General features: G+C 58.2%; 73 protein-coding genes and 1 tRNA gene (2 of these 74 cut by a window edge). 48 read left to right on the forward strand and 26 right to left on the reverse strand.

Annotated features, from left to right (window positions below):
- The 9 genes from thrS to BLW24_RS18615 form a co-directional block, all read left to right on the forward strand.
- Positions 1-700, forward strand: partial view of a threonine--tRNA ligase gene (thrS, locus tag BLW24_RS18575; protein WP_090385630.1) — the final stretch only. Its footprint begins 1,223 nt before the window's first position; only the last 700 of its 1,923 coding nucleotides appear in the window; its start codon lies off the left edge, out of view; the stop codon is at positions 698-700.
- Positions 700-1,251: a translation initiation factor IF-3 gene (gene infC / locus BLW24_RS18580; protein ID WP_169852835.1), complete on the forward strand. Its 552-nt coding sequence runs from the start codon at positions 700-702 to the stop codon at positions 1,249-1,251. Before thrS ends, infC begins: the two co-directional genes overlap by 1 nt.
- A gap of 60 nt (positions 1,252-1,311) precedes the next feature.
- Positions 1,312-1,506 (forward strand): 50S ribosomal protein L35, encoded by a 195-nt coding sequence (gene rpmI, locus BLW24_RS18585; protein ID WP_079202156.1) that lies wholly within the window; start codon positions 1,312-1,314, stop codon positions 1,504-1,506.
- 25 nt (positions 1,507-1,531) lie between these two features.
- Positions 1,532-1,888 carry a 50S ribosomal protein L20 gene (rplT, locus tag BLW24_RS18590; protein ID WP_040069108.1) on the forward strand — a complete coding sequence of 119 codons (357 nt, stop codon included), beginning with the start codon at positions 1,532-1,534 and terminating at the stop codon, positions 1,886-1,888.
- Positions 1,889-1,983: 95 nt separating this feature from the next.
- Positions 1,984-3,000: a phenylalanine--tRNA ligase subunit alpha gene (gene pheS / locus BLW24_RS18595; RefSeq protein WP_090385635.1), complete on the forward strand. Its 1,017-nt coding sequence runs from the start codon at positions 1,984-1,986 to the stop codon at positions 2,998-3,000.
- Positions 3,001-3,045: 45 nt separating this feature from the next.
- A complete protein-coding gene (gene pheT, locus BLW24_RS18600) occupies positions 3,046-5,424 on the forward strand; it encodes a phenylalanine--tRNA ligase subunit beta (protein ID WP_090385640.1) in 2,379 nt (792 codons plus the stop codon).
- A gap of 3 nt (positions 5,425-5,427) precedes the next feature.
- The gene (ihfA, locus tag BLW24_RS18605; RefSeq protein ID WP_003243414.1) at positions 5,428-5,730 is read left to right on the forward strand and encodes an integration host factor subunit alpha; all 303 of its coding nucleotides are present in this window, start codon (positions 5,428-5,430) and stop codon (positions 5,728-5,730) included.
- On the forward strand, positions 5,711-6,067 hold the full coding sequence (locus BLW24_RS18610; RefSeq protein WP_090385646.1) for a MerR family transcriptional regulator: 357 nt from the start codon (positions 5,711-5,713) through the stop codon (positions 6,065-6,067). The genes ihfA and BLW24_RS18610 overlap by 20 nt, the downstream gene beginning before the upstream one ends.
- A gap of 89 nt (positions 6,068-6,156) precedes the next feature.
- Positions 6,157-6,233, forward strand: a tRNA-Pro gene (locus BLW24_RS18615).
- A gap of 77 nt (positions 6,234-6,310) precedes the next feature.
- On the opposite strand, the gene BLW24_RS18620 is transcribed toward BLW24_RS18615, so the two are convergent.
- The 3 genes from BLW24_RS18620 to BLW24_RS18630 form a co-directional block, all read right to left on the reverse strand.
- A complete protein-coding gene (locus BLW24_RS18620) occupies positions 6,311-7,498 on the reverse strand; it encodes a tyrosine-type recombinase/integrase (RefSeq protein ID WP_090385651.1) in 1,188 nt (395 codons plus the stop codon).
- A 324-nt stretch (positions 7,499-7,822) separates the two neighbouring features.
- Entirely contained in the window at positions 7,823-8,182 is a 360-nt protein-coding gene (locus BLW24_RS18625; RefSeq protein ID WP_090385655.1) for a hypothetical protein, read from the reverse strand.
- 49 nt (positions 8,183-8,231) lie between these two features.
- The gene (locus tag BLW24_RS18630; RefSeq protein WP_090385658.1) at positions 8,232-8,447 is read right to left on the reverse strand and encodes a hypothetical protein; all 216 of its coding nucleotides are present in this window, start codon (positions 8,445-8,447) and stop codon (positions 8,232-8,234) included.
- Between the two features lie 66 nt (positions 8,448-8,513).
- Here BLW24_RS18630 and BLW24_RS25685 point away from each other — a divergent pair, with 66 nt between their 5' ends.
- Entirely contained in the window at positions 8,514-9,176 is a 663-nt protein-coding gene (locus tag BLW24_RS25685; RefSeq protein ID WP_139272697.1) for a hypothetical protein, read from the forward strand.
- A gap of 44 nt (positions 9,177-9,220) precedes the next feature.
- Here BLW24_RS25685 and BLW24_RS18640 read toward each other — a convergent pair whose 3' ends face one another.
- Positions 9,221-9,694, reverse strand: a complete 474-nt coding sequence (locus BLW24_RS18640; protein WP_167360403.1) for an ASCH domain-containing protein — start codon at positions 9,692-9,694, stop codon at positions 9,221-9,223.
- Between the two features lie 64 nt (positions 9,695-9,758).
- Here BLW24_RS18640 and BLW24_RS25690 point away from each other — a divergent pair, with 64 nt between their 5' ends.
- On the forward strand, positions 9,759-10,454 hold the full coding sequence (locus tag BLW24_RS25690) for a hypothetical protein (RefSeq protein ID WP_139272698.1): 696 nt from the start codon (positions 9,759-9,761) through the stop codon (positions 10,452-10,454).
- Positions 10,455-10,525: 71 nt separating this feature from the next.
- Here the strand turns inward: BLW24_RS25690 and BLW24_RS18645 are convergent, their stop codons facing one another.
- Positions 10,526-10,774 carry a hypothetical protein gene (locus BLW24_RS18645; RefSeq protein WP_139272699.1) on the reverse strand — a complete coding sequence of 83 codons (249 nt, stop codon included), beginning with the start codon at positions 10,772-10,774 and terminating at the stop codon, positions 10,526-10,528.
- A gap of 168 nt (positions 10,775-10,942) precedes the next feature.
- On the opposite strand from BLW24_RS18645, the gene BLW24_RS26880 reads away from it, so the two are divergent.
- Entirely contained in the window at positions 10,943-11,068 is a 126-nt protein-coding gene (locus BLW24_RS26880; RefSeq protein WP_276326446.1) for a hypothetical protein, read from the forward strand.
- A gap of 497 nt (positions 11,069-11,565) precedes the next feature.
- Here the strand turns inward: BLW24_RS26880 and BLW24_RS18655 are convergent, their stop codons facing one another.
- Positions 11,566-12,498: a DNA cytosine methyltransferase gene (locus BLW24_RS18655; protein WP_420875004.1), complete on the reverse strand. Its 933-nt coding sequence runs from the start codon at positions 12,496-12,498 to the stop codon at positions 11,566-11,568.
- Positions 12,499-12,618: 120 nt separating this feature from the next.
- Between BLW24_RS18655 and BLW24_RS18660 the strand changes: the two genes are divergently transcribed.
- A complete protein-coding gene (locus BLW24_RS18660) occupies positions 12,619-12,819 on the forward strand; it encodes a hypothetical protein (RefSeq protein ID WP_090385673.1) in 201 nt (66 codons plus the stop codon).
- Between the two features lie 56 nt (positions 12,820-12,875).
- On the opposite strand, the gene BLW24_RS25695 is transcribed toward BLW24_RS18660, so the two are convergent.
- The 19 genes from BLW24_RS25695 to BLW24_RS18740 all read right to left on the reverse strand — a co-directional run bounded on the left by BLW24_RS25695 (position 12,876) and on the right by BLW24_RS18740 (position 26,401).
- Entirely contained in the window at positions 12,876-13,058 is a 183-nt protein-coding gene (locus BLW24_RS25695) for a hypothetical protein (RefSeq protein WP_139272700.1), read from the reverse strand.
- A gap of 356 nt (positions 13,059-13,414) precedes the next feature.
- On the reverse strand, positions 13,415-13,657 hold the full coding sequence (locus BLW24_RS18665; RefSeq protein WP_090385676.1) for a hypothetical protein: 243 nt from the start codon (positions 13,655-13,657) through the stop codon (positions 13,415-13,417).
- Positions 13,658-13,751: 94 nt separating this feature from the next.
- The gene (gene yejK / locus BLW24_RS18670; RefSeq protein WP_090385679.1) at positions 13,752-14,759 is read right to left on the reverse strand and encodes a nucleoid-associated protein YejK; all 1,008 of its coding nucleotides are present in this window, start codon (positions 14,757-14,759) and stop codon (positions 13,752-13,754) included.
- Between the two features lie 57 nt (positions 14,760-14,816).
- Complete coding sequence (locus BLW24_RS18675; RefSeq protein WP_090385682.1) at positions 14,817-15,113, reverse strand: hypothetical protein; 297 nt, start codon at positions 15,111-15,113, stop codon at positions 14,817-14,819.
- A gap of 121 nt (positions 15,114-15,234) precedes the next feature.
- The gene (locus tag BLW24_RS18680) at positions 15,235-15,603 is read right to left on the reverse strand and encodes a hypothetical protein (protein WP_090385685.1); all 369 of its coding nucleotides are present in this window, start codon (positions 15,601-15,603) and stop codon (positions 15,235-15,237) included.
- A gap of 48 nt (positions 15,604-15,651) precedes the next feature.
- Positions 15,652-16,167: a single-stranded DNA-binding protein gene (locus BLW24_RS18685; RefSeq protein WP_090385688.1), complete on the reverse strand. Its 516-nt coding sequence runs from the start codon at positions 16,165-16,167 to the stop codon at positions 15,652-15,654.
- A gap of 1 nt (position 16,168) precedes the next feature.
- Positions 16,169-16,744: a 3'-5' exonuclease gene (locus tag BLW24_RS18690; protein WP_090385691.1), complete on the reverse strand. Its 576-nt coding sequence runs from the start codon at positions 16,742-16,744 to the stop codon at positions 16,169-16,171.
- Positions 16,745-16,800: 56 nt separating this feature from the next.
- On the reverse strand, positions 16,801-18,444 hold the full coding sequence (locus tag BLW24_RS18695; RefSeq protein ID WP_090385694.1) for a YqaJ viral recombinase family protein: 1,644 nt from the start codon (positions 18,442-18,444) through the stop codon (positions 16,801-16,803).
- Positions 18,441-19,346 (reverse strand): RecT family recombinase, encoded by a 906-nt coding sequence (locus BLW24_RS18700; protein WP_090385697.1) that lies wholly within the window; start codon positions 19,344-19,346, stop codon positions 18,441-18,443. The genes BLW24_RS18695 and BLW24_RS18700 overlap by 4 nt, the downstream gene beginning before the upstream one ends.
- A gap of 175 nt (positions 19,347-19,521) precedes the next feature.
- Positions 19,522-19,656 carry a hypothetical protein gene (locus BLW24_RS26885; RefSeq protein ID WP_276326448.1) on the reverse strand — a complete coding sequence of 45 codons (135 nt, stop codon included), beginning with the start codon at positions 19,654-19,656 and terminating at the stop codon, positions 19,522-19,524.
- Positions 19,653-19,973: a hypothetical protein gene (locus BLW24_RS18705; protein ID WP_090385700.1), complete on the reverse strand. Its 321-nt coding sequence runs from the start codon at positions 19,971-19,973 to the stop codon at positions 19,653-19,655. Before BLW24_RS18705 ends, BLW24_RS26885 begins: the two co-directional genes overlap by 4 nt.
- 510 nt (positions 19,974-20,483) lie before the next feature.
- Positions 20,484-20,675: a hypothetical protein gene (locus BLW24_RS18710; protein WP_090385703.1), complete on the reverse strand. Its 192-nt coding sequence runs from the start codon at positions 20,673-20,675 to the stop codon at positions 20,484-20,486.
- Positions 20,676-21,304: 629 nt separating this feature from the next.
- Positions 21,305-22,033: a hypothetical protein gene (locus BLW24_RS25700; protein WP_139272701.1), complete on the reverse strand. Its 729-nt coding sequence runs from the start codon at positions 22,031-22,033 to the stop codon at positions 21,305-21,307.
- 110 nt (positions 22,034-22,143) lie between these two features.
- Positions 22,144-22,587: a hypothetical protein gene (locus BLW24_RS18715; protein ID WP_139272702.1), complete on the reverse strand. Its 444-nt coding sequence runs from the start codon at positions 22,585-22,587 to the stop codon at positions 22,144-22,146.
- A gap of 109 nt (positions 22,588-22,696) precedes the next feature.
- Complete coding sequence (locus BLW24_RS18720) at positions 22,697-23,470, reverse strand: DUF3037 domain-containing protein (protein ID WP_244161201.1); 774 nt, start codon at positions 23,468-23,470, stop codon at positions 22,697-22,699.
- A gap of 59 nt (positions 23,471-23,529) precedes the next feature.
- Complete coding sequence (locus tag BLW24_RS18725) at positions 23,530-24,273, reverse strand: HipA family kinase (RefSeq protein ID WP_090385711.1); 744 nt, start codon at positions 24,271-24,273, stop codon at positions 23,530-23,532.
- Between the two features lie 36 nt (positions 24,274-24,309).
- Complete coding sequence (locus tag BLW24_RS18730) at positions 24,310-24,972, reverse strand: thermonuclease family protein (protein WP_090385714.1); 663 nt, start codon at positions 24,970-24,972, stop codon at positions 24,310-24,312.
- A gap of 30 nt (positions 24,973-25,002) precedes the next feature.
- Positions 25,003-25,542, reverse strand: coding sequence for a hypothetical protein (locus BLW24_RS18735; RefSeq protein WP_090385717.1), 540 nt, complete (start codon positions 25,540-25,542; stop codon positions 25,003-25,005).
- A 25-nt stretch (positions 25,543-25,567) separates the two neighbouring features.
- Positions 25,568-26,401 carry a helix-turn-helix domain-containing protein gene (locus BLW24_RS18740; RefSeq protein ID WP_244161202.1) on the reverse strand — a complete coding sequence of 278 codons (834 nt, stop codon included), beginning with the start codon at positions 26,399-26,401 and terminating at the stop codon, positions 25,568-25,570.
- A gap of 105 nt (positions 26,402-26,506) precedes the next feature.
- Here BLW24_RS18740 and BLW24_RS18750 point away from each other — a divergent pair, with 105 nt between their 5' ends.
- From BLW24_RS18750 to BLW24_RS26045, 10 genes are all read left to right on the forward strand, one after another.
- Entirely contained in the window at positions 26,507-26,701 is a 195-nt protein-coding gene (locus BLW24_RS18750; RefSeq protein ID WP_090385720.1) for a helix-turn-helix domain-containing protein, read from the forward strand.
- A gap of 11 nt (positions 26,702-26,712) precedes the next feature.
- On the forward strand, positions 26,713-27,006 hold the full coding sequence (locus BLW24_RS18755) for a CII family transcriptional regulator (protein ID WP_090385723.1): 294 nt from the start codon (positions 26,713-26,715) through the stop codon (positions 27,004-27,006).
- Positions 27,007-27,078: 72 nt separating this feature from the next.
- Positions 27,079-27,336: a helix-turn-helix domain-containing protein gene (locus BLW24_RS18760; protein WP_090385726.1), complete on the forward strand. Its 258-nt coding sequence runs from the start codon at positions 27,079-27,081 to the stop codon at positions 27,334-27,336.
- Positions 27,333-28,100, forward strand: coding sequence for a helix-turn-helix domain-containing protein (locus BLW24_RS18765; RefSeq protein WP_244161203.1), 768 nt, complete (start codon positions 27,333-27,335; stop codon positions 28,098-28,100). The genes BLW24_RS18760 and BLW24_RS18765 overlap by 4 nt, the downstream gene beginning before the upstream one ends.
- Positions 28,018-28,890 carry an ATP-binding protein gene (locus BLW24_RS18770; RefSeq protein ID WP_244161204.1) on the forward strand — a complete coding sequence of 291 codons (873 nt, stop codon included), beginning with the start codon at positions 28,018-28,020 and terminating at the stop codon, positions 28,888-28,890. Before BLW24_RS18765 ends, BLW24_RS18770 begins: the two co-directional genes overlap by 83 nt.
- Positions 28,887-29,012, forward strand: coding sequence for a hypothetical protein (locus BLW24_RS26890; RefSeq protein WP_276326449.1), 126 nt, complete (start codon positions 28,887-28,889; stop codon positions 29,010-29,012). The genes BLW24_RS18770 and BLW24_RS26890 overlap by 4 nt, the downstream gene beginning before the upstream one ends.
- Positions 29,012-29,482: a hypothetical protein gene (locus tag BLW24_RS18775; protein ID WP_090385736.1), complete on the forward strand. Its 471-nt coding sequence runs from the start codon at positions 29,012-29,014 to the stop codon at positions 29,480-29,482. The genes BLW24_RS26890 and BLW24_RS18775 overlap by 1 nt, the downstream gene beginning before the upstream one ends.
- Positions 29,479-29,781, forward strand: coding sequence for a nuclease domain-containing protein (locus tag BLW24_RS18780; protein ID WP_090385739.1), 303 nt, complete (start codon positions 29,479-29,481; stop codon positions 29,779-29,781). Before BLW24_RS18775 ends, BLW24_RS18780 begins: the two co-directional genes overlap by 4 nt.
- Positions 29,782-30,079: 298 nt before the next feature.
- The gene (locus BLW24_RS18785; RefSeq protein WP_090385743.1) at positions 30,080-30,514 is read left to right on the forward strand and encodes a VRR-NUC domain-containing protein; all 435 of its coding nucleotides are present in this window, start codon (positions 30,080-30,082) and stop codon (positions 30,512-30,514) included.
- A 62-nt stretch (positions 30,515-30,576) separates the two neighbouring features.
- Complete coding sequence (locus BLW24_RS26045) at positions 30,577-30,750, forward strand: hypothetical protein (RefSeq protein WP_167360404.1); 174 nt, start codon at positions 30,577-30,579, stop codon at positions 30,748-30,750.
- Here BLW24_RS26045 and BLW24_RS18795 read toward each other — a convergent pair whose 3' ends face one another.
- On the reverse strand, positions 30,751-31,041 hold the full coding sequence (locus BLW24_RS18795) for a hypothetical protein (protein ID WP_090385749.1): 291 nt from the start codon (positions 31,039-31,041) through the stop codon (positions 30,751-30,753).
- A gap of 218 nt (positions 31,042-31,259) precedes the next feature.
- Here BLW24_RS18795 and BLW24_RS18800 point away from each other — a divergent pair, with 218 nt between their 5' ends.
- The 25 genes from BLW24_RS18800 to BLW24_RS18920 form a co-directional block, all read left to right on the forward strand.
- Complete coding sequence (locus BLW24_RS18800; protein WP_090385752.1) at positions 31,260-31,517, forward strand: HP1 family phage holin; 258 nt, start codon at positions 31,260-31,262, stop codon at positions 31,515-31,517.
- Entirely contained in the window at positions 31,510-32,031 is a 522-nt protein-coding gene (locus BLW24_RS18805) for a lysozyme (RefSeq protein WP_167360405.1), read from the forward strand. Before BLW24_RS18800 ends, BLW24_RS18805 begins: the two co-directional genes overlap by 8 nt.
- Positions 32,032-32,042: 11 nt before the next feature.
- Positions 32,043-32,408: a hypothetical protein gene (locus BLW24_RS18810; RefSeq protein ID WP_167360406.1), complete on the forward strand. Its 366-nt coding sequence runs from the start codon at positions 32,043-32,045 to the stop codon at positions 32,406-32,408.
- Positions 32,409-32,866: 458 nt separating this feature from the next.
- Entirely contained in the window at positions 32,867-33,304 is a 438-nt protein-coding gene (locus BLW24_RS18815; RefSeq protein WP_090385762.1) for a hypothetical protein, read from the forward strand.
- On the forward strand, positions 33,297-33,908 hold the full coding sequence (locus BLW24_RS18820; protein WP_090385765.1) for a hypothetical protein: 612 nt from the start codon (positions 33,297-33,299) through the stop codon (positions 33,906-33,908). The genes BLW24_RS18815 and BLW24_RS18820 overlap by 8 nt, the downstream gene beginning before the upstream one ends.
- Positions 33,909-34,150: 242 nt before the next feature.
- Positions 34,151-34,654 carry a hypothetical protein gene (locus tag BLW24_RS25705; RefSeq protein WP_167360407.1) on the forward strand — a complete coding sequence of 168 codons (504 nt, stop codon included), beginning with the start codon at positions 34,151-34,153 and terminating at the stop codon, positions 34,652-34,654.
- A complete protein-coding gene (locus tag BLW24_RS18830) occupies positions 34,654-34,998 on the forward strand; it encodes a hypothetical protein (RefSeq protein ID WP_090385770.1) in 345 nt (114 codons plus the stop codon). Before BLW24_RS25705 ends, BLW24_RS18830 begins: the two co-directional genes overlap by 1 nt.
- Before the next feature lie 15 nt (positions 34,999-35,013).
- Positions 35,014-35,805: a hypothetical protein gene (locus tag BLW24_RS18835; protein ID WP_090385773.1), complete on the forward strand. Its 792-nt coding sequence runs from the start codon at positions 35,014-35,016 to the stop codon at positions 35,803-35,805.
- Positions 35,806-35,808: 3 nt separating this feature from the next.
- Positions 35,809-36,603 carry a hypothetical protein gene (locus BLW24_RS18840; RefSeq protein ID WP_090385776.1) on the forward strand — a complete coding sequence of 265 codons (795 nt, stop codon included), beginning with the start codon at positions 35,809-35,811 and terminating at the stop codon, positions 36,601-36,603.
- 23 nt (positions 36,604-36,626) lie between these two features.
- The gene (locus BLW24_RS18845) at positions 36,627-37,205 is read left to right on the forward strand and encodes a hypothetical protein (protein ID WP_139272704.1); all 579 of its coding nucleotides are present in this window, start codon (positions 36,627-36,629) and stop codon (positions 37,203-37,205) included.
- 7 nt (positions 37,206-37,212) lie between these two features.
- Positions 37,213-38,175 carry a WD40 repeat domain-containing protein gene (locus BLW24_RS18850; RefSeq protein WP_090385780.1) on the forward strand — a complete coding sequence of 321 codons (963 nt, stop codon included), beginning with the start codon at positions 37,213-37,215 and terminating at the stop codon, positions 38,173-38,175.
- Between the two features lie 134 nt (positions 38,176-38,309).
- Positions 38,310-39,854, forward strand: a complete 1,545-nt coding sequence (locus BLW24_RS18855) for a hypothetical protein (RefSeq protein ID WP_090385783.1) — start codon at positions 38,310-38,312, stop codon at positions 39,852-39,854.
- Between the two features lies 1 nt (position 39,855).
- Complete coding sequence (locus tag BLW24_RS18860) at positions 39,856-41,991, forward strand: portal protein (RefSeq protein WP_244161287.1); 2,136 nt, start codon at positions 39,856-39,858, stop codon at positions 41,989-41,991.
- Positions 41,991-42,176, forward strand: coding sequence for a hypothetical protein (locus BLW24_RS18865; protein WP_090385786.1), 186 nt, complete (start codon positions 41,991-41,993; stop codon positions 42,174-42,176). Before BLW24_RS18860 ends, BLW24_RS18865 begins: the two co-directional genes overlap by 1 nt.
- 17 nt (positions 42,177-42,193) lie before the next feature.
- Positions 42,194-43,264: a hypothetical protein gene (locus BLW24_RS18870; RefSeq protein ID WP_090385788.1), complete on the forward strand. Its 1,071-nt coding sequence runs from the start codon at positions 42,194-42,196 to the stop codon at positions 43,262-43,264.
- Between the two features lie 265 nt (positions 43,265-43,529).
- Complete coding sequence (locus BLW24_RS18875) at positions 43,530-44,633, forward strand: N4-gp56 family major capsid protein (RefSeq protein WP_090385791.1); 1,104 nt, start codon at positions 43,530-43,532, stop codon at positions 44,631-44,633.
- A 49-nt stretch (positions 44,634-44,682) separates the two neighbouring features.
- Positions 44,683-45,075, forward strand: coding sequence for a hypothetical protein (locus BLW24_RS18880; RefSeq protein WP_090385795.1), 393 nt, complete (start codon positions 44,683-44,685; stop codon positions 45,073-45,075).
- 97 nt (positions 45,076-45,172) lie between these two features.
- Positions 45,173-45,541 (forward strand): hypothetical protein, encoded by a 369-nt coding sequence (locus tag BLW24_RS18885; RefSeq protein ID WP_139272706.1) that lies wholly within the window; start codon positions 45,173-45,175, stop codon positions 45,539-45,541.
- Between the two features lie 2 nt (positions 45,542-45,543).
- Entirely contained in the window at positions 45,544-46,206 is a 663-nt protein-coding gene (locus BLW24_RS18890; RefSeq protein WP_090385801.1) for a phage adaptor protein, read from the forward strand.
- Complete coding sequence (locus BLW24_RS18895; RefSeq protein WP_090385804.1) at positions 46,203-47,381, forward strand: hypothetical protein; 1,179 nt, start codon at positions 46,203-46,205, stop codon at positions 47,379-47,381. The genes BLW24_RS18890 and BLW24_RS18895 overlap by 4 nt, the downstream gene beginning before the upstream one ends.
- 1 nt (position 47,382) lies before the next feature.
- The gene (locus BLW24_RS18900) at positions 47,383-47,901 is read left to right on the forward strand and encodes a hypothetical protein (protein ID WP_090385808.1); all 519 of its coding nucleotides are present in this window, start codon (positions 47,383-47,385) and stop codon (positions 47,899-47,901) included.
- A gap of 9 nt (positions 47,902-47,910) precedes the next feature.
- Positions 47,911-48,351, forward strand: a complete 441-nt coding sequence (locus tag BLW24_RS18905) for a hypothetical protein (protein ID WP_090385811.1) — start codon at positions 47,911-47,913, stop codon at positions 48,349-48,351.
- Positions 48,352-48,354: 3 nt separating this feature from the next.
- On the forward strand, positions 48,355-50,256 hold the full coding sequence (locus BLW24_RS18910) for a hypothetical protein (protein WP_139272707.1): 1,902 nt from the start codon (positions 48,355-48,357) through the stop codon (positions 50,254-50,256).
- A 1-nt stretch (position 50,257) separates the two neighbouring features.
- A complete protein-coding gene (locus BLW24_RS18915; protein WP_090385816.1) occupies positions 50,258-51,196 on the forward strand; it encodes a hypothetical protein in 939 nt (312 codons plus the stop codon).
- Positions 51,196-52,858 carry the 5' portion of a hypothetical protein gene (locus BLW24_RS18920; RefSeq protein WP_139272708.1) on the forward strand. It continues 164 nt past the right edge of the window, so 1,663 of the gene's 1,827 nt are visible here — the first part of the coding sequence; it begins with the start codon at positions 51,196-51,198; its stop codon lies off the right edge, out of view. Before BLW24_RS18915 ends, BLW24_RS18920 begins: the two co-directional genes overlap by 1 nt.

Below are 52,858 nucleotides of genomic sequence, written 5' to 3' on the forward strand. Positions count from 1 at the left end.
TGATTTTGGCTTTACCGATATTCAGCTCAAGCTCTCCACGCGTCCGGATAAGCGTGTGGGTTCGGATGATTTGTGGGATCGTGCCGAGGCAGCGTTGGCGGCGGCGCTCGATAGCGCTGGGCTGGCTTATGATCTGCAGCCGGGTGAGGGCGCCTTCTACGGGCCGAAGATCGAGTTCTCACTGAAGGACTGCCTGGGTCGTGTCTGGCAGTGTGGTACCTTGCAGCTCGACTTTAACTTGCCGGTGCGGTTGGGGGCGGAGTACGTCAGTGAGGACAATAGCCGTAAGCATCCGGTGATGCTGCACCGTGCGATCCTCGGTTCGTTCGAGCGTTTCATCGGGATTCTGATTGAGCACTACGAAGGTGCGTTCCCTGCTTGGCTGGCTCCGACTCAGGCCGTGGTGATGAATATCACTGATAAACAGGCTGATTTTGCCCTCGAAGTGGAGAAGTCGCTCAATCAAAGCGGTTTTCGTGCCAAGTCTGACTTGAGGAACGAGAAGATAGGCTTTAAAATCCGCGAGCATACTTTGCTCAAGTTTCCCTATCTCTTGGTTATTGGAGATCGGGAGGTTGAGACGAAAACTGTCGCCGTGCGTACCCGTGAAGGTGCTGATCTGGGCTCAATGCCCGTCACTCAATTCGCTGAATTTCTTGCGCAGGCGGTTTCCCGGCGTGGTCGCCAAGATTTGGAGTAATCATTATTAAGCGTGAAATGAGACAAGATAAACGAGCTGCACCGAAGGCCCCGATCAACGAGAATATCTCGGCACGCGAGGTTCGGCTAATTGGCGCTGAGGGTGAGCAGCTTGGGATTGTGTCAATTGAAGACGCGCTTCTTAAGGCCGAAGAGGCCAAGCTGGATCTGGTAGAGATTTCTGCCGATGCAGTGCCACCTGTTTGCAAGCTGATGGACTATGGCAAATCGATCTTCGAAAAGAAGAAGCAGATTGCTGCGGCAAAGAAAAACCAGAAGCAGATTCAGGTTAAAGAAATCAAGTTTCGTCCAGGGACGGAGGAAGGGGATTACCAGGTAAAACTACGCAACCTGGTACGTTTCCTTAGTGATGGGGACAGGGCCAAGGTATCGCTTCGATTCCGCGGCCGTGAGATGGCGCATCAGGAGCTGGGCATGGAGTTGTTGAAGCGGGTTGAAGGTGACCTTGCTGAATACGGCACCGTTGAACAGCATCCAAAGATGGAAGGACGCCAGCTGATAATGGTCATCGCCCCCAAAAAGAAGAAGTAACCACCAGGGCACGGCAGGCCTTGCGGTTATGTTTATCAACTGAATGCGGAGTATCCGAACATGCCAAAGATGAAAACTAAGAGTGGTGCAGCCAAGCGTTTTCTCAAAACCGCTAACGGCTTCAAGCACAAGCACGCTTTCAAGAGCCACATCCTGACCAAGATGTCCACTAAGCGTAAGCGTCAACTGCGCGGTAGCACCATGGTGCATCCGTCTGACGTAGCAAAAGTGGCGCGCATGCTGCGCGTTCGTTAATCGGTCAAGATAGAGGAAATTACTCATGGCTCGTGTTAAGCGCGGCGTTATCGCTCGCAAGCGTCACAAAAAAATTCTGAAACTCGCTAAAGGCTATTACGGCGCACGTTCACGCGTGTTCCGCGTTGCCAAGCAAGCGGTGATCAAGGCAGGCCAATACGCCTACCGCGACCGTCGCCAGAAAAAACGTCAGTTCCGCGCTCTGTGGATCGCTCGTATCAACGCTGGTGCTCGTGTTAACGGTCTGTCCTACAGCCGTTTCATTGCCGGCCTGAAAAAAGCGTCCATTGAGATCGACCGTAAGGTTCTGGCTGATCTGGCAGTGAACGAAAAAGCGGCGTTTGCTGCGATTGTCGAGAAAGCGAAAGCCGTACTGGCTTAAGTCCCCGACAATCACCGGGCTCGCCCGGTGCTAAACGTCACCAATAGGGGAAGAGCCTTCAAGCTCTTCCCCTATTTCGTATCTGGAGTCTGTAAATGGAAAATCTGGATGTGCTGGTCTCGCAAGCGCTTGAGGCCGTTAGCCACACCGACGATGTGAATGCCCTGGAGCAATTGCGGGTTCACTATCTGGGCAAGAAAGGCGAATTGACTCAGGTGGTGAAGACCCTGGGCAATCTGTCGGCAGAAGAGCGTCCGCAAGCCGGTGCGTTGATCAATGCCGCCAAGGATCAGGTTCGGGATGCTCTGAACAGCCGTAAGGCAACTCTGGAACAGGCTGCGCTGAGCGCCAAGCTCGCCGCCGAAAAAATCGACGTGACCCTCCCGGGCCGTGGCCAGGCTTCTGGTGGTCTGCATCCGGTAACCCGGACGCTGGAGCGCGTTGAGCAGTTTTTCACCCGCATTGGCTACGGCATTGCCGAAGGTCCGGAAGTGGAAAACGATTATCACAACTTTGAAGCACTCAATATCCCTGGCCACCATCCGGCCCGGGCGATGCATGACACCTTCTATTTCAACGCGAACATGTTGTTGCGTACCCACACCTCGCCGGTTCAGGTGCGCACCATGGAATCGCAGCAGCCGCCGATACGCATTGTCTGCCCCGGTCGTGTTTATCGCTGCGATTCCGATATCACTCACTCGCCGATGTTCCACCAGGTCGAAGGCCTGCTGGTCGATGAGGGCGTGAGTTTTGCTGACCTCAAGGGCACCATCGAGGAGTTCCTCCGCGTGTTCTTCGAGAAGCCCCTGGGCGTGCGCTTCCGTCCCTCATTCTTCCCCTTCACCGAGCCGTCGGCCGAAGTCGACATGCAATGCGTGATGTGCGGCGGTAAAGGCTGCCGAGTGTGCAAGCAGACCGGCTGGCTGGAGGTTATGGGTTGCGGCATGGTGCACCCGAACGTGCTGCGCATGTCCGGCATCGACCCTGAGAAATACCAGGGTTTTGCCTTTGGTATGGGGGTCGAACGTTTGGCCATGCTGCGTTATGGCGTCAACGATTTACGGCTGTTCTTCGATAACGACCTGCGGTTCCTGGCGCAATTTCGCTAGCGCCCCCGCATTCCGTAATCGAATTGGTTCAGGAGAACAGACAGTATGAAATTCAGTGAACAATGGCTGCGTAGCTGGGTAAACCCGCAGGTTTCCCGCGACGATCTGGTTGCCCGCCTGTCCATGGCCGGTCTTGAAGTCGACAGCGTATCGCTGGCCGCCGGTGTATTCAGCGGTGTGGTGGTGGGTGAGGTGCTGAGCACCGAGCAGCACCCCGATGCGGACAAGTTGCGTGTGTGCCAGGTCAGCAGCGGCGCGGAAACCTTTCAGGTGGTGTGCGGCGCGCCGAATGTGCGCCCTGGCCTGAAGATTCCGTTCGCCATGATCGGTGCCGAACTGCCCGGCGACTTTAAGATCAAGAAAGCCAAGCTGCGCGGTGTTGAATCCAACGGCATGCTCTGCTCGGCCTCTGAGCTGCAGATCAGCGAAGAAAATGACGGCCTGATAGAGCTGCCGGCTGATGCGCCGGTGGGCCAGGATATTCGTGTCTATCTGGATCTGGATGACGCCAGCATCGAGGTGGATCTGACCCCGAACCGTGGTGACTGTCTGTCGTTGGCTGGTCTGGCGCGTGAAGTCGGTGCTTTGTACGCCGCGCCTGTCACTCGCCCGGTAGTTGCGGCAGTTGCGCCGAGCCATGATGAAGTGCGCCCAGTTGAAATTCTGGCTGCGCAAGCCTGCCCGCGTTACCTCGGTCGGGTTGTACGCAATGTCGATTTGTCCAAGCCCACGCCGTTGTGGATGGTTGAGCGTCTGCGTCGCGCCGATGTGCGTAGTATCGATGCAGCTGTCGACATCACCAACTACGTGATGCTTGAACTGGGTCAGCCACTGCATGCGTTTGACCTCGCCGAGATCAATGGCGGCATCCGCGTGCGTATGGCCGAGGAAGGCGAGAAGCTTGTCCTGCTTGATGGTCAGGAAGTCAGCCTGCGTAGCGATACGCTGGTGATCGCCGATCACAGCCGTGCCTTGGCCATTGCCGGCGTGATGGGCGGCGAACACAGCGGGGTCAACGAAAAGACCCGCGATCTGTTCCTAGAAAGTGCGTTCTTCGACACCATCGCCATCGCTGGTAAGGCTCGTTCTTACGGTTTGCACACGGATGCGTCGCACCGCTTCGAGCGTGGCGTGGACTGGCAGTTGGCTCGCGAGGCTATGGAGCGGGCGACTGCGCTGTTGCTAGAAGTCGTTGGTGGCGAAGCTGGGCCGATTATCGAAGTCGTCAATCAGGAGCACTTGCCGAGCGTTGCACCGGTCACGCTGCGTGCTGAGCGCATCGAGCAGATGCTCGGCCTGAAGATGGATGATGCCGAAATTATCCGTTTGCTGGCGGCTTTGGGCTTGGGCATTAGTGCCGATGGCGAAGGGCAGTGGCAAGTGGGTGTGCCAAGCCACCGCTTCGATATCAGCCTGGAAGTCGATCTGATCGAAGAGCTTGCCCGCTTGTATGGTTACAACCGCTTGCCTGTGCGTTACCCACAAGCGCGTTTGGCTCCGCAGGCCAAGGCTGAAGCGGCTGTTGAACTGCCTGCGCTGCGTCGTTTGCTGGTTGCCCGTGGTTATCAGGAGGCGATCACCTACAGCTTTATCGATCCCAAGTTGTTCGAGCTGTTCAATCCAGGTGTTGCGCCGCTGATGTTGGCGAACCCGATTTCTGCAGACATGGCGGCGATGCGTTCTTCTTTGTGGCCGGGTTTGATCAAGGCGCTCGAGCACAACTTGAATCGTCAGCAGTCGCGTGTGCGCCTGTTCGAAAGTGGCTTACGTTTTGTTGGGCAGCTTGAAGGTTTGAAGCAAGAGCCGATGCTGGCGGGCGTGATTTGTGGTGGTCGTCTGCCTGAGGCTTGGGCGCATGGCCGCGATGATGTTGACTTCTATGATGTGAAAGCTGATGTCGAGGCGTTGCTGGCCAGTGCGGGTGCGGGCGACAGCTTTGCCTTTGTGCCGGGCGAACATGCCGCGCTGCATCCGGGGCAAACGGCGCGCATTGAGCGTGAAGGGCGTGTCGTCGGTTTCCTCGGCGCTATTCATCCTGAGCTGTCGAAGGCGTTGGGGCTGGATCAGGCTGTCTTTGTGTTTGAGCTGGTGCTGGGTGAGATCACTCAGGGCGTTATGCCTAAGTTCCAGGAGCTGTCGAAGTTCCCAGAAGTACGCCGCGACCTGGCTTTGCTGGTCGATCGGGACGTGCCTGCGCAGGATTTGCTCGGTGCGATTCGTGAAGCAGCAGGCGAGTGGCTGGCCGACCTCAAGCTATTTGACGTGTATCACGGTAAAGGTATTGATCCTCATAGAAAAAGCCTTGCCGTTGGCTTGACCTGGCAGCATCCATCGCGCACTCTTAATGACGATGAGGTGAGCACCACAACGCAAAATATTCTCACCTCCCTGGAACAAAGGTTCAACGCCACGTTAAGGAAGTAGCGTATGGGGGCTCTGACGAAAGCTGAGATGGCGGAACGTCTGTATGAAGAGCTGGGCCTGAATAAACGGGAAGCCAAGGAGTTGGTGGAGCTGTTCTTTGAGGAGATCCGCCAAGCGCTGGAGCTCAACGAACAGGTCAAGCTCTCGGGGTTCGGTAACTTTGATCTGCGCGATAAGCGTCAGCGCCCCGGTCGCAATCCAAAAACAGGAGAGGAAATTCCGATCACGGCTCGCCGTGTCGTGACTTTCCGTCCAGGCCAGAAACTTAAAGCCAGGGTCGAGGCGTATGCTGGAACCAAGTCATAACGACGAACTGCCCGTTATACCCGGCAAGCGCTATTTCACCATTGGTGAAGTCAGCGAGTTCTGTGCTGTCAAGCCGCACGTACTGCGTTACTGGGAACAGGAATTTCCACAACTCAACCCAGTTAAGCGGCGTGGTAATCGCCGCTATTATCAGCGCCAGGATGTGCTGATGATTCGGCAGATCCGGGCGCTCTTGTACGATCAGGGTTTTACCATAGGAGGGGCGCGCCAGCGCCTTTCTGGTGACGAAGCGAAAGATGACAGCACCCAGTACAAGCAACTGATCAAGCAAATGATTACTGAGCTTGAGGATGTCTTGTTAGTCCTTAGGAAATAGTTGCGCTACTGAAAAAGTTTCCGCATTTCAGAAGCTTAGTGTATAGTTCACGACGTTTTCGGGTCTCTGAAAATGGATTCACGCCTAGTCGGGGCGTAGCGCAGTCCGGTAGCGCACTAGCATGGGGTGCTAGGGGTCGAGTGTTCGAATCACTCCGTCCCGACCATATTTTTCAATGACTTAGCCACCTTCGGGTGGCTTTGTTGTTTCTGGCGTAGTGACTTTTCAAGTGACTACTCATATTTACCCGTGCTTCCTCCTGAGAATTGTCAGCGCCGGAGCGCGTGAGTCGGTGACCGAAACCTTGTTCGCAGCCGCAATCAGCTGATCAAGTTCTGCCGCCGAGTAGTGGCTGGTGATGCTGCCGTTCTTGTGGCCCAATAGCGCCTTGCGATCTTCCTCAGTGACACCAGCAGCCCGAAGCCGTCTACCAAACGTGTGCTTCAGGTCGTGGATGCGGATGGATCGGAAACCAGGGTGCGCAGCTGACTTGTGGTCCTTCTCCCATTTGTCAGCTGCTCTCACTCTCGCCTTCTTCCAAGCGCTGTCATTCATCCGGTGAACCGGCCCTGATGGCTGCCCGTAAGGGAACACCCATTCAGGATCTAGTCCGCGCTGCCGGTTGATCACCGACTGCGCAACGCTATTCAGCACAACCAGGCGCTCATCGCCGTTCTTCACGCCAGAGCGCTCATTCCTGCCGCCGAAATCCGCGGGAATCAGGAACACGCTGGCACCTATCTCCGGCACCTTGATCTCCCAATCCCAGCGCAGCTTGCACACTTCTTGCTCCCGGCAACCCGTGTTGACCTTGTACAGCGCCATCCGGTGCAGGTGGTCTGGAAGCTCAGCAAACAGAGCCGACTGCTCATCCCATGAAAGCGGGTATGGCTTACGGCTCGCCTTTTTCTCTTCCAGCTTGGTCAGCAGCGGAACGCTATCCAGCCACGGCCGGCGCTCATCATCCCGCCATTTGCGCGTGCAGAGCGTCAAGATACGCACAACACGCTCAATCGAGATATTTATCGTCCGGTTGCTGACAGCCTTCTTGAGCTTCCCATCTTGCCCCTTGCTTTCCGTCAGCCTGTCCCGAATGAACGGGGCAAGCGCCTGGTCGTCGATATGGGTCAAAGGCATGGCGCCGATGTACGGGTCGAGTCCTGCCAGGTGGTGCGCGGACAGCTTGATTGAGGCCTGGTCCTTGAACTCAATCAGGAACCGTGTCGCCGCCTCCCGCCATGTACGCACCTGCCTGACACCGTAAACCTTCTCCTGGCGCAACTGCTCAAGTCGGTGGATCAGGTACTGCTCTGCTTCTTCCCGGTCACAAGTTCCAGTGCTTTCCTGAAATCGTTCTCCTTTGTAGATTTTGTCGATCCTCCAGATCCCGTTCGGCTGCTTCTGGAGGCCCGTGATGGTTTTTCTTGCCATGGCTTCTTGACTCCTTTGCCCTGGCACTCGCTGCGAGGGTCACTTTGGATTGCATGTGCGTGCTTTTCAACCGCCATCCGCCGAACGTAGCTATCCGCCCATTCATCAAGCTCCTGGCGATCGAAACCGACACCCTGGACCCCAATGGGGAACTCGCTTACATGCGGCCTGACTGTTTTGTTGAACTCATCACGGCACATGCCAAGGTAGGCGGGAGCATCCATGGCTCTGATGAATCTCGGGGCGATAGCCGCCCGTTGCTGCGCGATTGCTGCAGGCATAGAAGTGCTCCGCGCCCGCTTAGCGCGGGCGTGTTTGTTGGGGTTAGGCGGCTTTCAGCTTGGCTCTGGCCAGCATTCGGCGATTGGCTATCTGCGCCCCCAGCCGGTAGGCGTGAAAGCGCCTGCCGTCCTGGGTGACTATCTCCGGCGCCATGATCGAAAGGTCTTCTTCAAGCTGGCCGAAGTAATACAAATGGTCGTCGCCACCGCACCACTCAATTTGCGATGTTGCCCAATCGCGGGCCTCCAGACATGACATGCAGGTTTTGAAGGAGTGCATGCGGCCTTCCCAGCTGCCCGCTATTAACTGGTACTTCTGCCCAGGCTCTATGCTCCCCTCGCACTCGCAGCATTGGTGATGCTTGCGGGCGGTTGGTGTGCTTTCCGCTTGAAAGTCAGACATGACTTCTCCTATCCCGCCGTGGGCGGCAGGGTGATTGAGAGGGGGAGGGTTACTGCGCCAGGAGGCGCAGTTGCTTGATCAGTTCGGGCAGGGTTTCGGGCTGGATCAGAATGTCGCGGCCTTCCTGGGTGATGATCAGCAGGCCAGAGGCATCGCGCTGAACTAGCAGGGCTGGCTCAGGATTGCCGGTATCTTCAATAAATGGCTGCCATATCACGGCCTGGGCGGCGCAGGTCATGGTGTGGGATACGGTGGGCTTGCTCACTGCTGGGAGTCCTCGCATCTAAACTATTCTCCACACATAATTGGGCTTTCGGAGAGGATTTTATTTATGGATGGTAAACTGACTCAGTGGCTTGTTTGTGTACTCTTGTTTTTATGTGGTGGAATATTTTTCAAGTTATTGCCAAGTTTAAGTCTTAATTTGCAGTTAGATTGGAATTCGTTGTCTGCAATAGGAACTCTATCTGCTGTTTTGGTTTCTCTTTGGTTGGCCCGATCTTCTGATCGGAAGACCCGCAGAGAAGAAAAACAGCGTGGAGAACTCGCGGCGTCGCGCATATGGCCAATAGCTGGGGCCATGAATGCTCAGCTTTCCGAGTTTGTGGGGTGGGTTTATTTTGACGATTTGGACTCATCTGAGCCGATATCAGATATTCGGGATAAATTCAAAAAATTGCAGGTTTTTGCTGATCGCATTTCACGAGAGGATGTTCAGGATACTGTTTCTCTTGATATATCCGTGGCGAGCTATCTTGCTAGGGCGATAGGTGAAATTGAGGGTGTGATTGTTTCAGTGGAAAGGGAAATCAAGGAGTGGGGGCAAATATCGCGGTTGCAAAAAGAGTTTTTTCGCTCCACATGGGGGGATGCGGTTGTTAACTCCCGAGATCTTTTGTTGCTGGCTCTACCGACTTTGGAGTACGCGGCACAGAAAGCTGCCCCGTTGCCAGACTGGGCGAAAATTTATGCAACGGAACAACTAGAAGAATAAAACCCCGTCCGCATCTGGAAAAGAATGACTAGGCGCGGCGTTGTTCATTGCGTCACTCGCTTGAACTCGACCACCCACACCCAGGTGTTGGCGACCCATGATTCGGCCCCGTAGATGGACTCCCACAAGGCGCTAAACCAGCCAACAGGATCGGTTCTGCCTACGGCATCGCCGTTGAGATTGGGGAATGGACATCCCTCAGCCATTGCATCGCCCCGACTGATGTCCTGCAGGCGCTCGATACGCACGTCGGTAATCTCCAGCAGGATTTCATCGCTCACCAACAGCCGGTCACCTCGCTGGTCGTAGGGGCAGTCGACCGGAATGAAGCCCGCTCGCCATGCCTGGTTGAGGTGCTGTGAGAGGGTGAGCCCTTCGACCCAGGCGCCCAGCTCACGAAGTCGTTCCTCTGTTGTGTCTGGTTGATCCTTGATCACGCGCCGGGTTACCGACTTCTGGCCGCCGAGGATGGCGCGCACCATTTCATCGTTGAATAGGATTGGTCTTTCAGTGGGCATGGAGATACCTCGCCGCCTAGCTATGCACGGGGCATAATCTGGCGATCATTGCATTGGGGGTTGTATGGGAAAGGATTGGTTTATTTGGTTCGGGTGTGTGCTGTTATTTGGCGCTGGAGCTATTTGGGGTGGTGTTAAAGCACCAGCAGATTTTTTTGTTATAAAGAATGTTCATGATCTTTCAGAAACTATTGGTGGATTTGCAACTGTTGCAGCACTGCTTGCGGCTGTTTCGGGAATAAATAGCTGGAAGCGTCAGATAAGAGCTGCTGAGGATCATGATCTTGCTAGGAGGTTGGCTGTAAGCCTTAGTAAGTATAAAGCCTCTGTCATTAGTTCTTGGTCATATGTTCGTGTTGTGGTTTCTGAGGTTAAGGCCTCTGATGCTGGTGTTGTTATTGAGAATAGTGAAGGATATCGTAATTTAGTTAGGGTTGCGCGTGATTCGATTCTATTGGCTCGTGCTGAGATAGAGTCTATTGCTTTGGAGTGCGTTGCAGTATGGGGTGAAAGTTACGAAATTAAATTCCAAAAAATTTTGATGTTCGAAGATGCATGTACTAAATGCATTGATAGATATTTATTTTGGAATTCTGGTGGCTTGAGTGAGGTGGATAGTAAGTTGTTTTCGAGAGGAATAATTGCTGGTGGGGTTAGAGTTAATGGGTTTTATGCTGGTGATTATGATGGTGTGGTTGGATATGTGAAAGAAATTACTTGTGATATTGAAGCCGCTCTTAGTGAAAAACTTCTGAGCTAATTGTGTGCGATTAAAATTCTCCACTCGCGCGGTCAGCGCATCAGGCAAGGAACGACCGGGTAGGGTGGGGCTTAGAACTCTGTCGTCAGTGAGCCATCCGGCTGCACCTTCATAACGTCAACCTCAAGGTCAGGCTCTCTGATATCTCGAGCCCACGCTTCAGCGTTGTTCAAGGTGCTGCAGTACACATCGACCTGCTGGAACAGCGTTCCTGGGTTTAGCACTACTGCGAACTTGGCTGCTGGCGGCGGCTTCTGTTTGCGTTTCTGTTTCATTCCGCCGCCAGCGATTAGGTCGATTGCGCGCATATTGATTTCCATGCAGGCGCTGCCCTCCGGTATCGGATGCAGCGTTGTGGGTTTGAAATCGATGGGGTGGGGTGCTGACTGGTTATGGCCTTTTTGAGTGACCACACCTTTACCGTCAGCGCATCGTCGGGATCGAGCGCAAGATAATGAGCACCTCAAGCCAACTAAATGAGGTGCAATATGTTGCGTTTCGCCGAAGAGCTGCTGCTTCAGATGCTTGCTAATTTACTGCTGCCAAAGCTTTTACAGCTGATTGCATGGCTCGATGTATTGCTTTGGGAGCCATGGCGCGCACTACACTTGTGATCTCCGCCCCCCCGGTCAGCGCATCAGGCAAGGAACGACCGGGCAGGGTGGGGCTTAGGTATAATCACGCCGGCCATCGAACGAGCAGTCTCTGCCAAGACCACTAAATGGACGTTCAGGCTGGTCTGTGTGTGCTTGCGCCCGGACTGAAAAGCCAAGTTTTTTGACTATGGACGGGAGGTATTTGTGTCCGCAGGTGTAGCTTTCTGGAGTGTTATAGCCCTTATCGCAGCGGCTCTTTCTGTGCCGTTCTTGACGAGCATGCAGGAGTATTTTCGCTGGCGGTCGCTGCCGCAAGTGAGTGACTACTTAGAGGCTAACCCCCAATGCAGGACACTGCGCGGCATTAAGTGTGTGGTCTGTAATTCCGGCAGTATCAAAAATTGGGGGCTTACACGGGCCAACGACGAAGACCGCGTTTTTATTTGCAATCATTGTGGTACGCGGCTGTATCGAAACTGAGGGGGCCTTCTCTGTCGGTTGCGTTGTTATTCGACTCATGCCGCACGCTGTAATGCCGTGATGATTCGCGAAACGGGCACCGGGCAAACAGCGTTGCCCATCAGGTGAACCGCCAGCCGATGGTTGCTGGGTAGCTGGTAGTCGTCGGGGAATGACATAGCTGCTCGACATTCAAAGCGGTTCAGCATCCTCATGCGGTCGCCATCCACCACTGCCCACCGATCCCTCGTTGTGATCGTCCCAATGGGCCGGTCAAGGCTCCGGCCTGTTAGGCCGCTGCCCGATTTGTAGTAGGGCATGATGAAGCGCTCGCCAAATGCCTTGCGCCCAGCTGCCACCCGGTCAAGGGTTGCCACCGCTCGCCCAGTCTTCTCTACTGGCGACCATCCCGCGCACTCGAAGTCGACAAAGCTGCGCGCCGTCATGTGCTGCTGGCGCTGCATCTGAAGCATGAGCGGCGCTTTCGCCTTGGCCAGCACCAAGAACAGACGCACCCGGTTCTGCGGTGCGCCGTGGTCTGCAGCGTCGATGACGTGCGGCGCGACCGAGTAGCCAAGGGCATTCATTGCCAGCGCCCATGGGCGATACAGCTGCCAGTCAAGGAACTCGGGGACATTTTCCACCAGCACAAAATCAGGCCGGTGATATTCGGCTGCCGAGACAACGGCCCAGGCCGTGCTGCGGCTGGCGTCATGCTGTGGATTGCCCTTGGCTTTGCCGCGGGCCTTGCTGTGGCCCTGGCAGCACGGCGAGGCAAGCAGCAGGTCATGCGCCGGAACCTTCGACCAGTCCGCCTGGTGCAGGTCTTGGCAGACGTGAACAGCGCCAGGGTGGTTGATGGTGTGCCACTCAACAGCTTCCGGCCAGTGGTTTGCCGCCCATACAACATCGCACCCTGCCAGCTCTGCGCCAGTTGAGAAGCCGCCGCCACCAGAAAATAGGTCAATTGCGCGCATATTGATTTCCATGCAGGCGCTGCCCTCCGGTATCGGATGCAGCGCTGTGAGTTTGATATCGCCATGGTGGCGTGAGGGGTATATGTGGGGTAGGGTCGAGGGCCGGCATGGGGCCGAATAAAGGAGCTCGGTATGGCTTGGGTTGTAAAGATGACTGGCGATGATGGCGTGTTCTACGGTTCTACCCCCGATCATGAGGGCCTTCGGTATCGCCTTGGTAACCAGGAGTCGGCTGAAATGTTCGACTCCAAAGAAGCTGCCGAAGCAGTCTTCTATTGGTTCCACCAGATTCGCGACCTGCAGAAGTACAGCCTTGAGGCCGTACTAATCTGACCGCCTCCACCCTCCCGCCCGAGCATCAGGCTGTGAATGGTCGGGCATGGTGGGGTTTAGGCTGGATTCAGGTCGTCCCACTTTTTGCCGACCAAATCTTTTACGGCCTCCAAGCCATGCAGCAGGCCGTCCAATCTCTCTTCCTGGCTTGCAATCATCGCTTGGTTGAGAAATGCCGATTTAATCAGTCGCAGAATTTCATGGGTTTGCTTTCGATTGCTCTCCATCCGCTCAAGCATGATGCTGACTTGACCCTCTGAACGCCTGACCTTCTCTGCCAGCGTCAGCTTTTCAGCTTTTCAGCTATCAGTTCGTCATCGTCGTCTTTGTCATAATCGCTGCCCAGTTGCTCGGTATCAGCAGCTCGCAAGGCCAACTCCTAAATCAGTAAGAGCATGTATTCCTCGCGGTCGTTGTCTGGCTGTATTGCTCGCCTTAGCTCTAGCGGCGCAATGCTTTGACAGATCACCGGTACGCCTTTACGACCGATCAGAACTGATGAGTGCATCGATGTTCTCCAGGTGCCGCCCTCCGTCACCGGATGCAGCGTTGTGAATTAAGGGTGTCGTGCTGCGGGTGGCCGGGCGGGCGGCGCTTACAGCACGGCGGCGATTCGTTCGCGTGTTGCCTTGGGCAAGCCGCTGGAGTGCGCACGGCTGATTTGCGTCAGCAGTTTGTGCATTTCGGCAACGCCAGCAGTGTGCAGGGCGCGCTCGGCGCCAAGCCGGTAGGCGTATGCCTGAACCTCGGCCACGCTGGTGGTAGCGCCGTCCTGGTCAGCCAGGTACAGCTCACGGTCGGCGGCCAGGGCATGGGTGTCTTCGTTGGCGATCTGCATCTAGTCGTTCCTCGGCACTGGCGTGTGCCAATGCGTTACAAGGCTGCGGTAAGTGATAGGCGCGGCGCCGTGCTGGCGCCGGCAGAAATAGCGGCTAGATGCCGTTGCGCTTCAGCTGTTCCTTCAACTGAGTCGGAACGCGGCGGATCGTCAGGCAGTCACGGGCGCTATCAAACTCAATTTGCGAGCCCAGCAAGTGAGACTCGAAGCTAATCGACAGGCCTTCGGCGCGGCCCGTGAATCGGCGGAACTGGTTGATGGTGCGCTTGTCCGCCGGGATCTCTGTCGACAGGCCGTAATCCTTGTTTCGGATATGGTCGTGGAAGGCTTTAGGCCGCTCTTCATCTATCAGTTCGGACAGCTCCACCAAGGTCATCGGTTCGCCGATTTTGGCCTGGCTGGTTGCATAGCCGAGCAGGGCGTCAGTTTTCTCCCGCGCCAGATCCTCCGGAAGATCTTCGCTTTCAACGAAGTCGCTAAACGCTTTGAGCAAGGTGCGGGTTTCGCTTGGCGCGTCCAGGCCTTCCTGGCAGCCGATGAAATCGCGGAAATATTCGGACGCCTTTCGCCCGTTCTTACCCTTGATGAACGAAATGTATTGCTTGGAGTTGGCGTTGTTCAGCCATTCTGAAATGTTGATTCGCGCGGCCAGGTGTAGCTGGCCGAGGTCGAGGTGCTTGGCCTGCGTCACGCACAGTGCGTCGGTGACGGTCACACCTTCGCTGTGCTGCAGCAGGGCGATGCTCAGGTAGTCCGTCATGCCTTGCTGGTAGTGGACGAACAGAACGTGACCGCCGGTGGAAAGGTTAGATTCCTCCATCAGCTTCACCAGGTGCTCCACGGCCTGACGGCTGAAGCTGACAAAATCACGCTCGGTCCGAATGTACTCGCCAAGCCAGCGGCTGAGCGGGTAAACGCCAGATTCAGCGTGAAAGAAGCCCCAGGCCTTGCCCTGCTTGGCGTTGTAGCTGTCGTTGAGGTCGGCGTGCATGTTGTCGAGTGCCTGCGACTCTCCCAGCTCGCTGCTGCTGGTATACAGCACGGCGGGCGTGCCGTCTGGCTTCTTGTCGATCAGGTGGATGATGCTGTGGCGGATTGGCATGTCGATTATCTCGGGTAGGCGCTGCCCTCCGTGACCGGATGCAGCTTGCTGGGTTGGTTATTCGGGCTCATCTGGAGCAACGAACTCGGCGAGTTCGCGCGCCACGCTTTCGCTTATGTGTATTTCGTGGCGCGGAATTGCGAAGGCTGGCGCTGATTGCTCGGCAGGCATGGCCGCCAGGTTGATCAGCATCAGCGACATGGCCTCACCTTTTTGCTTGATGCCGTGGCGTTGCATGAGGGTTGCTAGGGCGGCAGCTGTGCCCGGGTAGGTCTTGAGGCGCAACTCTTCAGCGCCGCGGGCTGCATCCTTTTCTGCTGAAGCCAGGTTGCGCTCCTGCTGGGACTTGGCCATCAGGGGGCCTCCTTCACTGTTTGAGTCAGCGGCTCGCGCAGCTTTGGTGCGCGATCGCTATTACGCAGATCATGGTCTGCGATTCTCCGTGCCGCGATTTTGCGGATGATTCGGATGCGTTTCACTCCGAAGCCGCCGGCCGCTTGAGCGTGATCTGGTAGCGCGCTGCCAGGCGCTCAACATCCGGCGAGGTCATGCAGATGCCGTGCGAGCGCAGCAGGCCGCGCATTTGGCGGGGCGTGCGCGGCGCGCTGCCTGTGTTGTCGGTGATGATCAGGTTGTCGCGCATCAGGGCGACGGCCTGAGTCTCTTTCTTGGCGGCGTCCCGGTAAGTGCTCGGCTTGGCGCTTTGCTTGCCGTAGCTGGTTGGCCGGTGTGGCGCGCGCTCGGTGTGGCTGAGTACCTGAACGCGGCCGGTGAAGGAGGCCATCAGTGCGGCAAGTTCGTTGCGCTCAGGCGCTTTGACTGCAATCAGTGCAGGTGCATACATGGGAATGTCTCGGCAAAAAGAAGGGCGCCACATGGGCGCCCGAAGCGGTTAGACGATGAGGCAGCGGGAGCCTCGGTAGGGGTCGGCAAACGGTATGTCGTCATCGAAGCTGTCGTAGTCCGGTGCCGGCTGGCCGGTTGGCTGCTGCGTGCGTGGGGCTGGCTGGCGGGCTGCTTGATCTTGCGATGGGCGCTGCTGCTGCGGCGCCGTGCCATCCTCACGCCTGCCGCCCAGCAACTGCATGGTGCCCTGCATGTCCACGACGATTTCAGTGGTGTAGCGCTTGATGCCGTCCTTCTCCCACTCACGGGTCTGCAGCTTGCCCTCGATGTAGACCTGGGAGCCTTTGCGCAGGTACTCGCCAGCAATCTCGGCAACCTTGCCGAACATGGCCACGCGGTGCCATTCGGTCTTTTCGACCTTCTGGCCGGTCTGCTTGTCCGTCCATTGCTCGCTGGTGGCCAGGCTCAGGTTGGTGACCGCGTTGCCGTTGGGCATGTAGCGGGTGTCAGGGTCTTGGCCGCAGGTGCCGACCAGAATGACTTTGTTTACGCCGCGGGCCATGTCAGAAAACCTCTCCGACAGGCTGAAGCGCCTGAATGCCAAAGTAAACGCGGGCGCAAGCGGCGGCGTCAGCAGCGGCGCGGTGCGCCTCGATCAGCTCTTCTCCGGTGAAGTGCTTGTAGGCTTCGCCCAGCTTTGGCAGCTTGTTCGCTGGAAGCGCCACAATGCTGCGCGACTGCTGACAGGTGCAGTATTTCGGGCCGGCCTTGAACTGATCTGCAATTTCCTCGCTGAAGTAGCGCTTCAGTCCGATGCGGATAATGCGATCGTCAAAGTTGACGTTGTGGGCAATCCGCAAGCTGGCCTTTGCATGAATTGCCAGGAAGCCCTCAAGCGCTTCGGCCTCGCTGATGCCAACGTCCATTGCCAGCTCGTTCGTAATGCCGTGAACAGCAATCACATCGTCAGGGATGATCCAGCCATCCGGCTTGATGATCGCCTCAAACTGCTCAACCAGTTCGCCGGCATCGTTGTAGAGCAGGGCGGCAAGCTCAACCAGGTGTGGCTGGCTCGGGTCATCGCTCGGGATCTTCCAGTTAGGTAAGCCGGTTGTTTCGGTATCGAATGCGTTCTTCATGAGCTGTTCCTAAATTATCCGGCAGCACGCTGTGCAGGCGTGCCGCCGTGATCGGGTTATGCCGCAGACGAATTAATCATGTCCGAGCAGTCGTAGTTGTAGGCGGCAGTGATCCAGCCGCCAAACGCCGTCATGCCCAAGGCAACGTCTTCAGTTGGCCCTTCGATAACGATGGTGATGCGCCGCACCTGGGCCTGTGTCACAGGCTCAGGCTGCGCGTTAGCAGCCGGCGCTGAGCGGGTAACGCTGCCGCGCGAGGAAACACCAACTGGTGCTGTTCCTGTCGCTGGAGAGGGCGCAACAGCGGCACTTGGTAGGACCTGCACCTCGCTCGCCGGAGGTGATGAATCTTTGCTTTTCTCTGCCAGGAGGGCGGCTGCAGCTTCCTCATTGGCTACGCGCTCTTCCTCGAGCTTTTTAGCTTTGGCTTGCTCTTCCTCGTACTCGTTAATGCGCGACTTGATCAGCAGCTCAAAGTCATCATTGGCCTTGAGAATCAGCGACTGCGCATCACGAAACAGAAAGGCATGGTCGGCTGCCAGAGTGCGCAGGCTTTCCAGGTTGATGCGAATTGCGTCGGCGATACGGTTGGCTTCGATCTTGGCGCGAGCCAGTTCGGAATCAACGGCATCGCGCAGACTGGCCAGCGTGCGCTTGTTCTTCATGGCGCCGGCAAAGTCGGTGGCCACCGAAGGCATGACCAGGCGGCCAAGGGTCTTGTTGATCGTGGCGATGTGATCGGTAAAGGCAGCCTCGGCCTTGGCCTTGATCGCTACCTTGATCGACACCTCTTGCGATTTGACGCGCTTGTCCACCGCCAGGCGGGTGTCGCGGGCATAGGCCTTAACCCGGTCCAGAGCCTTGAACAGCTCTTCAATGCTGGCGGTCTGGCTTAGCGCCTGCTTCTTGGCTGCCTCAACAGCCGCCTCAACATCGCCGCACCACTTTACGGCCTTCTTGGCGTCGGCAAAGTCTTGGTCTGTTTGCAGGTCAGTTTTAACCGCCCCGATAACGGCCATGGCCGACTCTTCAAACACTTTCAGGTTGCTGGCGGTCACCATGCCAGTCAGCTCAATGCGAAGTGCAGGCAGTTCATCCGGGGCCTTGCCTACCACTTCTTGGGGCTGCTCGACTGGTACGAACTCAGCCAGATCAGCCTCAAACTGAGCCCAGCCGGCCAGCAGCTGCTCGGCTCGGCCCGGCACTGGCCGGTATTCCAATTGATGGAAGTTCTCGGCAGTTCCGTCCGAGCACACGAAGATCGCCTTCTCGGCGCCGCTGACCAGCAGTTGCTGCTCAAGCTGCCAGTAATAGTGCGGTTCAAGTTCGCCGGCCTTGATCTGCGCTACCAGGCCTTGATTCAGCAGCTTGTGCTCAAACAGCACATCTTCAAGCATGGTCATACCGTCCATGCTGGCCAGCAGCATGCCGCTGGAGGCGACGACGGGGAAAAGATCCTCGCCGATCATGTCTTCAAGGATGGCGCGGGCCGATGCTTCTGCTGCATGGCCCTGGTCGAAGATGCGCTGCGTAGCCTGGTCAACGTCCGGCGCGATGCCGGACTTCTTCAGGGCCAGCAAGTCGGTGCGGGACTGGTACTTCGACACGCCCATCATGGCGGGCGCTTCGGAGGCGGTGAAGAACTTGGAGCGCAATGCCAGCCACTCCGGCGAGCCCTGTACCTCGGTATGGATTTTCATGCTTGCTCTCCTTCAAGCGCCTCAAGCGCCTCGATCTGTTTGATTTGCTCGGGGCTGAGCGTGTACTTGGTGCTGATTTTTGCGATGACGTGGGCAGCGCTGCTCTTCTTTGCATCGAAGCTGGCGCTCCAGGCAGGCATGCTTTCTTCCAGCTTGCTGTCGGGGTATGGCGGCAGGTCAGGTGATGCAGGGGGCTGCGGAGAGGGCGGTGTCACATCGCGCGGCCCGCTTTCTGACTCTTCCAACTCATCCTTGGAATACACGCCCATGATCACGTCAGGGCAGTACAGGCGGCTCCAGCGCTTGGTTGCCAGGTAGGCAAGCTGCTGCTTTGGATCGTCAGCCCACAGTGTTGAGTTGCGAGTGCGAGCCTGGGCCAGTAGCAAGGTCAGCTCGCGGGGCTCGTCCTCACCGCGCATGGTTGCCCACACCCGAACGCCAAGCCCTTTCTCGTCCTCCAGTTTCCAGTCAGGAAAACGGAATTTCTTGGGCTCGCCCGTGTCCTCGTCTTTTTTGCTCTTGCTTTCAACTTCACGGAAGCGGCCGATGATCTTTTCCCAAGGTCCAAACCACTCGTAATGCAGGCGATCTACAGTCGGCGCCATCGCAGTGATCACTGCGTTAACAAGCTGTGCCTCGTAGCCGAGGGTTCCGCTGACCACATGGGTCTTTTGCGCGACAGCGTAGGGGCTCATGCCCCATTGCATTGACTGGATAACCACGGCCATACAGTCGGCCGGGTTGTTGTGGAAGTGCTTTGGCACCGTGGCACGACCGCTAGCCATCAGGTCGGCCAGCTTCATCATGCGTTCAAAACTGTCACCGGCCAGAACCAGGGAGCGGGTGTCTGCGTCGATTCGACTGACCTGGCTTAGCACCGGGTCGACTACTTTTTGGTTCATGTAGATCTCCAGGCGCGCCAAAGCTGCGGCGCGCGCATTGGGTGAAGAGGGGGAAGGGGTTACAGCTGCTGTATGGCGTCGGTAGCGGCCAGCAGCAGGCAGAAGAGGGTTACTACCAAGAACGCGACTGCAGATCCGCGCCAGTGGGCGATGCGCCTGGTGCGCTGGCGGGCGCTCATGCTTTTGCCTCGGCGATCCAGATGCCGTTTTCACGCATTGGCTGGCGGCTAAGCTGCTCTGGAAGGTACAGGCCGGCGGCGATTAGCTGGCCGATCAGGCCGTTGATGCTCGGGTCGCGATATTTCTTCACGCTGCGCGCTCCTGTTCCGCCTGATTTGCGTCGAACACTCGACGGGCCTCGCACTCCATGAACTCTGCGCGATGCTTGTCGGTGTGCTGGTCGATCTTGAAAATGACCAGGGCAAGATCTGGTGCCCGATCCATGATCACGGCCATCAGCTCTGGCCATGTGCCGCGGCGCGTATCGCTCAGCAGCGCCTTGCACAGCTCGGTTACCAGCGCGCTATCAATCCAGCCCGCGGAATGCTCGGCGTATGCGGCCAGGGTTTGCTCGTCGCCAGCGTCGATTGCTTCATGGATGCTTTGTTCGATCTGCTGCAGTTTCACAGGTGCCTCCTGGCGCCGTTCAGCGCGCACAAAAAAGCCCGAGCGAATCGGGCTGGTGTTGAATGTTTGCCGGGGTGCGCCGCTCCGGCCAGGCTTGCGGGGTATTGGTCCGCTGGCGAGCACTCCAGTGCTCGTGCCTACGATGTATCGTGACGCCTCACGGCGGGCCAAGTGCCTTACCAATGCCCAAAGCGGGCGTGATGCCGACGATATGTCTGCATCGGTAGAGCATCGAACCCAAGCTTCTTATGGGCGTCCTGCAAAACACATGGTTGCAGCCATGCTCGATGCTCTCCGATGCAGCCTGGTTGCCCAGGTGATCGGTCCCCCCTAATGCCACCCGCGGGGCTACGGGCCGTTGACGGCGTTATTGCCCGGCTTCTGTGTTTCCTGCTGGGACGCGAGAGCTGGCAGCTTAGGGCCGGCGAGCTAATCATCAGCAGAGGGCGGACACAGCGGCCGCTTGGTGCTCAGGTAGCCGCTAACGGCGGCGAGTCGTGGCGCTGGTTGTTACTTCAACACCTCAACCGCTTTGACTTCGCGGCTGTCGTAGATTGCTCGCTCGGCGGTTTCGCCATCCTGCAGGGTGAACGTCTCGATGACGCCGACCTCGCCGGTTGCGTGGTCTGTAATGCCCGTCACGGTGACGCGAACCTCTTTATCGTGACCGCAGTGGGCTGAGACTTTTACGTTACTGGTCATGGTGTTCCTCCGGTTGGTTTCCCAATGCACCCGTCGCCAGGTGCATCAGTGAAAATTCCGTGCTGCGTGTTGCTGCCTCAGTTATTCGGCACTGTGGGCTGGCCTGCCTTGCGGCGATCTAGTTGTGCGTGGTGCCGGAGTCTTCTCGCTGCCCAGGCGCGCTACTGGCGGGCCGGGTGGCTACACAACATCGCGTGCTTGCATGTGGAAGCACGGCCAGTTCCAGAGCTGGCGTGGCAGTCGAAATTTGTGGCTCGCGCTGTACGGATAAACCGGATCGACTGGCGAGGATCTTGGCGGTGGTAAAGAGCGTTTCGGTTGCCCGAGGCCTCTCGGCCTGTCGATGCGGTGTTGCTGCGTCGACGGGTTAAATATGCACTGGTGCATTACAGGTGTCAATGCACACGTGCATAAAAAGTTTGATTTCGGTGATATGCACCGTTTTTATCGAAAATGGTGGTTTTTGGTGCATATTCTCTGGGCGTGTAAGTGAGTCAGGCCATTGGCGCCCACAAAAAAGCCCGCTCGGTGGCGGGGCTTGGGTGTTCTGGATCAGTCGGCCAGGACGGCCGGGGGAGGGCGGTAACAAAAAGCCCCGCTCGGTGGCGGGGCTTTGGTGTTGGTATCAATCAGCCAATATTACTAACGTTCAGTGCTGATGCTGCGGTGTATGTTGAATCAGGATTTCCAGACGCTATGCACGCAGCACGGATAGTCTGGAGCTTGGCAGGGCCTACACCTTTGAGGCTTAACAGTGTGTCATCCGCCGCTTCAGTAATTAACCGCGGGGTTGTTAAGCCTATAGCGATCATTGAGTCCTGAGTCTCGACGGACAGTCCGCTGATAGTTGAAACGAATGGCGGGAAGAAGCGATTAATCAAAAAATCACTACCGCCATGGGCGCTGACATAGCTGGCCCAGCGATCATCAGTCAGTTCCTCCTGAAGTAAGCGCCGACGTCCATCTATGCTAGATCGCTTCTCTACGATGCTGCGGACGATTTTTAAGAAGCTCACATAACCAGTGTCATCAAATGGAATCGGGCCAATATCTGATGCCGTAGTTGTTCCTGTCCGCAAGGCGGCAAATGCAGGAGCCACCACTGGAATCCATATTCCATTAGCCATGGCTGGTTCATATGGCGGTGGTGTGCCGTCTGATGGGTGAGAGACTCTATGGTAGTTGAGCGCTTCAAGAGGCGTTCTCAGTTGCAGGGTTGCGCAGAACTCAAGGGTCGAGAATCCGTCGTCATTAAGTCCCATTCTCGAAATCTCGGCAGCAGTCTGGCCCGCATTGCTGGATTTTCCGGATATGTTGTTGGCTCCGAATATGCTCTTGATCGTCGATAAAAATCCCACTGAGGCGTCTCCTTGTCTGTCCAGGCTATCCGAAGGCTTGTGTGATGAAAGGGGCCAATCGTTGTGTCATGGGGGGCAGCGCTTCAAGTGTGGACTGTAGGCGTCTTGCTTCAGCTCTGAGGTTGATCAAAGTCGCCGGCTGCCCACTTGCGTTGGAACTCGGCCTTGGCGTGACTCTTGAGGCTCAGGCATTCAACCATGTGTTGGTCGCTCTGCCAGTTATCGCACCCGCGAGGTTCTTGGTAGAACTTATCCCAGGCTGCGCTTCGGCGCCGCTCACGCTCAGCGCTCAGGCGCATCTCCTCTGCATCTTTGGCCATTTGATCCCGCTTGAGTTGCCGGATCGCTGCATCAGCTTGGGCTGCCTGTTGTTGGCGTGCCAGCTGCTGCTCTGTGATTTGCTGTTGAATACGTTGGGCGCTCAAGATTTGGCGTTCAGCCATGTTCTCGATAACAGCAATTCGGCCGTAGTAGCCAATCAGCGCAATGGCTACGGTTCCCACTAGGCCGACAAGCCAGGCGGTAGGGGATGATGGTCTACGGCGTCGTGCCATGACAGTGCTCCATGCAAGTGAGGCTTTATGCTATCTGGCGGGGGTATGGCGGGGAAGGGGCAGAAACAAAAAGCCCCGCTCGGTGGCGGGGCTTAGGCAGTGGAGTGGATCAGTGGATTGTCGCGGGCATTCCCTGCTTTATCAGGCTTACAAGGTTGTTTTTGGGAACCTCATAATTAACCACTCTCACAGCTTCAAAGCTGCAAAGCTCAGCAGTAACCTCTGTATAGGCCTTAAGCAGCTTTGGCTTGCCGCCTGATGGTGGTGCCGCAATAAATAGAGTGTCTGTCGCCAACTTACCAGCCTTGTTCAGCCGCTTTATACGAGCTAGCCAAGCGTCACCATGCTCGTAAATTTTAGCTGGCTCGTCATGCCCTAAGTGAAGCGGCTTGATGGCCTGCACTGGTGTCTCGCCTTGAATGAGCACGAATGGAAACTTTACCGGGTAATCTGCCGTTCCCAGCTTGCGCTCGCTATAACGCTGGCGCAGGTTCGAGTCAGCTAGAAGCCTTCCAAGCTGCTTCTCAAGCACCGCCTCTTGATATTCCTTACTTGCAAAGCTGTGCTTCACATAGTGGTCAAACAGCGTTTTTAAGGCTTGGTCGGCGTTGTCTGTTGCCATGGTGCCTGGATCGCTGAAGCGCATCATGGTTTCACGAGGGTGAATCAAGTGCTTGAACGTAGCGAGCAGTGCGGCGGTATCGTTGCGCTGCTGGGCTAGGAAGCCGCTCAGTCGCGTGAACTCGGCGTTCATTTCACGACGAGCGCGCAGAAATATCTTGTAGTCCAGGCTCGGGAAAAAATTGGTAACACGCTGCCGAGTTGGCTCGATTCTGAAACGGAAATCACCATTGTTGGACAAAAGAACGATGCCAATATTCACGAACTCGCCAGTCTCTGGGTAAGGCAAAAATCTGAGGATAGAGTAGTTGCATATATATTTCATAAGGCTCCCCAGAACGGCTCTTCCCTGAATATTTCAAGCATCTCCAGCCGGCTGGCTAGAGTTGGTTGCGTTTCGTCGATATGGTCCAGGTCCCTGTAGACCCACTCAGCAGGTAAAAGGGCGGTGATCGTACCCCACTTCGACAGTGCCTCGCTAAGCATTTGAGCGTAATCCTGACGTATGACGTAGTCTCTAAAATCAGCCCCTCTTTCGCGGAAGACATGGTTTTGAGTGAAAGCATTGCAGTCAAAAGTCCTGTCGAATGCGAGGTTGTGATCGATGACGCCGAGGTCCCCAGCGGCATCGAGAATTAGATTTACATTACCTCCTTTAGGCCCCAGGCATCTGTCTTCGTTCCGTATCCACCAGTCAAACAGCAAGACTAGCCGTCTCATTTCTACTGGAACGGAATTTATATGGCTTACGTTGAAGTCCGAGGCGTTTTCTACTGCCTGCGAAGCAAAGGCAAGGCCTCCGCTTAGGTCTGTCACGTTTGGTATGACGCTGAACTCGATAAGATCAGTCGGTATGTTGATTAGGCGCCATGGAGGGATTGGCAGCCCAAGATGCCTGCCTAGCTCGGCGCCAATCACTTCTGAAATTAATGCTGGTCCGCCAGCCTTTGCTAATCCTTTGACGAAGTACGATCGGTCATCCTCTGCACGCAGAATGAAGGGCTTTATTGAGTAGCCTTGCTGGCTTTGCCTTATGATTTCCGTGGCGGTGATGCTTTCAAGCATTACTGACGCTCCTTAGCGACCGTGAAGGGCAGGCCATTAGTTGCACACGTTCTCGCACGGCTTGCCATCCCCGTCCCGATCCAGTCCAGCCATTCCGCACTGAGTGAGGTGGTACTTCGCCTCAGCGCAGCTGGTCATCTGCTTGCAGTACCGCTTGGCGCCGCACTGGTAGGCGCTGGAGCTGGCCGTTACCGACTTGCTGCTGGCCACCTGCTGATTGAGCTGCTTGCCAGCCTTGCGCCACTCCCAGGGCGGCACGATGTCCGCTTGCGGAAGTGCCCATAGCCCGCGGCGCGATGCCTGAGCCTCAGCCTCTACCGCCAGCAGCGACTTGTCCTTGCTGTACTGCCGGTAGACCCAGGCGGCGCCAAGGCGAACCATTTCCCGATTGGCGTCCTGGCCACCGGCACTGACGCGCGCCACGATCCGGCCATAACGATCCTTCGCTTGTGTGGCGAGCGTAACTTGCTTGCCGAACACCAGGGCGGAGAGTGCGGCCTTGGATTTCTGGCCGTATGGCTGGGCTTTCTCGGGGGTGTCGATCTCGGCCAGGCGCACCTTGATCTGGGTGCGCTCTGCGGTAAGGCAGGTAAGGGTGTCACCATCGCTGATGGCGACCACTTTGCAGGTTACGGGAGCGGCGATGGCAGAGCAGCATGCGAGTAGAAGCAGGGCGGGCAGTAGGATCAAGCGGCTCATCGGTAACGCGTCCTTGCGTGGTGTGTCGCTCTAGTTCGGCTCAGCCTGTATCGCCCGCAGCTTCTGCATGTACTCTGCGTATGGCAGGTTCTGCTGCACAAGCTCTGCCTCGCGCTCCGCTTTGCTTTTTCCCGCCGGCTTGGTGGCTGTGGTTGCTGATGGGGCCGAAGCAGCTGCCGTTGGCGACTGAGCCCCTAGGCGATAAACCTTCTGCTCATAGGTTGGCGGAGCATTCGGCGTCCTGTAAGCGGTGGCATCAATCCTGTAGGCGTTGTCATAGCAGCCATATTCAAGATTTGGCGTATCACGGCCCATGATCTGTACGTAGTCAGACCCAATCTTCAGAGCCTCATTGCGAAGCCGTATGACGGCGTTTGCGTACGATCCCTTGTAGCCAAAGCCGCCACAGCCCTCACCGTCTAGGGCGGAAATCTCTTGGAGATAGACAGATCCTTGAGGTGGGTCGTTTTTGGCAACCTGAACTCTGTCGGCGCCTTCCTGAAGCCTGGGAGGGGTGGCGCAGCCAGAAGCGAGAAGAATTGCTGCGGCTAGCAGTATGAAGCGTTCCATGCGTCCACCTTTTGATTGCCGCCTGCTAGAAAATCGAGGCGGGGAGTTTTGCGTCTACCACCATACCAATAATGGAGACATTTTCAGTTATTGGTATCACGGCAAATACCTGATTAAGCGGGTGCAGGTAGCCTGACCCGCTGTCGCGAAGGTATTGCTTAAAGGTAGTTTCCCCGGTGTCCAGCAACTTGGCGACATAGTACTTCCCGCTGACCAAATCAAAGTTTTCCGGCTTGACCAGTATCCGCATTCCGGGCGCAAAGGTCGGCAGCATTGACGGCCCCCTTACCTCTAGCCAGTAGCCATGTGGCCCGGCATTCACGTCCGACCGTAACCACTCATCAGCATCGCCTGGATTAAAGTTGTCGCATGACTCTTCCCAGCATCCTGCCGCCACCCAGCTTATCAATGGGTACTCCTTGTCCTTTCGATATGGCTGCACCGCTTGCGTTACGTTTTGTCGGGCGTCGCGCAGGTCTGGCGGAATAGCACTACTGGCGGAAGACGATGATTTGCTCGTCAAAAAGGCGGACGAGCGGCTTAGATTGATGGGGCGGAGCTCTTCGAATTGCGGGTGAGGGGGCCGCATAGATTGCTTTACGGAAGGCTGAGCACTTAAGGGCTGGAGATCTTCCGGTAGCGGCTCTCTCCCACGAAGCTGGTCGGTGGAAATGCCGAAGAAGTCCGCAAGCGGCTTCACCTGAGTATCGGACGGCGACTTAATCCCCTTGGGCCCATTCGGCTTCAATATGCGAGAAATGGTCGACTGAGTGACGCGAGTAGCCGCGCTCAGGCTTACCTGATTGGCGCCCTTCAGCTTCATCAAGTGCTTAAGAACTTTGTCTATGGAATTGTGCATATGCGCAATGCTCGCGGCTGCTGGTGCATATATCAAGAGTGGGCTTGTTGACAGATATGCACCAGTGCATGATCATGTGCATAAATCAACGGAGCGATCAAAGACATGAGCGAAGAAAAATTGCCCGAAAAGGTCGAGAAGCTGCTTAGCAGCGGCCTTACCTACAAGGTCATTGCGGGTCGCGCCAACTGCGATACCTCGACGATTTTCCGCATCAAAAATGGCGATATTGCTAATCCGAGTTACGCGGTTGGAACAGCCATAGACCAGATGTTTTCAGAGATCGCTGTTGCTGTTTGAGGACATTACAGATGACCAAGGAAGAAAGAGCACGCAAGAACGCGTCGACGATCTTGAAGAGCATGCACAGCTTCGGCCAGTCGCATCTGGCCAAGGAGCTGGATGTCAGCGAATCAACGGTGAGCAAGTGGAAGCCGAATGGCGATATCGACAAGACGGCAAAGATGCTGGCGGTGCTGGGGCTGAAGGTTGTCCCGGTGACGGCGCAGTGCTTTGACCCTGAGTACGTCGAGCACTTGCGGGCCCTGGCGCAAATCGGCCTGACGATACCTGCGCAGGAGCAGGCGCTGGACTGGGAAGAGTAGGGCCTGAATTTCAGGCACAAAAAAGGCGCCGGACAGGGCGCCTAGTTCGTTACAGCAGTTCAGGGGGAAATTATGCCGAACACCAACGAAAACCACAATGTCGGCCAAAGCCAGTGCGCGCAGATTCGCCGGCACCTTGAGGCGGGTAATTCACTGACAGGCCTGCAGGCGCTCAGCCAGTTCTCCTGCTTTCGTTTGGCCGCACGCATTGATGACCTGAGAAACGCCGGCATGCTGATCAAGTCGCAGCCTATCTCAGTGATCAACGCCGATGGCAAGACTGTGCGGGTCGCTCAGTACAGTCTGATGAAGGCAGGGGTGGTTGCGTGAGTGTTCAGGCAATGACTTGGGCACTTGAGCAGCGTCTGGTAATGGCGCCTACGGCGCGCCATGTCCTCCTGTGCCTTGCAAACTATGCCGACAAGGCTGGTAGAGGTGCATTCCCGTCGGCGAACAGCCTGAGCGAAGACACTGGCCTTGCTGTCCGCACAATACGCACCGCGCTTGAATCTCTGCGCGAGGCGGGCGCTATCAGCCTTGGAAATCAGGCTATCGCCGCCGCTTACATTGACCGGCACGATCGCCGTCCGGTGGTGTATGACCTGCTAATGCAACGGGGTGCAGATGCCGCACCCGGTACCGAACGGGGTGCAGCTAACGACAGAGCGGGGTGCAGCTCACAGCAGGACGGGGTGCAGCTGACGACAGAGCGGGGTGCAGCAGCTGCACCCAATCCACCAATTAACCATCAATTACCCGTCAATGAACAAAAGAGCGGTAGCGCGAAGGGTTCGCGCCTCGCCGCTGACTGGACCATTCCATCCGAGTGGATTGAGCAAAGCGCGGCAAATCACCCTGAGTTTGATCAGCAGGCTTTGCTCGCCATCGCAGAAGACTTCCGCGACTACTGGACGGCCAAGACCGGCGCCCAGGCCACCAAGCTCGATTGGCATGCCACCTGGCGCCGCTGGATACGCAACCAGAAACCTGTTCACCGCCAACGGCCAGTGAGTGCTCGCCCAGTTTCTCATTCGCCAAGCGCAGCCCCCGAAGGCCTGGTGCGCAAGGAGGACGGCAGCTATGGCTTTGCTTGATCTGACCATCAGCGAGATTGAGCAGAAATTCTGCGGCGTGCTGGGGAAGCAGGAGGCCAATTGCGAGCAGCATGGGCCGTTTGTGTCGATCACAACGCGAAACAGTGAGCGCAGCAGTGGCTGCCCAGTCTGTGCTGACGAAGCGCAGCGCGAGCGTGACAATGCCGAGGCGCTGGACCGGGCGGCCAAGGCAAAAAGCAAACTCCTTGAGCAGCGCCTTGGTGCTTCGCTGATTCCTGCACGCTTCGCTGGAAAATCGTTTACCGAGTACCGCTGTGCGACCCAGCAGCAGGAAGCGAACCTGGCCACCTGCCGCGGTTATGCGCAGCACTTCGCCAGCCATTCCGCCGCCGGCCGGTGCCTGGCCCTGCTTGGCAATCCCGGTACCGGGAAGACGCACCTGGCGGCAGCCATCGCTCGCCACCTTATCAACCGCCTTGGCGTGACAGCCGTGTACCGCACCGTCGGTAGCCTGTTGCAGTACGTCAAGGGCAGCTACGACCGAGGTTCCGACTACAGCGAAGCGCAGGCATTCGCCAGCCTGGTGGAGCCCGCGCTGCTGATCATCGATGAGGTTGGAGCAACCAAGCCGACAGAGTTTGAGCAGGCAACCCTGTTCGCAGTTATCAATGGCCGCTACGAGGCGCTGCGCCCGACCGTAGTCATAAGCAACCTGTTCCCGGTTGATCTGCGCGAGGTGCTTGGCGAGCGCAGCTTTGACCGGCTGAGCGAGGCTGGCGGGATTGTTCTGGTGTTCGACTGGGCGTCTGTCCGGAAGGATCTCGCATGACTAAGGCCTGCTGGATGATCACCACCGGGCGCTACACCTTCCCGATGCTGGGCGCCGTACTGGACTACAAAGAGGCGCTGGCTGCTGCCCGCGTGATCTGGCCAGGCGCGGAGGTGCGCTGATGGCTGAAAAAATCAGCGTCAACTGCCCAGCAAAGCTGTCAGAGGCCATCACCCGGCTGACAGCAGCCTACCGCGAGCACAAGTTCGTCGTTGTCAGCTTTCGCCCAGGTAGGGACCGCACGCTTGATCAAAACGCACTGTGGTTCGCCTTGTACCAGCGTATCGCACAGATGACAGAGATCGGCGACGTGGAAGACGCGCGCCGCTACTGCAAGTTGCACTTCGGCGTTCCGATCATGCGCAAGGTGAACGAAGACTTCCGCAATGCCTGGAATGTGTCGTTCCTGCTGCTGACCTACGAAACCAAGCTGGAGCTGATGGGGCCGTGTGCTCTGTTCGGTCCGGACGGTTTTCCGGTTACGCGTCTTTTCGACCGCGCCCAGGGCATCCAGTACACGGACCGCATCGTTGCTGAGTTCTCGGGTAAAGGCGTGGTTTTCGATGATCTGTTGGGGGCCGAGGTCGCATGAGGATCGAAAGCAACAAGTTGCGGCAGTCGGCCCGCGGCCGAGATTGCACTTTGCGCCTGCCGGGCATCTGCCGGCGCGACTCTGAAACCGTTGTTCTGTGCCATCTGCCGGTGGGTATGAAGGGCATGGGCATGAAGTCACCGGATCTGTTCGCCGTGTTCGGCTGCGACTCCTGCCACGCGGTAATCGACGGCCGCGCCCGTGGTGAGTTTGACCAGGGCGATCTGCTGCGCGCCCTGGCCGAAACGCAGATGCACTGGGTTGAAACCGGCCTGCTGGTCGTGAAGGGGGCCGCTTGAGCCCGAGAGAGCTTGCCGTTTCAACCTGGGGCCAGCTCGCCGGCCTTGGGATTTTACCGCCACTGATGAGGATGACCGATGAAGCGCCTACTGCCGTTGTTGTTGCTGCCCCTGCTGCTGAACCCGGCCGTGCCGGTTATCTGGTACGCCTCCGGGGCGGTGCGGGCGCTCAAGTGACAGCCCCCGAGCCAGATCCGAACGAGCCTGCCAGCCAGATTGATGAGCTGGCGGCAGATCTGAACTTGCGCAACGTCGAGGACGAGTACCTGAGCGCACCTGGCAGTGTTGGCCACCGCCAATGAAGTCAGGGCTGAGTCAATTTCTTCCAGTGATCAGCAAGTCCGCGCGCAAGCCTGCAAAGCCTTCGCGCCTGGCTGGTGTACCGCTGGAAGAGGATGACCAGATTGCGCTGATTGCGTGGTTTGACGAGTGGGCGCCGGCCGAGCTGCAGGGGCGCCTGGCGGCATCGGCCGGCGGGGCGCGCATGGCCAGGAAAACGGCTTGTCGGCAGAAGGCCGCGGGCAACCGTAAGGGTTTTCCTGACCTGAATCTGTTGGTTCCGCGAGGCCAGTTTCACGGGTTGATCATTGAGCTGAAGCGCCTCAAGGGCGGAAGGCTGGAGCCCGAGCAAGCTGGCTGGCTCGATTTCCTGAATGGGCAGGGATACATGGCAGTGGTGTGCTGCGGCCTAGAGGCAGCCAAGAAAACGATCGTCAGCTACTTGGGCGAGTAGCTGGCGAAAACATAGCGACAGCGGGGGTTGCGATGCGTAGCGAAATGACTTGTGCGGCAAAAATGGAAGTCGAGCTGGAGATCGGCGGTGAAGTGGTGAAGCGAAGCGCGAAGGAGTGGGCGCTGATCATGTCCCTGAACTGGGACACGGTTCGTCAGCGCCGATACCGCGGGAGCAACTGGACTGAATCTCTTCAGCCCAAGGCTGCCCGGTCATCCTTCAATGACCGGCGCTGATCACTGCTCGTCGTAGCTGTCCGAAATTGCAACGTAGGCAGCATCCTCGCCGCTGCCTTCGATGACAGACCGCAGATTGGCCAGCAGATTCTCGATCTGGTTGATCGCGTCCGCGTCGGCACGGCCAGACAGCACGGCGAAGTGGCCGCCCTGGTTGTCCAGGCTGATCGCCAGCACTGTATGGGCGCTATGTTCTTCCATCGCCTGACCGGCCAGGGCCAGGCCTTCGGTGACGGCCATGAACTCGTCGTCATTCTCGTCTTCGATGTTGAAACCCGGTTCTTTGCTCATTTGGTTGCCCCTGTTTATGTCTGAAAACAGGGACGCTCTGTCACTGGGAAAACGGTTGCAAGGCCGTGCCAGTGACATAGCGTCATCGGCAAGGGGATAGCCCCGCCGAGTCGCCGCCTGGCGGCAGTGTGTGACCAGTTCAAGGAGTCGGCCTGTGACCCAAGCCGCACACGAAATATCGATTCGCCTCCCCGGGGGCTACCCCAATGAGTAACACCATGGCTGATAAGGCGATGAATGCCGCCAGCTACGGTGGTGCTGCCGTATCTGTCACATCAGGCCTGACCCTGACCGAGTGGGGCGTGATAGCCGGTATCGTCACGGCGATCGTTACGCTGCTGGCCAACCTGTTCTACCAGTGGCGCAAAGACCGCCGCGAGCATGAGTTGTACCGGCTTGAGCTGGAAATGCGCCGGGCTGATGCCCGCTATGCAATGTCCAGCGCCTGCAGTGTCAGGGAGCCCATCGATGAATAAGCGCAGCTACCTCTCTGCCGCAGTGCTGGCCCTGGTCATGGCGGGTGCTTCGGCGCCGGCCATCATGGACCAGTACCTGCTGGAGAAGGAAAGCAGCGGCATTACGCCGCTCAAGGCCTACCAGGATGGTGCGCGGATCTGGACTGTCTGCGACGGCAAGACCGAAGGGGTTACCCGTTCCACGGTGATGACCAAGGCTCAGTGCGATGCCTGGCGCCAGACCGAAATCGGCCAGCGCCTGCAGCACGTCCACTCGATCATCAAAGTGCCCATGAGTGAGCCCGCCTGGGCTGGCGTGGGCAGCTGGTGTTTCAACGTGGGCAACACTGGGTGCGCGAAGGCCACCACCGTGAAGCTGATCAATCAGGGCCAGCAGGCCGCCGGATGCAAGGCGATTCTGCACTGGCGCTTCATTACCCGTGACGGCAAGAAGGTCGATTGCTCTACCAAGCAGCCTTATTGCACCGGTTTGTGGGACCGGCGGAACGGAGAAGCGGAGCTGTGCGCGCTATGACAATCGACCCTGTGCGCTGTATCGCCCTGCTGCTGGTTTCCGTGCTGAGCGTGGCAACTGGCTGGCAGGTCCGTGACTGGAAGGCTGGCAGCGATGAAACCGCCCGCCTGGAGCGAAAAGCCGAGGCTGATGCCATGGCCCGCGAACTCATCGCCGGTGTGGCCGAGAAGACCCTGGCCGCCATCGACGGCATCAAGGTGGTGAACACCACCATCTACCAGAAGACCCGCCATGAAATTACGCGCGACCCTGTTTACGTTGATTGCCGCATTCCTGCTGACGGGGTGCTGCTCATCAACGACGCGAGATCCGGTGCTGATCGATCAGGCGCTGCTGCGCCCGTGTCCGGATCTTCCTCAACTTCAGCAGGCCGATGACGGCACCGCCGCCATGGGTGAGCTGGTCCTGGCCGATGTCGCCAGTTCCGGGCAGTACCTTGAGTGCCAAAGGCTGCACCAGGGGCTGATCGAAGCGGTAAAAATCAAGTAACCGACAAGGGGGCTTCCATGTCAAAGCGTCAAGTTTACCTTCCGCATGAGCTGCGATCCGGCCGTACCGTATTCATCGTGACGGCCGACTACTGCATTGGCCAGGGGCCCAGTTACGGCGTTGCGGAATACCTGATCACCAGTGCGCGTGAGCCGCAGCCAGAGTCCGGCACTCGCCACCCATACCGCATGCACCCGAAAATCGCAGCGTATGCACACGATGTGACCGACCTTTTCCGCACTCGGCGCGGTGCTACGCGAGAAGCGGCACGCCGTCAGGCCTGTGATGCCCGACAAATCGCACAGCGCAACGCCGTGAAGGCAACAATGCGCCGGGGGATGTCCAAATGAATCAGGACGACACCCAGCTGAGCGCCGAGCAGGTCGCCAATTCGCTCCAGGGCAAAACCCTGGCTGAGATCTTCGACGAAGGTCCGCGCAAGCTATTCATCACGCGCAATATCCCCGGGCATGGCACTTACCGCCTGTACATCAGTCGCCCGTTTGGCGTGGTTAAGCCTGCCGGCCTGCGCTGGCGCGTGCAGATCAATGTCCAGTACGAGGGCAAGGAAGAGCTGCACAGCGTCAATGACGGCGTGATCATTGTCCCGCTGGTCATGCTCGGAGCTGTCATCGTCGACGCTGATGAGCAGATGAGCGAGCACATCAAGGCTAATCGCCAGGTTGCCGCCCAGGTGCGCCGTGAGGCCATGAAGGCGCTGCAGCCGGAGGCGTTGGTGGTTGAGCCCATGACCATGGGGCGCCAGGGTGTGCTAGATGCCTGAGCAGAAAGCCCAGGCCCCGGCTCCAGACTGGGAGCGCATCGGCATTGATTACCGCGCAGGCATCTTGTCTGTGCGCGAGATTGCCGCTGCGCACGGGGTAAGCCATACCGCCATCCAGAAGCGCGCCAAGGCCCATGGATGGGAGCGTGACCTAAAAGCCAAGATCCAAGCCAAGGCTGACGCACTGGTTGCCAAGCGCGAGGTTGCCAGCAAGGTTGCCACGGTAGACGCGGCAACCGAGAAGGGGATTATCGAGGGTGTGGCAACTGCCGTGGCTGACATTCGGATGTCGCACCGCACGGATATTCAGCGGTCCAGGCGCCTGGCCAACAGCCTGCTGGATGAGCTCGAAGGCCTCAGCGACAACCGTGAGCTGTTCGCGCAACTGGGTGAGCTGCTGACAGATCCTGAAGCTGACCGCGACACACTGAGCGAGCTGTACCACAAGGTCATCGCGTTGCCAGGCCGGTCGAAGGTGCTCAAGGAAATGTCCGACACCTTGAAGACGCTGGTTGCCCTGGAGCGCCAAGCCTACAGCATGGACGAGCAGCAGCACGATGAGCCGTATGAGGCGCGACTGAAGCGGCTGATGGGTGAGGACTGAAAGCGCGCCACACTTTTGGTAATGCGCAAAACGTGGCGCGAACAAATAAGCCTGGCCCTGTGCTGGGCTTTTTCATGCCTTGCCATCGCTACGCAGTGACATAGCGTCACCCGGCATTAGGAAATAACCGAGGCACAACCCCCATGGCTCCTGAAGTCGAGTTGACGATAGTTCGCGGCAAAACGCTGGAGTTAGCGTTTCAGTACGCCGACGAAGAGCTGCTATACCGGCCAATAACTAGCATGCCGAGCAAGGCACCTGTTCGCCTGGGCTCTGCGACACACGGAATACCTGACGGCTGGCCTGTGCGTATTGAGTCAGTTTCTTCGCCAGCTGAACTCAATACGCCAGAAGGCGAATCAATAGCAGCCAAGCGTGTAGATGCCGACACGATTGAGTTGAACTCAGAAAATGGCAGCACCTGGCGCAGCTTATCAGCGGGAGGCGTGCTGGTATTCAATACGCCGGTGGAGCTGGCTGGCTGGCAGGCACGCGCTGCCGTGCGTGATCGAGTTGGCGGCACCCTGCAGTTCACTTGGGACTCCAATGCACTGAATACCCCTGATGCGCTCATTACGGTCGACCTGGCCGCGCACGCTTTCGTGCTGCACATGAGCGCAGACCAGGCTGCAGCCCTGACCTGGAGCAAAGGCGTGTGGGAGTTGGAGGCGATTGATCCTACCGGCCGCGTCTATCAAGTGATCGGCGTCAGCAAAGTGATGGTCAGCAGCGAGGTGGTCATCTAGTGGGCCTGCTTACAGTGCGCGGCTCCGGCGATGGCCGGGTGGTGATTGTTGCTGACCGCAGCAGCTCGCGCGTGGTTGCAGGCCTTCGCCAGCAGACTTCAACAAAAGCTGTGATCGCCGCAGGGCAGCGGGGCGCACCGGGCGCCAGTGCAGCTGCATATCAGCACAACCAGCCGTCAGCGACAGACACCTGGATCATCAACCACAACCTTGGCTATCGGCCAGTGGTTGGGCTTTTCACTGTGGGCGGTGTGCTCATGCTGGCCAACGTGCAACACATCGACACCAACCAGGCTCGCGCCTTCTTCGACGGGCCGGTTGCCGGCTATGCCGTCTGTTCCTAACAGGAGTAACACCCTATGACTCTTGACGTTCAAACCAGCCTGGATATGGGCAGTGCCCGTAAAATCCTCAACTTGCCAACGCCAACCAACCCCGGCGATGCGGTACCCAAGTCATACGTCGACTCAGCTGTAGAGGGTTTGTCGTGGAAGGACAGCGTGCGCGTGGCGGCGCAGGTCAACGTAACGGTAGCGTCACCTGGGGCATCCATCGACGGCATCGCCATGGTGGCCAACGACCGGGTGTTGCTGGGTAACCAGACCAGCACCCCGGAAAAGGGCATCTATATCTGGAACGGCGCAGCGGTCCCAATGACTCGCGCCCTCGATGCCAGCACCAGTGATGAGCTGGAAAACGCCGTGGTTGGCGTCGAAGAAGGCACCAGTGTTGGCACGACCTACCGTCAGACCACCGTTAATTTTGTGCTCGGCACCGGCAGCCCAGTGTTTACCACGTTCGGCACCAGTGCCCCTGCGGCGAGCGAGGCCACGGCGGGCATCGCCGAGATTGCCACCCAGCCAGAGGTCGATGCGCTTACCGATGACGCACGGTTTATCACGCCGCTGAAACTGGCCAACTGGTCCGGGCGCAGCAAGAAGTTCTCGCAGGTAATCGGCGATGCCGCGGCCACCAGCATCACTGTGACGCACAACCTCAACAGCCGCGATGTACATACCGAGGTCTACCGAAACTCGGGCAATTACGACTCGGTGATGGTGGAAACCCGGCGCACATCGGTCAATGCGGTGACCCTGGTGTTCGACAACGCGCCGGCGCTTAACTCCTTCGTTGTTGTGGTGCGGGCATAACCAATGGCTACGGAAGCGCAGGGTGATATCCAGCTGGGCGGGCTGAGCGCCTTCTACGACCTGGTAGCGCTCGCGCCGCCTGCCGCAGGTGCACTCAACCTTAATGCGCCGCAGGAAACGGTGGTTGTTTCGCTCGATCAGAACGTAACCGCCATCACCATGCCGGCCGGCGTTACGGGGCGCGCCCTGAACAAACGCATCGTGTTCGTGCAGACCGGCGCCGGCAACTTTACCGTGGCCGGATGGGCAGCAGCAGGCGTTGCTGTTGAGGGCAATGCGCCCGAGCCGGCACTGGCCACCGGGGCCGGCGCTGTCACCGAGATTATCCTGACGAATGTGCATAACCAGGGATGGCGCATGTACATCGACACGTCGGGATCAGCCACCTATGGCGAGGCAAACACGGCCGCCAATATTGGCTCCGGCTCTGGCATTTACGAGGGCAAGAGCGGCGTACAGCTGCGCTTCAAGTCACTGAAAGCCGGTGCCGGGGTAACCCTAACGCCCGATGCAGACAGCATCACCATTTCCGCCGATGGTGGTGGGGGCGGCGGATCTGGTGACGTTGTGTCGACCAGCCTTGGCGATATGGTTTTCGGTACAGGTAGCGCGCCGTATGGTGCGCCGGTTGGCGCTTCACTGATCCAGCAGTCCTATAACAGCGTTGAGCAGACGATCATCGTGCTTGGCATCGTTGATTTCAGTGACGTGGCGAGCCAAACCACCGGCATGCAGATCGGCTATGCCACGACAAGCAACACGCTCGTTTATCGCTATTACAGACAGGAGCCCATCTAATGGCCTACGGATGGAGTACTTGGATGGCAGTGACCGCTGCGCCACCAGCGAAGGCGGACAGCTCGGAAGCGCTGCTGGGCACAAACGATACGAAATACATCACCCCGCTTGGGCTGGATGCTGTGCTTGATGTGCGCCTGCCGCTGGCTGCAGTCATCAAGCGGATGACGGCCACACAAGCCAGTAGCTCGACGACTCCAGCGAACATCACCGAGCTATTCGCAGCGATGGAGGCGAATGCGGTCTACGAGGTTGAGGCTTTTGTTACCTTTCAGAGTGCGGCGACAACCACCGGCCTGGGCCTTGGGTTTACGTCGCCGACCGGCTGCAGGCCGCAGCTTGAAATTACTGTGCCGATCACCTCGACGGCGGCAGCATCACAGTTTCGTACTATCTTCCCGAATGCGACGGCACTGGAGTCTGGCGAAGTGCTGAGCACGGGCGTAACCGCCATCAACAGCAACCACACGGCGCATGTCCGAGGCGTTATTGCCAACGGGGCAAATGCCGGCAACTTCCAGCTGCGCTTCCGTAGTGAGGTGGCAAGCTCTGCCATTACGCTGCAGATCGGCTCGACGCTGATCCTCCGCAAAATCGGGTAACGTAACCATGCTGATGCCGATACTTAAAGCCTCCGGGGGCCAATGGCCTGCTCCCGTCCCCCAGGCTAAGATTTTTGCCGGCTGGTCAGAGGCCCCATTCGTGCGCAAGTACGACGCCGACACCTGGGCATTGGAAAGCACGGGATTTAGCCTGACAGACGCATCGCCGCTTGCGATATCACCAAGTAATTCACTGGTCGCCTACGTCGAGGGCAATCTAAAGGTCAGAAACCTGGCCAATGGCGCGCTTGTTTATTCGTGGCCGATCAGCGTGGGGGCTGCATCCGATATAGCATTCAGCCCTGATGGCTCAATGGTTGCTCTTGCCGGTAACAGTGACCTTTATCTTGAAGTCATTGAGCTGGCGACAGGTGCGTCAATCTCGATCAGCTCGCGCCCGGACAGTCCACGCTCCGTGAAGTTCAACGCCAGTGGTACCCGGCTGGCCGTTGGTGGGGTCGGCGCAACCAAGATTCAGGTTTATAGGGTCAGCGACTGGGCGACGTTGTGGACAAGCACCACCTTCGGCAACTGCTGGGGGCTCACGTTTAGCCCTGACGATGCCCGGCTTTATGCCGCCAGGTCGGCAAACCCTGCGGTGCGGGCGTTAAACCCCGACACGGGAGCCTTGCTTGGAACAACCTACGCGCCATCCTTTTCGGCTGTAGGCACGTCACAGGCGCGAGTTCGCGTTAATCCTGCCGGTACGCAAATGGCCGTAGCTATGGACAACTACCCAGGATTGGCGCTGTTCACAATCAATAGCCCAACCAGCTTCACGCGAGTAGGCGCCGCCAATATCGATACGTCCACGGCTGGGCTGATTGAATACTTGGCGGATGGATCGCAGATAGCAGTGGCAGACCTTGATAGCGGGCTGGCGCTCTACAACACCACTACCTTTGCCCGTAACGTGCTCAATCCTTCAGGGATACTCACCGGCCTGGCCTGCAGCCCACTTGTGTCCTGACCCCCCTGTAGGGGGCGCCTGATAAAATAATTCCAGCATCCACCGCTGAAAAGTATGCACTGACCAAAGCGCAGGCATAGACGAAAGATGTCCAGTGACATTGCCTGCCCAGCATCACACCTGGGCACTGCTTTATGTCGCAAGAAACCGATCAGTACCTGTCGCGCCTGATGGCTGATGACGAACTGTACTGCGCCAAGAATCTGAAGATCCGCGACAAAAACGGCGAACTGCATTCGTTCATCTGGAATGAAGCGCAGCGCATGCTGCATGACCTGGTGGAGAAGCAGAAAGCCCAGCGCGGATGGGTGCGGGTACTGGTGCTGAAGGGCCGGCAGCAGGGAATCAGTACTTGGACGGCGGCCAGGTTCTACAAACGCACGTCGATGCAATTCGGCAAGCGCACCATGATCATCACCCACCTCGATGCGGCTACGCAGAACCTGTTTGGCATCGCCAAAACCTACTTCGATCTGAGTGACGACACGCTGAAGCCTGCGGTAAAGGCCAACTCAGGAACGGAGCTGTCATTCTCGACGCTGCGCAGCGGCTACAAGGTGGCAACCGCCGGCAGCAAGAACGCCGGCCGATCGGACACGGTTCAATACCTGCACGGGTCCGAGTTCGCATTCTGGCCCAACGCCATCAACATCATGGCCGGCCTTGGCCAGACGGTTCCGCTTCTGCCCGGTACCGAGGTGATACTGGAGTCGACAGCCAACGGGCTGGCGAATATGTACCACAAGATGTGGGTACTGGCCGTTGCTGGCAAGTCTGACTACCTGGCAGTTTTCATCCCCTGGTTCATCCAGAAAGAGTATCGCCGCGAAGTACCTGCCGACTTCGAACTGACCGCAGAAGAAGTCGAATACATGGAGGCCTTCGGGCTTGACCATGAGCAGATGGCTTGGCGTCAGGCCAAGATCTCAACCGAGTTTGCGGGCGATTCTGCTTGGTTTGACCAGGAGTACCCAGCCACGCCAGACATGGCCTTCCAGCGCGTAGGGCACCGGGCAATCGTCAATACCCTGGCCGTGGCCAAGGCTCGCAAGATCAATCCTGCTCACCTGAAAGCCATGGGCGCCCATGTGGTTGGTGTCGACCCAGCACGCTTCGGCGATGACGACACGGCAATCATCCACCGACAGGGCCGAAAGGCTTGGGGCCTGAGGAAAATTCACGGCTACGACACCATGCAGGTGGCCGGCGTAGTGGTCCGCATGCTTGAGGATGACAAGACCATCAAGATGGTTTTTATCGACATTGGCGGCCTTGGTGCGGGCGTCTATGACCGACTGATTGAACTCGGCTATGGCGATCGCGTCACCGCGGTCAACTTCGGCAGTAGCGCTTCTGACGAGCGCAAATACTTCAACAAGCGCAGCGAAATGTGGGGGGAGGCTGCCGAGTGGATCGCAGACATCATCACGCCATGCCTGCCAGATGACGACGGCCTGCACGCAGACCTTACAGCCCCAGGTTACAGCCACAGCTCAAACGGCCAGATCAAGCTCGACTCCAAGGAGAAGATCAAAAAGGAACTCGGAAAGTCACCAGACGCGGGCGATGCCTTAGCGCTCACTTTTGCTTTGCCAGTTGCTTCCAGTGACATAGAGATACCCGCATGGAAGCGGCGCCTGATGTCAGGACGAAGCCGAAAAACAGCGATGAGTGCGTGAAATGACAGGCAAGCCCACCGAGGTTATGAGCGATAGCGCGCTGGCGACTGCCAACTGGAATCGCTACGAGTACGCCAAGCGGCGCGGCCACGACACCTATTGCGCCACTGCCCGCAAGTGCGAGGACTTTTACCTGGGCGGCGGCCGTCAGTGGTCCGCGGAAGATCTTGAAGTGCTGGCCGAGGCCGGTCGCCCCGCGCTTGAGTTCAACCAGATCAAGCACAAGCTCAACACGGCGATTGGGTACCAGATCCAAAATCGCATGGATATCAGCTTTCGCCCGCGCGGCCGAGGCGCTGACGAGGATCTAGCCAGCGTTCTATCGAAGGTCGCCATGCAGGTGGCCGACAACACCAAGTTGCACTGGCTTGAAACCCAGGTGTTCAGCGACGGCATGATCCAGCAGCGCGGCTACTTCGATCTGCGCATCAGCTACCGCGACTCGATGCTGGGCGAGATCACCATCGAAGATCTCGACCCGATGGACGTAATGCCTGATCCGGACGCCAAGAGCTACGACCCGGATAAGTGGCAGGACGTGACCGTTACGCGCTGGCTGACCTACGACGACATCGAAGAGCTGTACGGGACTGTTGCTCGCCAGAAAGCCGAAAGCGAGCAGTCTGACGACGCTGATTTTGGCGACGACGAGGAAGAGGGCGAGGCCCGGTCAAAGTTCGGCGGCGACACCGGCGGCGTTGACCGCATGGACACCAGCACCATGACCGACGGGACACGCCGCGTGCGAGTTATTGACCGTCAGTTCTGGCGCATGGAGAAAACCAAGGTCGCTATCAGCATGACGGGTGATATTCGGCCCGTTGGCCACTTGAAGGACGATCAGGTTGCAGCGCTTAAAGGCGTGGTTGTGGCTGATCGCCGCATTCGCCGCGTGCGCTGGCTGATCACTACGCGCTCAGCGGTACTGCATGACGATTGGTCGCCGTTTGAGCACTTCACGGTGGTTCCGTTCTTTCCGTTTTTCCGCCGCGGGCAAACGGTTGGCCTGGTGGATGACGCTATTGGCCCGCAGGAACTGCTGAACAAGTCCATGAGCCAGTACCTGCACACAGTAAATACCAGTGCAAACAGCGGCTGGATCAGCTGGGCAAACACGATTGCCAACATGCGTGATGAGGATCTATCCGATCGCGGGGCCGAAACGGGCCTGCATATTGTGCTCAAGAAGGACACCCCGAACCACCAGGTGCCGCAAAAGATTCAGCCAAACCAGGCGCCAACAGGTATTGATCGGATGATCGAGCGGGCTGGGGCCATGCTGTCCGAGGCTACCGGCGTGAATGACGCCATGAGTGGCGACCCGGGCAAGGAAGTCAGCGGCCTGGCCATTCAGGCCAAGCAGTTTGCCGCTCAGCAGGGGCTCGCAGTTCCACTGGATAACTTGGCGCGGACTCGCAACATGATGGGCTCGCGCATCCTGAAGCTGATCCAGTCCTTCTACGACACCCCGCGCATCATCCGCATCACCGACAAGGCGCCGAACGGCAAGCCGACCACGACTGAGCTGCAGGTGAACGTGCCGGACGAAACCGGCGGCGTGCTGAACGACCTGACGATTGGCGAGTATGACGTCGTTGTCGCTGAGGTGCCGATGCAGGTCACCTTCGAGAACGGTCAGTTTGAGCAGGCGCTGAACATGCGCGACAAGGGAGTTCGCATCCCTGACAAGTCGATAATCATGCACAGCAACCTGGCGGATAAGCACGACATCCTTGAGCAGATGGAGGGCGAGGCGCCGCCGGTAGATCCAACGCTTGAGGCCAAGGCCAAGCTAATGGGCGCCCAGGCTGATCTGGCCGCCGCCAACGTGACCCGCATCCAAAATGAGGCTGTGAATCGCGCTGTTGAAGCGCAATTCAGCGCAATCCAGACCGCCGGCGCTATCGCGACAAACCCGCAAGTCAGCGGGCTTGGCGATGCCCTTCTGCGCTCGGCCGGGTATGTCGACCGCGACAGCTCGCCAATTATCCCGCAAGCGGCCGCAGCACTTCAGGCGGGCGGCGGGCTGGGTGACTTTCCGCAGAACACCAATCCATCGACCCCAGTGAACCCAGCAAATCCGGCGGTTGGGCTGAATGCTGGGATCGAAACCAAGCAATTCGAAGGAGCAGCGTAATGGCAGCAGCAAAGAAGAAATCCACCTCGGTAGGCATATCCATTGATGACTCATGGCGCATCGAGGACGACCTGCGCTGCCTGCTTGAGGCCGCAAAGATCAAGCGCGATCCGAAGCGCATGGCCGCCGTACGCAAGTTGGCACAACAGAAAACCGCCGACATGCAGGCACTGAAGCAAATTTAACCACCAAGGGGCAATCCATGAACCGTACCACTCTGGCACTGGCTATCGCTGCAGCATCCGGCGTGCTCAACATGAGCGACGACATCGACCCTGAGCTGCTTTACCAGGGCATTGAGGAAGAGGAAGAGGAAGAAGAAGAGGACGACGACGAGGATGGCGATGACCTTGAACTCGATGATGACGGTGACGCGGATGATCGTGGTGACAACCTTGATCCAGACCTGCCGGCCGATGATGACCTCGACGAAGATGATGACGAAGAGGAAGAGGGCGACGAAGAGGAAGAGTCTGCCCTGAGCGATGAGGACGCAGCTTTGCTCGCTGAGCTGGCCGGCGATCCGAAGAAGTCCGGCATGGTCCCGCACTCTCGCTTCAATGAAGTGAACAACGCTCTTAAAAGCGAGCGCGCAGAGCGTCTTCGCCTTGAAGAAGAGTTGGCGCGTAGCCGTGGACAAGCCAAGCCTGCGGAAGAAGTGAAGCCGGAGCCGGCGCCAGCCGCGTTCGACTTCGATGATGCCGAAGACCGTTATGCAGAGGCGCTGCTGGAAGGCGACAAGGCGCTCGCTAAGGCGATTCGTACCGAGATCCGCACCGAAGAGCGCAAACAGTACGTCATCGAAGCCCAGCAAACCGTGCGCGAGCAGACACAGCAAGAGCGCGACGAGGCGGCTGCGGCCCAGCAGAAGGCTGATATTGGCGCAGCGGTGAATGCGGCCTATGCCAAGTATCCAGTCTTGGACCCGTCCAATAACGCGCACGACTCCGAGGCGCTACTGGATGTGGTAGCGCACCGCGACTTGCTCATCAGCAGAGGCATCCCGCCAGCAAAAGCAATCGCCCAGGCGGTCGAGCGGATCGGTTCTCGTCTTGAACCTGCGACCAAGCCTAAGCCTGGAAAGCTGGAAATGACCCGCGATCAGCTGGATCGTAATTTGGATCGTGAGAAGCAGATTCCGGCGCGGACTGGTGGAATCGGCGAGCGGAGCAAAGCGATCGACTACGCCAGCCTGACCGATGATGAATACGACAAGCTGAGCGATGACGAGCGGCGCGCGGCCCGCGGCGACTTTGTGTCGAAAAAGAATTGACCGTTAAAAAGCAGTGACATAACCAGTGAATCTCCAGCGATGCCCCGGCCTGTACGGCGGGGCTCAATGGGCCAAGCAGTACCGCAGCAAACGCACCACCAGCAGCCTTGCGCTGCTCGCTCGCCGAGTCACGGCGCACCTCGCCAGCAGGGCGTAAAGCTGATCGCAGTACGGGTTCCTGGCTCCCCAAAAGCCTGTTTCCGCACGGGTAGGCGCACGACCCACAACACGAACGACTTATTTCCGACGATTAGGAGAGCCAATCATGGCCGCTACTAACTTTGCTCGCCTGAACAGCAAGCAGAAAATCGTCTGGTCGCGCGATGTGTGGAAGGCCGCACGCGATCAGATGTTTGTGAAAAAATTCCTGGGTAATGGCGCAACCGCCATGATCCAGCGCATCACTGAGCTGACCAAGGATGAGCGCGGCGAGAAGGTGCTGATGCAGCTCGTTGCCGATCTGGTCGAAGACGGCGTGGTGGGCGACGACGAGCGCGAAGGTAACGAAGAAGAGCTGCAGAACTTCGAAATCGAGCTGAACATCGACCTGATTTCTCACCAGGTCCGCAACAAGGGCAAGATGTCCGACCAAAAGTCGGTGATCAATTTCCGCGAAACGGCCCGCGATCGCCTGGCTCACTGGCTCGCAAACCGTATCGACCAGCTTGTTTTCCTGACGCTCTCCGGCATTTCGTATGCCTTCCAGTGCAACGGGAAACCCCGTGTTGGGTCGCCGTTCCCATCGCTGTCCTTCGCCGCCGACGTGACTGCCCCCTCGTCCAAGCGCGGGATGATGTGGAACGGCACCAACCTCGTCACCTCCAACACCGCAACCATCACCAGCTCGTTCACTGCGAGCTACAAGATGATCGTTGACGCTGTTGCCTACGCCAAGGACCACTACATCAAGCCACTGATGAACGGTGGCAAAGAGTATTACGTCCTGCTGGTTAAGCCCGGCACCCTGGCCCAGCTGAAGAAGGATGCTGACTATCAGCGCGCCATCGTCAACCTGGCGCTGAAGGATGGCGCGAACAGCCCGTTCTTCACCGGCGGCACCGTCACCATCGACGGCGCAATCATCCATGAGCACCGCCTGGTGTACAGCACTACTGGCGCCGCATCCGGCTCTAAGTGGGGCGCTGGCGGCCTGGTGGATGGCACTCGCACCCTGCTGTGTGGTGCTCAAGCCCTCGGCTTCGCTGAAATCGGCACCGGTGACTGGGTAGAGAAACGCTTCCAGTACGACAGCCGTGTGGGTATCTCGGTCGACAAGATGTTCGGTTTGCTCAAGCCGAAGTTCTACTCGATCTACGACGAATCGATCGAAGACTTTGGCGTTCTCGCCATCGACCACTTCCTCGGCTAACGGCCCTGGCTAGCGGCTTCGGTCGCTAGCTCCAGCCCAAGGAGCATTTATGCCTATCAAGAAAAACGCCAACCGCCAGCCTCCGCTGCTGGCCTACGTCGATATCAACCTGGCCGACATCGTGAGCGGTGTAGCGCAGGGTGCCATCGAGCTGCCGGCCGGCGCCACCATCATCGGCGGCAGTGTAGAGCCGATCGTCAGCTTCAACGCCGCCACCTCCGCGTCGATCGCGGTAGGCGATGCCGCAGTGGCTAACCGCTATCTCGCTGCCGGTGACGTGAAGGCGATGTCTCTGGTTCCGCTGGTTCCGACCGGCTTCACCACCACCGCGAAGGGTGACGTGACCGTGACTGTAACTCTGGTCGGTGCCACCACCACCGGAAAGCTGCGCCTGTGCGTGCAGTACTTCAAAGACGGCCGCGAGCTTTCGAGCCAAGGCTAAAACCGCCAGGGCCGGGGAGATCCGGCCCTGACACCTCCATTGCAAAAGGGGCGACACCATGAGCAATAACCCACGTTTCCTGCCACCTGAAGGCCGCATGAGCATTCAGCTGGCAAATACCGACGGCCACTCGTTTGTGATCGATGCGATCAACCCAGACGACGGCAAGCCAGGCACCGAGGTGCCGCTGCGCTTTCGCAAAATGGCAATCGCTGAAGGCTGCGGCATTGTTGGCATCGATACCGGTGACGGTCAGGACAACACCAGCGACACCGAAAAGACCGACCTCATCATCAAGGCTATCGCTGCAGTGATGGAGCGCCAGGCGCCAGAAGAGCTAAATGGCGACGGCCGCCCGACTATTGCAGCGTTGAAGAAGCAAGCCGGCTTCGGTGTCAACAAGGGCCAATTTGAAGCTGCATGGCCTTTGTACGTTGAAAGCTTGGACGACGACCAGGACGAATAATCATGGCCGCCGAGACTGTCAGCGATCTGATCAAGAACTTCCGCGACGATGAGAAGGATGCAGTCGAGCCGTATTTCTGGAGCGATTCGCAGCTGGTGCGGTTTTTCAATCAGGCGCTGACAGCCTTTGCTGAAAAGACACGGATCGTCATCGATGACAGCAGCGATATAACTGCTGTCGACTTTTCTGCAGGTCAGGCCTTGCTTGACCTGGCGCCTCAGATCATCGACGTGATCGAGGCTGTGGCGCTGATCAATGGCCGCCCCGAGAAGCTGGATATCATGCCGCCCGGTAGCGTATCCCGCGCACAGTCCAGTACCGGCATGCGCCCGCGCATGGTCGTGCTCAGCGAGACTGCAAACACAATGCGCCTGCACCCAGTGCCTTCTATTGCCGGCCAGGTGCTGCTCACTGTCGTGCGCAGACCATTGAAGGAGCTGGCCAAGACTGACCGCATTGCCGATGTGCCCGCGCATAATCGCCATGCCCTGCTGCTGGGCATCAAGCACTATGCCTATCGGGTTGCTGACGCTGAGCTGTTCGACCCGGCCAAGGCAGTCAACTTTGGCGATGAGTTTGATCGCGAGTGTCAGTCCATATATGAGGCGGCTCTTCTGCGGCGTGCCGGCGCATCGCGCGCCACTCGGTTCAGGTGGCTTTCATGAAAGAAGCCCGCACTGACAACTGGGCAAAGGGCGCCAACAACTTGGCTAGGCCAGAGCGCTTGCCTGAAGGCTTTGTGCGCAGCCTGACCAATCTCGACCCGGCTGCAGGCGGTCAACTTGATCTGCGTGCCGGCTACGAGCGGGTTGCAATCGGCAATGTGCGCCTAGCTGTCGCTATGACCGAGCAGGTGATCTATGTCGCAGGCGCTGTGATTGGCTGTCACTCGATCAACACAAATTCGGCGCGCGCCATTGGCAGCGTGTCGCCTAATGGCGAGATCGCGGGTGTCGAGCTAAACGGGGAAGTGTTCATTGCCTCGGTTGCCGACAGCCTGCGCACCAATGGTGAGTGGGTTAAGCCGTGGGCCGTTCCTGAGCCTGCCATGCGTGTGGAGGTTATAGACGGCGCACTGCCAGCGGGTATTTACAAGATAGCGGTAACGGCGCTGGGCGCGGACGGCGAAGAGTCAGGCGCAGATCCTCTGATTGTGCGCCTGGTGGAAGGTAAGGCGCTGCGCGTCACCTCGACTGATCCGCGAGCGCTGCGCCTGTATGTGTCGAAAGAAAACGGGGCCACGCTCTACAGCCAGGGGCCGCTGATAGCCGGCGCCATGGCCGTCACCCGCGTTGCTGATGACGCTGAGCGGCTGACCACTGGCGGCCTGGTTCCGCTGCCAGCGTGCTCCATGCTGGCGGTGTACAAAGGCGTGATTCTCGGCGTGTACGACACCTTTGTGCTGATGACCGCGCCCATGCTGCCGCACTTGTTTGATCCAGTTAGCGGCTTCTTTCAATTCCCGGTAGCGCCCAGCCTGATCGCCCCAACCGATGGCGGCGTGTATGTCGCTGCCGGCGACAAAACCTATTTTCTCACCCTGCTGGAAACGGCCACACCCTCGATGCGCGTAGTGCTTGAGGTCGGCGCCGTACAGGGATCTGCCGTGAAGCTGCCTGACGGCAGCGCTGCATGGTTCACCCGTTACGGCTTGGCCATTGGCGGGGCGGGCGGCGAAATCAGCCTGCCCAACCGGCAAACCTATGCTCCCGATCTTGCCGCTCGCGGCGCGTCTGGCGTGCTTGAGCACCGCGGTAACTCGATGGTCATTACCACCATGCGAGGGGCAGTCACCGCGAACAACCTAGCGACCGGCGACTTTGCCGAATTGGAGACTTGATATGCAGAAAGAAGGCTTGAAGGTTCTTGGCTTTCGCCACGAACTGCAGATTTTTGATATTGCCACGGGCGAACTCATCGAGAACGAAGTTAAGTTCAACCGCATCCCTCAGGCTGGTCTGGATTTTCTGATTCAGTCACCGTTTGGCCTGGTCGCGGCAGTTCCCAACTTCTATTGCGCGCTGTTCAGCGAAAACTTCTTGGCTGACGCCAACACCAGCGCCGCCGATCTTCCGGGCGCAATGGGTGAGTTCACCGCCTACAGCGAAGCTACCCGCCCAGCATGGGTGCATACCTACAACGGCGCCGGGACCATCGATAACTTTGCCAGCAAGGCGATCTTTACGCCTACCGCAGATGGTGTGGCCTACGGCTCAGTGATCGTCGCTAACCCAACCAAGGGCGCTAACTCCGGCCTGCTGCTCTCGGTGGCGCGCTATTCAACCGTCAAACCGCTTTCTGTCGGCATGGAGGCCAAGCTTCTGTGCGGCATCACCTACATTCCGGCCAACGTACTTTAGGGAGTCACCATGATTAAGCTCAGCACCAAACTGCGTGAAGACATTGCTATCGGCGGCTCTTTGAAGTCATTGCTTGATGGCGGCCTGGTTAAGATCTACTCGGGCGCTGTTCCGGCCTCTGCCGATGCCGATCTGGGCGCTGCCGTTCTGCTGAACACGATCAGCGCGGGGGGCGCTGGAACGCCTGTTACTTTCAACGCCGCTGCACCAGGCGGCGTGTTGTCCAAAACCACCGCCGAGAACTGGACCGGCAACAATGTGGCGGGCGGCACGCCGACCTTCTTCCGCTATGCCCTGGCCGCCGATGATGGCTCGGCCAGCGTTACCGCACGCCGCATTCAAGGTACGGCTGGCGCCCTTGGCAGCGATATGTTCATTGGTACGCTGCCGATGGTGCAGGGCGCGCCGCAGTCGTTCCAGCTCTTTCAGCTTGCAGTGCCTGAGCAATAACCAATGCCCAATCGCCTAGACAAGCCACAAAAGCTGGTCTACGTCGCTGCCGTTCCTGCAATACAGGCGCGGGCGGGATATTGCGTCACCGCGCCCGTGACACAAAGTTATGGTGGCGCTGGCGCTAGCGTTCAGCCAACCACGACGATGACCTACAGCTATGTCGTTTCAGACTCGCTGGCCGGGCCTGGGCCCGGTGGCGGCAGTTGGCTGGCGAACCGCCCAAGCGGACAATCAAGCTACAAAATTGCTGGGTATCAAGGTGATGGGTACAGCGCCTACAGACCCGCCCAGGTGCCGGTAAAGACGTGCTATCCAACAATTGTCGGGCAAGCTGGATCGCCTGCGCGCACAAATGCTTTTGATAACTTTGGCTGGAATGCTGGGGCCCGATCGGTAGAGCCGATTCCAGAGTCGGGGTTTATCGCCGCCACAATGCCGCCATCACCGATCGGCGTACAGCTTGGCCTGACCGGTCCATCGCCGGCGTACTACTACGGCGAAATGGCGCACAGCCTGGTGGTGCGGCACGATGAATTGACGGTGGTTGAGCGCGGCAACGTGGTCGCCGGGCCGTTTACGGTGCCGCCTTCGGTTGCTGTAAAAGTACAGCGCACAGCCGGCGTGGTGAGCTATTGGGCTAACGGCATAGTGCTCTACACGTCGGAGCAGGCATCTGCAGGCGAGGCTTACGGCGGCGCAATGCTATTCAGCACCATCGACTACGTTGATTCACCATCGATAGGCGAGGTCACGATTCCGCTTAGTTTTTCCGGTCTGATCCCGGCCTTTGCCAGCGCCATCTCTGAAAGCACCTATGACTTCGCGCTAGCCGAATTGCCCGCGCTACGCCTCACGGCCGTGCTTGATGAGGTGCAAGGGGTAAGCAATTTCTCGGTAGAGCTTCCAGGCTTGATACTGGCTGTCAGCGAATCGGCCGCCGTGTCATGGGTGCGCGGCAGTCTGCCGGCGCTCAGCGTGCAGGCCGAACTGGTTAATGCCGAGACTACCCCCGACAGTTTTATTGGCCTTACCGCGCCACTGACGCTAACCGCCAGCCTGCGCGATGGCGGCTCGATCTACTTTGCCGGTGACATTAGCCTCGCGCTTGCCGTGTCAGAGACTAGCAGTATCGTCAAAGTTGACGCGCTGCTGCCTATCCGCATGGGGCTGGCAGTCGTTGAGCCTTACTTGCCCGCCGACACAGCGGACGGCAGCGATGCCAGCATTCTTGCCGACTGGAGCAGCATAGAAACGGCGCTGTTGCTGATCGCAATGGAGTCTTTGGACGTAAGCGGCCAGGCCAGCATTGTTATGGTGCTGGAACTGGCCGGCATGGACAGCCTTGGCGTTGGCGAGCACGCCAGCTTCGGCTCTATCGTAGAGCTGCTGGCGATGGAGCAAGTGGCGGTAATGAGCCATGCGTCGTCGGCCCGGCAGCAGGCGCTGCAATACGCGGTTAATTACATGACCGGGGCGCTCACCAGCTACCAGGACTTTGATTTTGCCGGGTTTACCCATAGCGGGGGCCGCGCTTTTGCGTGGAATGCCAACGGCCTGTATCGCCTCGGCGCCGATCGAGACAATGGCGAGGTGATCAATGCGCTGGTTGATTTTGGCGCAACGGACTACGGCGATTCGCATGTTAAACGCGCCGAAACCGCCTTTGTCGGCGTGCGTACCGATGGCGAGTGCTATGTACGGCTGACCGCCGACGATGACATTGAGCGCGTTTACCGCCTGATTGGTGGCGGAAATCAGAAGCGTTCCTTGCTCGCCAAGGGCGTATCCAGCCGGTACTGGAATGTTCGACTTGAGCTTACCTCTGCCTCTTTCGCAACCCTTGATAGCGTTGAGCTGGAGGTTGGGGTGACTCAGCGCCGCAGCTTCAATCGCCGGAGCTGACATGGCCTCAACAATCGATGCCAACATAGAGAAACTGTTTGACTTCGCCAGGGGCGCACTCAGCGATGCCAAGGGCGTGTCGGGGCGCATTAGCGCCTTTGTGCCCACTATCGGCGGTGCGGATTTAGATTACAGCGTTACCGCCCCGGCCATGAAGTCGCCGGTTGTGCTAACGAATTTCTTGCAGCTCGACAGCAGCCCAACGACGCTGAAGTTTATTAGCGAGGAAACGGAGGGCCTCATAACCAAGTTCTTCCCCGAGATACAGGCCGGCGCCTTGGCAAGCTCGCCAGAGGAATGGCTGGCCGGGATTATTACAGGGCAAAAACCGTTCGGCCTTAGCCGTGATGTTTTTGAAGCGGTATGGCACGCCGGGCGCGACCGCGAGTATCGGTCACGCAATAGCGCGGTCGCACAACTGCGCAGCGAGTTTTCCGCGCGGGGATTTAGCCAGCCGCCTGGCGCAATGATGCAGGCCATTACCCAGGCAGAAGAGCGTGCGAGCGATGCTATCGGTGAGGTAAATCGCACGCAGACGGTCAGGGACGCCGAGATTAAGCTGGATCTGTTGAAGTTTGCTGAAGAGCAAGCGATTCGCCTGAAGCTCGGTATTTTTGACGCCATCGGTAACTACTACCGCGTGCTGATGGACTTGCCCAGTAAGGACATTGAGGCCACCAAGGCGAAGGTGGCGGCTTACGCATCCCTGAACAGCTCAATGGCCGAGTTCCATCGCGTTGAGCTTGGGTTTGAGCAGCTACGCCTGCAGGCCGCAAACCTGCGCATGAATGGCAAACTTGACGAGACACGCCTGCGAGTTGCCTCGCAAGACGGTTCTCGCAACAGCGCATTCGCGCAAGCGACCAACGCCTTTGCGGACGCAGCGGCAGCCGCGGTAGGTGCAGCATCGACGCTCAACGCCAGCGTTGTAACGGGCTGATGCTGGTTACTGGACGCTCAGCAACCGGCATGGGGGCGCGCTGGGTTAAGCGGGCAATGCAGATGGCGCGCCGGTTACTGGCCGCCAAGCTGCGTTACGACAGCAAGCATGAGGTTGTGGACGGCTACCTGTTGAGCGCCATACGCACCAACACTCGCGCACGCGGTACGGTGCTGGATTTGCCGCAGCACGTCCTATGCCCGAACCTTGCCCGTGGGTCAGTAGGTTCCGGCAGCTTAACCAGTGAAGGCTTGAGCTTCCCGTCCACTGTTCGGGACTTGTGGCAGCCCGACTACCTGCCCGACATAACAGACCCCAAGCTGCCGACACTCAAGCATGAGGCATGGCGCCTGGCGACGAACAGGGGCTACGCATTCGGGGGCGAGGGCGCTGGATGGGGGCAAGTGCTATCAAGCGGAGCTGCCGCCAACGTGCCCTATGGCGATGGGATCGGAACAACTGTGCATCAAGTGAATAGCCTTGGTGATACGGGTTTCTACAACGCCGAATCGCCATCGTTGCAGCGGTTCTTTACGCGGTTTTGGGCGAGCTGGGTCAGCGCCGATCAAGAGACTGTGCTTGCTGGCGACTCAATACCTATTAGCGAAAAGCACACCAAGGCCATCATGTTTGATACGGCCTTTGTGGACACCCTTGCGAATGGATGGGTGGCTATTCCACGCGCCTCACCCGAGTTCACCCCCGCCAACCCCCCGGCCTGGAACAATCTTGTTGGAATATGGGGCCGCTCTTACCGCATCAAGGCGGTTGAGCAGAGCGACACCCCGGCTGCCGTCAAGTATGTGATGCTCGCTCGGCTGTTTAATGATGGTGTGAATGGCGCTTCCTCCAAGCCATACCATGAGGCTGGTGCTGTGCTGGTGGCCACTTCTGAGGTGTCAGCCATCCTGGTTGAAGGCGATTATCAGCACGCCGGCAGCCTGCTTGGCGCGCAGGTCTACAGCACCGCGCGGCCCTCACGGTTTCGTTCGCCCGAGGCATGCGCGGTCACCGATGGTGTGCATGTACTGCTGCACGCCGACGTTATTCGCGACGAGCAAACGCCTGACCTGCTGTTTGGCGAAAACACCTATACCGTGGTCTGTGCCAAGGCGGTCGGTGACGGCATTGCGCTGAGTTTTTTGGCGATTGATCGGGACAACGACACCAATGCCAGTCGGCAGTTTTATGGCGGCGCCTCCCCGGACGGGGTGACCAGTTACTTTCTATACCCAGCTTTCAATCAGGGCTCGCCCATGATGAGCGTGCTGGCCTGTAACGGCGCATCCGTCACGTTGACCAATGTAGCAACCCAGGCGCCATTCCAGCTTCCAAGTTGGGGCTACACCGCCACGACGGGCCTGGTCTGCCATATCGGCGCCGGGAGACTTGGTTTTGTGGTCACGCTGGCTGCTAAGCCGGAGGGCAGCGATCTGTCCGTCACACCGTTCGATGTAACCTTTTGCACCTACAACACCTTGACTGGTGCCGTTGAAATCATAGGCCAGATAGCTTTGGCCACGTTGCTCTATGTGCCTGGCTATCCCTGCACCGCAGGAGGTATCGGCGCAATCACGGTAGTACAAGAAGAAGTGCTGAACGATGTAGGCGAATTGCTGACCCGCGCCGTGTTGCTCTGGACCACCAGTAGCGGTCTGAACG

Origin of the sequence: Pseudomonas anguilliseptica, assembly GCF_900105355.1 — a bacterium.
In the GTDB taxonomy this organism is placed as follows: Bacteria; Pseudomonadota; Gammaproteobacteria; order Pseudomonadales; family Pseudomonadaceae; genus Aquipseudomonas; species Aquipseudomonas anguilliseptica.

Coding starts and splice junctions, on each gene's coding strand:
- BLW24_RS18655 (WP_420875004.1), bottom strand. CDS start 12,498: ATGGAAATCAATATGCGCGCAATTGACCTATTTTCTGGTGGCGGCGGC.
- BLW24_RS18860 (WP_244161287.1), top strand. CDS start 39,856: ATGACAGGCAAGCCCACCGAGGTTATGAGCGATAGCGCGCTGGCGACT.
- BLW24_RS18855 (WP_090385783.1), top strand. CDS start 38,310: ATGTCGCAAGAAACCGATCAGTACCTGTCGCGCCTGATGGCTGATGAC.
- BLW24_RS25695 (WP_139272700.1), bottom strand. CDS start 13,058: ATGCTTGAGCGGATGGAGAGCAATCGAAAGCAAACCCATGAAATTCTG.
- BLW24_RS18915 (WP_090385816.1), top strand. CDS start 50,258: ATGGCCTCAACAATCGATGCCAACATAGAGAAACTGTTTGACTTCGCC.
- BLW24_RS18820 (WP_090385765.1), top strand. CDS start 33,297: ATGCCTGAGCAGAAAGCCCAGGCCCCGGCTCCAGACTGGGAGCGCATC.
- BLW24_RS18715 (WP_139272702.1), bottom strand. CDS start 22,587: ATGGCACGACGCCGTAGACCATCATCCCCTACCGCCTGGCTTGTCGGC.
- BLW24_RS26880 (WP_276326446.1), top strand. CDS start 10,943: ATGTTGCGTTTCGCCGAAGAGCTGCTGCTTCAGATGCTTGCTAATTTA.
- BLW24_RS25705 (WP_167360407.1), top strand. CDS start 34,151: ATGCCGAGCAAGGCACCTGTTCGCCTGGGCTCTGCGACACACGGAATA.
- BLW24_RS18665 (WP_090385676.1), bottom strand. CDS start 13,657: ATGCAGATCGCCAACGAAGACACCCATGCCCTGGCCGCCGACCGTGAG.
- BLW24_RS18905 (WP_090385811.1), top strand. CDS start 47,911: ATGATTAAGCTCAGCACCAAACTGCGTGAAGACATTGCTATCGGCGGC.
- BLW24_RS18725 (WP_090385711.1), bottom strand. CDS start 24,273: ATGCTTGAAAGCATCACCGCCACGGAAATCATAAGGCAAAGCCAGCAA.
- BLW24_RS18690 (WP_090385691.1), bottom strand. CDS start 16,744: ATGAAGAACGCATTCGATACCGAAACAACCGGCTTACCTAACTGGAAG.
- BLW24_RS18760 (WP_090385726.1), top strand. CDS start 27,079: ATGCCGAACACCAACGAAAACCACAATGTCGGCCAAAGCCAGTGCGCG.
- BLW24_RS18835 (WP_090385773.1), top strand. CDS start 35,014: ATGACTCTTGACGTTCAAACCAGCCTGGATATGGGCAGTGCCCGTAAA.
- BLW24_RS25685 (WP_139272697.1), top strand. CDS start 8,514: ATGGATGGTAAACTGACTCAGTGGCTTGTTTGTGTACTCTTGTTTTTA.
- BLW24_RS18875 (WP_090385791.1), top strand. CDS start 43,530: ATGGCCGCTACTAACTTTGCTCGCCTGAACAGCAAGCAGAAAATCGTC.
- BLW24_RS18850 (WP_090385780.1), top strand. CDS start 37,213: ATGCTGATGCCGATACTTAAAGCCTCCGGGGGCCAATGGCCTGCTCCC.
- BLW24_RS18685 (WP_090385688.1), bottom strand. CDS start 16,167: ATGGCCCGCGGCGTAAACAAAGTCATTCTGGTCGGCACCTGCGGCCAA.
- BLW24_RS18880 (WP_090385795.1), top strand. CDS start 44,683: ATGCCTATCAAGAAAAACGCCAACCGCCAGCCTCCGCTGCTGGCCTAC.
- rpmI (WP_079202156.1), top strand. CDS start 1,312: ATGCCAAAGATGAAAACTAAGAGTGGTGCAGCCAAGCGTTTTCTCAAA.
- BLW24_RS18735 (WP_090385717.1), bottom strand. CDS start 25,542: ATGGAACGCTTCATACTGCTAGCCGCAGCAATTCTTCTCGCTTCTGGC.
- BLW24_RS18620 (WP_090385651.1), bottom strand. CDS start 7,498: ATGGCAAGAAAAACCATCACGGGCCTCCAGAAGCAGCCGAACGGGATC.
- BLW24_RS18695 (WP_090385694.1), bottom strand. CDS start 18,444: ATGAAAATCCATACCGAGGTACAGGGCTCGCCGGAGTGGCTGGCATTG.
- BLW24_RS18645 (WP_139272699.1), bottom strand. CDS start 10,774: ATGGAAATCAATATGCGCGCAATCGACCTAATCGCTGGCGGCGGAATG.
- BLW24_RS18730 (WP_090385714.1), bottom strand. CDS start 24,972: ATGAGCCGCTTGATCCTACTGCCCGCCCTGCTTCTACTCGCATGCTGC.
- BLW24_RS18885 (WP_139272706.1), top strand. CDS start 45,173: ATGAGCATTCAGCTGGCAAATACCGACGGCCACTCGTTTGTGATCGAT.
- BLW24_RS26045 (WP_167360404.1), top strand. CDS start 30,577: ATGGAAGTCGAGCTGGAGATCGGCGGTGAAGTGGTGAAGCGAAGCGCG.
- BLW24_RS18815 (WP_090385762.1), top strand. CDS start 32,867: ATGAATCAGGACGACACCCAGCTGAGCGCCGAGCAGGTCGCCAATTCG.
- BLW24_RS18680 (WP_090385685.1), bottom strand. CDS start 15,603: ATGTATGCACCTGCACTGATTGCAGTCAAAGCGCCTGAGCGCAACGAA.
- BLW24_RS18775 (WP_090385736.1), top strand. CDS start 29,012: ATGGCTGAAAAAATCAGCGTCAACTGCCCAGCAAAGCTGTCAGAGGCC.
- pheT (WP_090385640.1), top strand. CDS start 3,046: ATGAAATTCAGTGAACAATGGCTGCGTAGCTGGGTAAACCCGCAGGTT.
- ihfA (WP_003243414.1), top strand. CDS start 5,428: ATGGGGGCTCTGACGAAAGCTGAGATGGCGGAACGTCTGTATGAAGAG.
- BLW24_RS18780 (WP_090385739.1), top strand. CDS start 29,479: ATGAGGATCGAAAGCAACAAGTTGCGGCAGTCGGCCCGCGGCCGAGAT.
- BLW24_RS18910 (WP_139272707.1), top strand. CDS start 48,355: ATGCCCAATCGCCTAGACAAGCCACAAAAGCTGGTCTACGTCGCTGCC.
- BLW24_RS18805 (WP_167360405.1), top strand. CDS start 31,510: ATGAATAAGCGCAGCTACCTCTCTGCCGCAGTGCTGGCCCTGGTCATG.
- BLW24_RS18900 (WP_090385808.1), top strand. CDS start 47,383: ATGCAGAAAGAAGGCTTGAAGGTTCTTGGCTTTCGCCACGAACTGCAG.
- BLW24_RS18895 (WP_090385804.1), top strand. CDS start 46,203: ATGAAAGAAGCCCGCACTGACAACTGGGCAAAGGGCGCCAACAACTTG.
- BLW24_RS18865 (WP_090385786.1), top strand. CDS start 41,991: ATGGCAGCAGCAAAGAAGAAATCCACCTCGGTAGGCATATCCATTGAT.
- BLW24_RS18870 (WP_090385788.1), top strand. CDS start 42,194: ATGAACCGTACCACTCTGGCACTGGCTATCGCTGCAGCATCCGGCGTG.
- BLW24_RS18660 (WP_090385673.1), top strand. CDS start 12,619: ATGGCTTGGGTTGTAAAGATGACTGGCGATGATGGCGTGTTCTACGGT.
- pheS (WP_090385635.1), top strand. CDS start 1,984: ATGGAAAATCTGGATGTGCTGGTCTCGCAAGCGCTTGAGGCCGTTAGC.
- BLW24_RS18675 (WP_090385682.1), bottom strand. CDS start 15,113: ATGGCCAAGTCCCAGCAGGAGCGCAACCTGGCTTCAGCAGAAAAGGAT.
- rplT (WP_040069108.1), top strand. CDS start 1,532: ATGGCTCGTGTTAAGCGCGGCGTTATCGCTCGCAAGCGTCACAAAAAA.
- BLW24_RS18755 (WP_090385723.1), top strand. CDS start 26,713: ATGACCAAGGAAGAAAGAGCACGCAAGAACGCGTCGACGATCTTGAAG.
- BLW24_RS18845 (WP_139272704.1), top strand. CDS start 36,627: ATGGCAGTGACCGCTGCGCCACCAGCGAAGGCGGACAGCTCGGAAGCG.
- BLW24_RS18795 (WP_090385749.1), bottom strand. CDS start 31,041: ATGAGCAAAGAACCGGGTTTCAACATCGAAGACGAGAATGACGACGAG.
- BLW24_RS18750 (WP_090385720.1), top strand. CDS start 26,507: ATGAGCGAAGAAAAATTGCCCGAAAAGGTCGAGAAGCTGCTTAGCAGC.
- yejK (WP_090385679.1), bottom strand. CDS start 14,759: ATGCCAATCCGCCACAGCATCATCCACCTGATCGACAAGAAGCCAGAC.
- BLW24_RS18700 (WP_090385697.1), bottom strand. CDS start 19,346: ATGAACCAAAAAGTAGTCGACCCGGTGCTAAGCCAGGTCAGTCGAATC.
- BLW24_RS26890 (WP_276326449.1), top strand. CDS start 28,887: ATGACTAAGGCCTGCTGGATGATCACCACCGGGCGCTACACCTTCCCG.
- BLW24_RS18785 (WP_090385743.1), top strand. CDS start 30,080: ATGAAGTCAGGGCTGAGTCAATTTCTTCCAGTGATCAGCAAGTCCGCG.
- BLW24_RS18710 (WP_090385703.1), bottom strand. CDS start 20,675: ATGACCAGTAACGTAAAAGTCTCAGCCCACTGCGGTCACGATAAAGAG.
- BLW24_RS18610 (WP_090385646.1), top strand. CDS start 5,711: ATGCTGGAACCAAGTCATAACGACGAACTGCCCGTTATACCCGGCAAG.
- BLW24_RS18890 (WP_090385801.1), top strand. CDS start 45,544: ATGGCCGCCGAGACTGTCAGCGATCTGATCAAGAACTTCCGCGACGAT.
- BLW24_RS18740 (WP_244161202.1), bottom strand. CDS start 26,401: ATGCACAATTCCATAGACAAAGTTCTTAAGCACTTGATGAAGCTGAAG.
- BLW24_RS18840 (WP_090385776.1), top strand. CDS start 35,809: ATGGCTACGGAAGCGCAGGGTGATATCCAGCTGGGCGGGCTGAGCGCC.
- BLW24_RS25690 (WP_139272698.1), top strand. CDS start 9,759: ATGGGAAAGGATTGGTTTATTTGGTTCGGGTGTGTGCTGTTATTTGGC.
- BLW24_RS18800 (WP_090385752.1), top strand. CDS start 31,260: ATGGCTGATAAGGCGATGAATGCCGCCAGCTACGGTGGTGCTGCCGTA.
- BLW24_RS18625 (WP_090385655.1), bottom strand. CDS start 8,182: ATGTCTGACTTTCAAGCGGAAAGCACACCAACCGCCCGCAAGCATCAC.
- BLW24_RS18640 (WP_167360403.1), bottom strand. CDS start 9,694: ATGCCCACTGAAAGACCAATCCTATTCAACGATGAAATGGTGCGCGCC.